The organism is Streptomyces sp. SM18 (assembly GCF_002910775.2).
GTDB lineage: Bacteria > Actinomycetota > Actinomycetes > Streptomycetales > Streptomycetaceae > Streptomyces > Streptomyces halstedii.
In genome coordinates, this window is record NZ_CP029342.1 from 6,521,599 (window position 1) to 6,578,653 (window position 57,055).

Annotated in this window: 49 protein-coding genes (2 of these 49 running past the window's edge); 28 read left to right on the top strand and 21 right to left on the bottom strand. The window is 73.3% G+C overall.

Annotated elements, in window-relative coordinates:
• The 7 genes from B9S64_RS28975 to B9S64_RS29005 form a co-directional block, all read left to right on the top strand.
• Positions 1 to 742: the 3' portion of a M55 family metallopeptidase gene (locus B9S64_RS28975; protein ID WP_103491167.1), read on the top strand. Its footprint begins 92 nt before the window's first position; the window shows 742 of its 834 coding nt (coding positions 93-834); the start codon falls outside the window, past its left edge; it ends in the stop codon at positions 740 to 742.
• Complete coding sequence (locus B9S64_RS28980) at positions 735 to 2,078, top strand: M20/M25/M40 family metallo-hydrolase (protein ID WP_103491166.1); 1,344 nt, start codon at positions 735 to 737, stop codon at positions 2,076 to 2,078. The genes B9S64_RS28975 and B9S64_RS28980 overlap by 8 nt, the downstream gene beginning before the upstream one ends.
• Positions 2,079 to 2,099: 21 nt before the next feature.
• The gene (locus B9S64_RS28985) at positions 2,100 to 4,115 is read left to right on the top strand and encodes a prolyl oligopeptidase family serine peptidase (protein ID WP_103491165.1); all 2,016 of its coding nucleotides are present in this window, start codon (positions 2,100 to 2,102) and stop codon (positions 4,113 to 4,115) included.
• Positions 4,112 to 5,071: an LD-carboxypeptidase gene (locus tag B9S64_RS28990; protein ID WP_103491164.1), complete on the top strand. Its 960-nt coding sequence runs from the start codon at positions 4,112 to 4,114 to the stop codon at positions 5,069 to 5,071. Before B9S64_RS28985 ends, B9S64_RS28990 begins: the two co-directional genes overlap by 4 nt.
• 142 nt (positions 5,072 to 5,213) lie before the next feature.
• A complete protein-coding gene (locus B9S64_RS28995) occupies positions 5,214 to 6,986 on the top strand; it encodes a CocE/NonD family hydrolase (protein WP_258317590.1) in 1,773 nt (590 codons plus the stop codon).
• A 60-nt stretch (positions 6,987 to 7,046) separates the two neighbouring features.
• Entirely contained in the window at positions 7,047 to 7,289 is a 243-nt protein-coding gene (locus B9S64_RS29000; protein WP_103491162.1) for a LapA family protein, read from the top strand.
• Positions 7,290 to 7,489: 200 nt separating this feature from the next.
• Positions 7,490 to 8,044 carry an EF-hand domain-containing protein gene (locus B9S64_RS29005; protein ID WP_109492163.1) on the top strand — a complete coding sequence of 185 codons (555 nt, stop codon included), beginning with the start codon at positions 7,490 to 7,492 and terminating at the stop codon, positions 8,042 to 8,044.
• Positions 8,045 to 8,127: 83 nt separating this feature from the next.
• Here the strand turns inward: B9S64_RS29005 and B9S64_RS29010 are convergent, their stop codons facing one another.
• The 3 genes from B9S64_RS29010 to B9S64_RS29020 form a co-directional block, all read right to left on the bottom strand.
• The gene (locus B9S64_RS29010; protein ID WP_103491161.1) at positions 8,128 to 8,919 is read right to left on the bottom strand and encodes a DeoR/GlpR family DNA-binding transcription regulator; all 792 of its coding nucleotides are present in this window, start codon (positions 8,917 to 8,919) and stop codon (positions 8,128 to 8,130) included.
• Between the two features lie 85 nt (positions 8,920 to 9,004).
• Positions 9,005 to 10,363, bottom strand: a complete 1,359-nt coding sequence (locus tag B9S64_RS29015) for a gluconate:H+ symporter (RefSeq protein ID WP_103491160.1) — start codon at positions 10,361 to 10,363, stop codon at positions 9,005 to 9,007.
• Positions 10,363 to 11,772, bottom strand: a complete 1,410-nt coding sequence (locus B9S64_RS29020) for a homoserine dehydrogenase (protein WP_103491159.1) — start codon at positions 11,770 to 11,772, stop codon at positions 10,363 to 10,365. The genes B9S64_RS29015 and B9S64_RS29020 overlap by 1 nt, the downstream gene beginning before the upstream one ends.
• A 219-nt stretch (positions 11,773 to 11,991) precedes the next feature.
• Between B9S64_RS29020 and otnK the strand changes: the two genes are divergently transcribed.
• The gene (gene otnK, locus B9S64_RS29025) at positions 11,992 to 13,275 is read left to right on the top strand and encodes a 3-oxo-tetronate kinase (protein WP_103491158.1); all 1,284 of its coding nucleotides are present in this window, start codon (positions 11,992 to 11,994) and stop codon (positions 13,273 to 13,275) included.
• On the top strand, positions 13,272 to 13,916 hold the full coding sequence (locus B9S64_RS29030) for a class II aldolase/adducin family protein (RefSeq protein WP_103491157.1): 645 nt from the start codon (positions 13,272 to 13,274) through the stop codon (positions 13,914 to 13,916). Before otnK ends, B9S64_RS29030 begins: the two co-directional genes overlap by 4 nt.
• Positions 13,917 to 13,994: 78 nt before the next feature.
• Here the strand turns inward: B9S64_RS29030 and B9S64_RS29035 are convergent, their stop codons facing one another.
• From B9S64_RS29035 to B9S64_RS29045, 3 genes are all read right to left on the bottom strand, one after another.
• Entirely contained in the window at positions 13,995 to 15,146 is a 1,152-nt protein-coding gene (locus tag B9S64_RS29035) for a homoserine O-acetyltransferase (protein ID WP_103491156.1), read from the bottom strand.
• Complete coding sequence (locus B9S64_RS29040; RefSeq protein ID WP_103491155.1) at positions 15,143 to 16,510, bottom strand: bifunctional o-acetylhomoserine/o-acetylserine sulfhydrylase; 1,368 nt, start codon at positions 16,508 to 16,510, stop codon at positions 15,143 to 15,145. The genes B9S64_RS29035 and B9S64_RS29040 overlap by 4 nt, the downstream gene beginning before the upstream one ends.
• A 137-nt stretch (positions 16,511 to 16,647) precedes the next feature.
• Entirely contained in the window at positions 16,648 to 17,010 is a 363-nt protein-coding gene (locus tag B9S64_RS29045; protein ID WP_103491154.1) for a DUF6204 family protein, read from the bottom strand.
• A gap of 120 nt (positions 17,011 to 17,130) precedes the next feature.
• Here B9S64_RS29045 and B9S64_RS29050 point away from each other — a divergent pair, with 120 nt between their 5' ends.
• Positions 17,131 to 17,661 carry an AAA family ATPase gene (locus B9S64_RS29050; protein ID WP_103491153.1) on the top strand — a complete coding sequence of 177 codons (531 nt, stop codon included), beginning with the start codon at positions 17,131 to 17,133 and terminating at the stop codon, positions 17,659 to 17,661.
• A gap of 30 nt (positions 17,662 to 17,691) precedes the next feature.
• Here the strand turns inward: B9S64_RS29050 and B9S64_RS29055 are convergent, their stop codons facing one another.
• The 4 genes from B9S64_RS29055 to B9S64_RS29070 form a co-directional block, all read right to left on the bottom strand.
• A complete protein-coding gene (locus tag B9S64_RS29055) occupies positions 17,692 to 18,045 on the bottom strand; it encodes a VOC family protein (RefSeq protein WP_103491172.1) in 354 nt (117 codons plus the stop codon).
• A 140-nt stretch (positions 18,046 to 18,185) separates the two neighbouring features.
• Positions 18,186 to 18,950, bottom strand: coding sequence for a GNAT family N-acetyltransferase (locus B9S64_RS29060; protein WP_103491171.1), 765 nt, complete (start codon positions 18,948 to 18,950; stop codon positions 18,186 to 18,188).
• A 136-nt stretch (positions 18,951 to 19,086) separates the two neighbouring features.
• A complete protein-coding gene (locus B9S64_RS29065; protein WP_103491152.1) occupies positions 19,087 to 19,893 on the bottom strand; it encodes a methyltransferase domain-containing protein in 807 nt (268 codons plus the stop codon).
• 107 nt (positions 19,894 to 20,000) lie between these two features.
• Positions 20,001 to 21,497 carry a bifunctional phosphatase PAP2/diacylglycerol kinase family protein gene (locus tag B9S64_RS29070; protein ID WP_103491151.1) on the bottom strand — a complete coding sequence of 499 codons (1,497 nt, stop codon included), beginning with the start codon at positions 21,495 to 21,497 and terminating at the stop codon, positions 20,001 to 20,003.
• A 214-nt stretch (positions 21,498 to 21,711) separates the two neighbouring features.
• Between B9S64_RS29070 and B9S64_RS29075 the strand changes: the two genes are divergently transcribed.
• The 4 genes from B9S64_RS29075 (at position 21,712) to B9S64_RS29090 (ending at position 25,745) form a co-directional block, all read left to right on the top strand.
• On the top strand, positions 21,712 to 22,485 hold the full coding sequence (locus tag B9S64_RS29075; RefSeq protein WP_103491170.1) for an IclR family transcriptional regulator: 774 nt from the start codon (positions 21,712 to 21,714) through the stop codon (positions 22,483 to 22,485).
• On the top strand, positions 22,482 to 23,330 hold the full coding sequence (locus tag B9S64_RS29080) for an SMP-30/gluconolactonase/LRE family protein (protein WP_103491150.1): 849 nt from the start codon (positions 22,482 to 22,484) through the stop codon (positions 23,328 to 23,330). The genes B9S64_RS29075 and B9S64_RS29080 overlap by 4 nt, the downstream gene beginning before the upstream one ends.
• A 143-nt stretch (positions 23,331 to 23,473) precedes the next feature.
• Complete coding sequence (locus tag B9S64_RS29085; RefSeq protein WP_109492164.1) at positions 23,474 to 24,709, top strand: aminotransferase class I/II-fold pyridoxal phosphate-dependent enzyme; 1,236 nt, start codon at positions 23,474 to 23,476, stop codon at positions 24,707 to 24,709.
• 13 nt (positions 24,710 to 24,722) lie between these two features.
• On the top strand, positions 24,723 to 25,745 hold the full coding sequence (locus B9S64_RS29090; protein ID WP_103488697.1) for an MBL fold metallo-hydrolase: 1,023 nt from the start codon (positions 24,723 to 24,725) through the stop codon (positions 25,743 to 25,745).
• Between the two features lie 81 nt (positions 25,746 to 25,826).
• On the opposite strand, the gene B9S64_RS29095 is transcribed toward B9S64_RS29090, so the two are convergent.
• A complete protein-coding gene (locus B9S64_RS29095) occupies positions 25,827 to 26,447 on the bottom strand; it encodes a DedA family protein (RefSeq protein WP_103488696.1) in 621 nt (206 codons plus the stop codon).
• Positions 26,444 to 27,220, bottom strand: coding sequence for an MBL fold metallo-hydrolase (locus B9S64_RS29100; protein ID WP_103488695.1), 777 nt, complete (start codon positions 27,218 to 27,220; stop codon positions 26,444 to 26,446). The genes B9S64_RS29095 and B9S64_RS29100 overlap by 4 nt, the downstream gene beginning before the upstream one ends.
• A 227-nt stretch (positions 27,221 to 27,447) precedes the next feature.
• Between B9S64_RS29100 and B9S64_RS29105 the strand changes: the two genes are divergently transcribed.
• Both B9S64_RS29105 and B9S64_RS29110 read left to right on the top strand, forming a co-directional pair.
• Entirely contained in the window at positions 27,448 to 27,852 is a 405-nt protein-coding gene (locus tag B9S64_RS29105) for a hypothetical protein (RefSeq protein ID WP_030630870.1), read from the top strand.
• A 145-nt stretch (positions 27,853 to 27,997) separates the two neighbouring features.
• On the top strand, positions 27,998 to 30,211 hold the full coding sequence (locus B9S64_RS29110) for a phage holin family protein (RefSeq protein WP_103488694.1): 2,214 nt from the start codon (positions 27,998 to 28,000) through the stop codon (positions 30,209 to 30,211).
• A gap of 55 nt (positions 30,212 to 30,266) precedes the next feature.
• Here B9S64_RS29110 and B9S64_RS29115 read toward each other — a convergent pair whose 3' ends face one another.
• From B9S64_RS29115 to B9S64_RS29125, 3 genes are all read right to left on the bottom strand, one after another.
• Entirely contained in the window at positions 30,267 to 31,319 is a 1,053-nt protein-coding gene (locus B9S64_RS29115; protein ID WP_103488693.1) for a LacI family DNA-binding transcriptional regulator, read from the bottom strand.
• Between the two features lie 50 nt (positions 31,320 to 31,369).
• Positions 31,370 to 31,972, bottom strand: coding sequence for a DUF305 domain-containing protein (locus B9S64_RS29120; protein ID WP_103488692.1), 603 nt, complete (start codon positions 31,970 to 31,972; stop codon positions 31,370 to 31,372).
• Positions 31,973 to 32,096: 124 nt separating this feature from the next.
• Entirely contained in the window at positions 32,097 to 33,029 is a 933-nt protein-coding gene (locus B9S64_RS29125; protein ID WP_103488691.1) for a DUF1996 domain-containing protein, read from the bottom strand.
• Positions 33,030 to 33,260: 231 nt separating this feature from the next.
• On the opposite strand from B9S64_RS29125, the gene ligA reads away from it, so the two are divergent.
• From ligA to B9S64_RS29150, 4 genes are all read left to right on the top strand, one after another.
• Positions 33,261 to 35,360: an NAD-dependent DNA ligase LigA gene (gene ligA / locus B9S64_RS29130; protein WP_103488690.1), complete on the top strand. Its 2,100-nt coding sequence runs from the start codon at positions 33,261 to 33,263 to the stop codon at positions 35,358 to 35,360.
• A gap of 219 nt (positions 35,361 to 35,579) precedes the next feature.
• Entirely contained in the window at positions 35,580 to 36,446 is an 867-nt protein-coding gene (locus B9S64_RS29135; RefSeq protein ID WP_103488689.1) for a rod shape-determining protein, read from the top strand.
• A gap of 1,067 nt (positions 36,447 to 37,513) precedes the next feature.
• Complete coding sequence (gene secD / locus B9S64_RS29145) at positions 37,514 to 39,823, top strand: protein translocase subunit SecD (RefSeq protein ID WP_103488687.1); 2,310 nt, start codon at positions 37,514 to 37,516, stop codon at positions 39,821 to 39,823.
• 149 nt (positions 39,824 to 39,972) lie between these two features.
• Positions 39,973 to 40,716, top strand: coding sequence for a YoaK family protein (locus B9S64_RS29150; protein ID WP_103488686.1), 744 nt, complete (start codon positions 39,973 to 39,975; stop codon positions 40,714 to 40,716).
• Here B9S64_RS29150 and B9S64_RS29155 read toward each other — a convergent pair.
• On the bottom strand, positions 40,706 to 41,518 hold the full coding sequence (locus B9S64_RS29155; RefSeq protein WP_103488685.1) for a helix-turn-helix domain-containing protein: 813 nt from the start codon (positions 41,516 to 41,518) through the stop codon (positions 40,706 to 40,708). The two genes, B9S64_RS29150 and B9S64_RS29155, sit on opposite strands and share 11 nt — an antisense overlap.
• Positions 41,519 to 41,580: 62 nt before the next feature.
• Between B9S64_RS29155 and B9S64_RS29160 the strand changes: the two genes are divergently transcribed.
• A complete protein-coding gene (locus B9S64_RS29160) occupies positions 41,581 to 41,886 on the top strand; it encodes a 4a-hydroxytetrahydrobiopterin dehydratase (protein WP_109492165.1) in 306 nt (101 codons plus the stop codon).
• 77 nt (positions 41,887 to 41,963) lie between these two features.
• On the opposite strand, the gene B9S64_RS29165 is transcribed toward B9S64_RS29160, so the two are convergent.
• Both B9S64_RS29165 and B9S64_RS29170 read right to left on the bottom strand, forming a co-directional pair.
• On the bottom strand, positions 41,964 to 42,926 hold the full coding sequence (locus B9S64_RS29165) for a LysR family transcriptional regulator (RefSeq protein ID WP_109492166.1): 963 nt from the start codon (positions 42,924 to 42,926) through the stop codon (positions 41,964 to 41,966).
• Between the two features lie 248 nt (positions 42,927 to 43,174).
• Positions 43,175 to 44,032 carry an NmrA family transcriptional regulator gene (locus tag B9S64_RS29170; RefSeq protein WP_103490492.1) on the bottom strand — a complete coding sequence of 286 codons (858 nt, stop codon included), beginning with the start codon at positions 44,030 to 44,032 and terminating at the stop codon, positions 43,175 to 43,177.
• 299 nt (positions 44,033 to 44,331) lie between these two features.
• On the opposite strand from B9S64_RS29170, the gene B9S64_RS29180 reads away from it, so the two are divergent.
• A complete protein-coding gene (locus B9S64_RS29180) occupies positions 44,332 to 45,276 on the top strand; it encodes an AraC family transcriptional regulator (RefSeq protein ID WP_103490490.1) in 945 nt (314 codons plus the stop codon).
• Positions 45,277 to 45,329: 53 nt separating this feature from the next.
• Here B9S64_RS29180 and B9S64_RS29185 read toward each other — a convergent pair whose 3' ends face one another.
• Together B9S64_RS29185 and B9S64_RS29190 are read right to left on the bottom strand one after the other, a co-directional pair.
• Positions 45,330 to 46,166, bottom strand: coding sequence for an aldo/keto reductase (locus B9S64_RS29185; protein WP_103490489.1), 837 nt, complete (start codon positions 46,164 to 46,166; stop codon positions 45,330 to 45,332).
• 180 nt (positions 46,167 to 46,346) lie between these two features.
• A complete protein-coding gene (locus B9S64_RS29190) occupies positions 46,347 to 48,149 on the bottom strand; it encodes a long-chain fatty acid--CoA ligase (protein ID WP_103490488.1) in 1,803 nt (600 codons plus the stop codon).
• Positions 48,150 to 48,711: 562 nt separating this feature from the next.
• Here B9S64_RS29190 and B9S64_RS29195 point away from each other — a divergent pair.
• Positions 48,712 to 49,827 (top strand): bile acid:sodium symporter family protein, encoded by a 1,116-nt coding sequence (locus tag B9S64_RS29195; protein ID WP_228871052.1) that lies wholly within the window; start codon positions 48,712 to 48,714, stop codon positions 49,825 to 49,827.
• Between the two features lie 9 nt (positions 49,828 to 49,836).
• Here B9S64_RS29195 and fdhD read toward each other — a convergent pair whose 3' ends face one another.
• Positions 49,837 to 50,685, bottom strand: a complete 849-nt coding sequence (gene fdhD / locus B9S64_RS29200) for a formate dehydrogenase accessory sulfurtransferase FdhD (RefSeq protein ID WP_103490487.1) — start codon at positions 50,683 to 50,685, stop codon at positions 49,837 to 49,839.
• Between the two features lie 244 nt (positions 50,686 to 50,929).
• Between fdhD and B9S64_RS29205 the strand changes: the two genes are divergently transcribed.
• The 5 genes from B9S64_RS29205 to B9S64_RS29225 all read left to right on the top strand — a co-directional run.
• A complete protein-coding gene (locus B9S64_RS29205; protein WP_103490486.1) occupies positions 50,930 to 51,880 on the top strand; it encodes a beta-ketoacyl-ACP synthase III in 951 nt (316 codons plus the stop codon).
• A gap of 162 nt (positions 51,881 to 52,042) precedes the next feature.
• On the top strand, positions 52,043 to 53,224 hold the full coding sequence (locus B9S64_RS29210; RefSeq protein ID WP_028442434.1) for an ROK family transcriptional regulator: 1,182 nt from the start codon (positions 52,043 to 52,045) through the stop codon (positions 53,222 to 53,224).
• A gap of 614 nt (positions 53,225 to 53,838) precedes the next feature.
• The gene (locus B9S64_RS29215) at positions 53,839 to 55,368 is read left to right on the top strand and encodes a sugar ABC transporter ATP-binding protein (protein ID WP_103490485.1); all 1,530 of its coding nucleotides are present in this window, start codon (positions 53,839 to 53,841) and stop codon (positions 55,366 to 55,368) included.
• The gene (locus tag B9S64_RS29220) at positions 55,365 to 56,414 is read left to right on the top strand and encodes an ABC transporter permease (protein ID WP_103490484.1); all 1,050 of its coding nucleotides are present in this window, start codon (positions 55,365 to 55,367) and stop codon (positions 56,412 to 56,414) included. Before B9S64_RS29215 ends, B9S64_RS29220 begins: the two co-directional genes overlap by 4 nt.
• Positions 56,415 to 56,518: 104 nt before the next feature.
• Positions 56,519 to 57,055, top strand: partial view of a substrate-binding domain-containing protein gene (locus B9S64_RS29225; RefSeq protein ID WP_028442437.1) — the 5' portion only. The gene runs 501 nt beyond the window's last position; 537 of the gene's 1,038 nt are visible here — the first part of the coding sequence; it begins with the start codon at positions 56,519 to 56,521; its stop codon lies off the right edge, out of view.

Below are 57,055 nucleotides of genomic sequence, written 5' to 3' on the forward strand. Positions count from 1 at the left end.
CCGCTCCCTGTTCACCTCCGACGTGAACGCCGCGGCCCTCGGCTTCCTCGACGGAGGCGCCGACGAGGTCCTCGTCAACGAGGCCCACTGGACGATGCGCAACCTCCTCCTGGAGAAGCTCGACAACCGCGTCCAGATGCTCACCGGCAAGCACAAGTCGCTCTCGATGGTGGAGGGCGTCCAGCACGGAGACGTGGACGGCGTGGCGTTCGTCGGCTACCACACCGGCGCCGGCACGGAGGGCGTGCTCGCCCACACCTACCTCGCCAACTCCGTCACCGGCGTCTGGCTGAACGGCGTCCGCGCGAGCGAGGGCCTGCTGAACGCCCATGTCGTCGCCGAGTACGGCGTCCCGGTCGTCCTGGTCACCGGCGACGACCTGACCTGCCGGGACGCGGAGCTGTACGCCCCCGACGCCCGCAAGGTGGCCGTGAAGGACTACGTCTCGCGGTACGCCGCCGTGTGCCGCACCCCGGCGCGTACGGCCGCCGACATCCGGGCCGCGGCCCAGCAGGCCACCGCGCTCGCGGGCCGTGTGGCCCCGGCGGAGGGCGGCCCCTTCACGGTGGAACTCGAATTCGACGCCGAGCATCTGGCGGGCGCCGCGACGGTGGTTCCCGGCGTGGTGCCGAGCGGTGAGCGGCGCGTGGCCTACACCAGCGCGACGATGTACGAAGGAATCCGCACGTTCAAGGCGGTGACGACGATCGTGTCGGCCGCCGTGGAGGAGCAGTATGGCTGAGGCGACGATCCCGTCCGGACCGGTCGACGACCGGGCGCTCGACGAGTCGGTCACGTTCACCTCGGAACTGATCCGCATCGACACCACCAACAGCGGTGACGGCAGCTGCCGCGAGCGCCCGGCCGCCGAGTACGTCGCCGAGCGGCTGGCCGGCGCCGGTCTCGAACCGCTCCTGCTGGAGCGGACGCCCGGCCGGACCAACGTGGTCGCCCGGATCCCGGGCACCGACCCGTCCGCCGACGCCCTGCTGGTCCACGGACACCTCGACGTGGTGCCCGCCGACCCCGCCGAGTGGAGCGTCCACCCCTTCTCCGGGGAGGTCCGCGACGGAGTGGTGTGGGGGCGCGGCGCCGTCGACATGAAGAACATGGACGCGATGGTCCTGGCCGTCGTCCGGGCCTGGGCCCGCGCCGGGGTGCGCCCCCGCCGGGACATCGTCGTCGCCTACACGGCCGACGAGGAGGCCAGCGCAGCCGACGGCTCCGGCTTCCTCGCCGACCGCCACCCCGGGCTGTTCGAGGGCTGCACGGAGGGCATCAGCGAGTCCGGTGCCTTCACCTTCCACGCCGGCCCCGGGATGTCGCTCTACCCCATCGCGGCGGGGGAGCGCGGCACCGCCTGGCTGAAGCTGACCGCCGAGGGGAAGGCGGGCCACGGCTCGAAGGTCAACAAGGCGAACGCGGTCAGCGCGCTGGCCGCCGCCGTCGCCCGCGTCGGGGCGTACGAGTGGCCGGTGCGGCTCACCCCGACCGTACGGGCGGCACTCGTCGAGATCGCCGCGCTCCACCACATGGAGGCCGACCTCGACGCGCCCGGTTTCGACGTGGACGAACTGCTGGGCAAGCTCGGCCCCGCCGCCGACCTGGTCGCCCCCACCGTCCGCAACAGCACCAACCCGACGATGCTGGACGCCGGTTACAAGGTCAACGTCATCCCGGGCCGGGCCACCGCCCACATCGACGGGCGGATGGTGCCCGGCGGTGAGGAGGAGTTCCACGAGACCCTGGACCGGCTCACCGGGCCGGGCGTCCACTGGGAGTTCGACCACCGTGAGATCCCGCTCCAGGCCCCGCTGGACTCGCCGACGTACGCCAGGATGTGCGCCGCGGTCGAGCTGTTCGACCCCGGTGCGCACGCCGTTCCCTACTGCATGTCGGGCGGCACGGACGCCAAGCAGTTCTCCCGGCTCGGTATCACCGGCTACGGCTTCTCCCCGCTGAAGCTGCCCGTCGGGTTCGACTACCAGGCGCTGTTCCACGGCGTCGACGAGCGGGTCCCGGTCGACGCCCTGCACTTCGGCGTCCGGGTCCTGGACCACTTCCTGCGTACCGCCTGACCCACGAGGGGGGAACCGCCCATGGCGTCCACAGCGGCGTACGGCACATGGCCGTCACCGATCGACGCGGCCCTGGCCGCCTCGCACGACGGCAGGCCGGAGTACGTCGGCACCGTCGGCGACGAGGTGTGGTGGACGGAACCGCGTCCGGCGGAGGGCGGCCGCCGCGCCCTGGTCCGCCGCCGGGCCGACGGCACCACCACGACCGTGCTGCCCGAGCCCTGGAACCCGCGCAGCCAGGTCGTCGAGTACGGCGGGGTGCCCTGGGCCGGTGCCGCCCGCCCGCCCGGGGAAGGCGGCCCGCTCGCCGTCTTCGTGAACTTCGCCGACCAGCGGCTGTACGCGTACGCCCCGGACGGCTCGGAGCCGCCCCGGCCGCTCACCCCGGTCTCCGGCACCGGTGGCGGCCTGCGCTGGGTCGATCCGCACCTCCACCTGGACCGGGGCGCGCACGGCGAGGTCTGGTGCGTGCTGGAGGAGTTCACCGGCCCGGCCCCCACCGATGTGCGCCGGGTGATCGCCGCCGTACCGCTGGACGGCTCGGCCGCCGACGACCGCGCCGCCGTACGTGAACTCAGCGACGACCGGCACCGGTTCGTCACCGGTCCCAAGCTCTCCCACGACGGCCGCCGGGTCGCCTGGATCGCCTGGGACCACCCGCGGATGCCGTGGGAGGGCACGGTCGTGATGGTGGCCGAGGTCACCGCCGAGGGCACCTTCACGGGTGTGCGGCCGCTCGTCGGCGCCACGGACGAATCGGTCGTCCAGGTGGAGTGGGACCAGGACGGCACCCTGCTGTTCGTCTCGGACATCTCCGGCTGGTGGGAGCTCCAGCGGATCCGGCCGGACGCCGCGCCGGGAGCCGTCGTCCCCAGCAGCCGGCTTTGCCCCGGCCGGGGCGAGGAGTTCGGCGGGCCGCTGTGGAAGATCGGGCTGAGCTGGTTCCGGCCGCTGGACAGCGGACTGGTCGCCGTCCTGCACGGCCTGGGCGGCAAGCGCCTCGGCGTCCTCGACCCGGAGACCGGCGAACTGGTCGACGCGGTGGGTCCCTGGACCGAGTGGACCGAGACGCTCGCCACGCAGGACACCCGGGTCATCGGGATCGCCGCCAGCCCCGTCGGCGCGGCCGAGGTGGTCGAACTGGACACCGCGACCGGGCACACCCGGATCCTGGGGGCGCACCACGAGGACCCCGTGGACCCCGCGTACTACCCCGAGCCGCAGGTCCGCGTCTTCACCGGGCGGGACGGCCGGGAGGTCCACGCGCAGGTGTACCCGCCTCGCCACCCCGACCGCACGGGCCCCGAGGACGAACCGCCGCCGTACGTCGTGTGGGCCCATGGCGGTCCCACCGGACGCGCCCCGCTCGTACTCGACCTGGAGATCGCCTACTTCACCTCGCGGGGCATCGGCGTCGCCGAGGTGAACTACGGCGGCTCCACCGGCTACGGCCGCGCCTACCGCGAACGGCTGGCCGGGCAGTGGGGCGTCGTGGACGTGGAGGACTGCGCCGCCGTGGCCCTCGCCCTGGCCGAGGAGGGCACCGCCGACCGCGCCCGGCTGGCGATCCGGGGCGGCAGCGCCGGAGGCTGGACGACGGCCGCCTCCCTGACCGGCACGGACGTGTACGCCTGCGGGACGATCAGCTACCCCATCCTCGACCTCGAAGGCTGGGCGACCGGCGAGACGCACGACTTCGAATCGCGCTACCTCGAATCGCTCGTCGGACCCTACGCCGAGGTGCCCGAGCGCTACCGCGAACGCTCGCCGATCAACCGCACCGACCGGCTCACCGCGCCCTTCCTGCTGCTCCAGGGGCTCGACGACCCGATCTGCCCGCCCGCGCAGTGCGAGCGCTTCCTCGCCCGGATCGAGGGCCGGGGCATCCCGCACGCCTACCTCGCCTTCGCCGGGGAGAGCCACGGCTTCCGCCGCACGGACACTCTGGTCCGCGCGCTGGAGGCCGAACTCTCGCTGTACGCACAGGTGTTCGGCTTCGAGCGGACCGACGTCGCGGTCCTGGACCTCGGCCGGTGACCGTCCGTCCCCGGCCGCTCGCGCCCCTCACCCGGCCCGCCCGGCTGCGGCCCGGCGCCCGCGTGGCGGTCGTCGCCCCCAGCGGCCCGGTCCCCGCCGACCGGCTGGAGGCGGGTCTCGACCTGCTGCGCGCCTGGGGACTGGATCCCGTGGTGGGCCGTCATGTCCTTGATGTCCACGCTGAGTTGGGCCACCTCGCGGGCACGGACGAGAACCGCGCCCGGGACCTCCAGGAGGCCTGGTGCGACCCTTCCGTGGACGCGGTCCTGTGTGCCCGTGGCGGGTACGGCGCGCACCGGACGGTGGACCTGCTGGACTGGTCCGCGATCCGGGCGGCCGGGCCCAAGGTGTTCGTCGGGTACAGCGACATCACCGTGCTCCACGAGGCGCTCGCGCTGCGCGCCGGGTTCTCGACCCTGCACGGCCCGATGGTCGCCACCGAGGTCTTCCTGAAGGACACGGCCACCCAGGACGCCCTGCGCGCCACCCTGTTCGCGCCCGAATCGGTGCGGACGCTCGGCCTGGACGGGGCGGCGGCGCTGGTCCCCGGCCGGGCCCGGGGTCTCACCTACGGCGGCTGCGCCGGTCTGCTCGCCGCCGACGCGGGCACCCCGGGCGCCCGCGCCTCGGCCCACGGCGGACTGCTGATGGTGGAGGACGTCACGGAGGAGCCGTACCGGCTCGACGGCATCCTCACCCGGCTGCTGCGGACCGGCGCGCTCGACGGCGTGGCCGGGATCGCGTGCGGCTCCTGGGAGGGCTGCGGCCCCTATCCGGCGGTGCGGGCGGTGCTCGCCGACCGGCTCGGCCAACTGGGCGTCCCGGTCGTCGAGGAGCTGGGATTCGGGCACGGTCCCACGGCGCTGACGATCCCCTTCGGTGTACCGGCCGTGCTGGACGCCCCGGCGGACGGCGGGCGGTGCACGCTCACCACCGAGGTCCCCGCGCTGACCTGACGGCCCGTCGATCGTCGCTCCGACCTGAGGGTTCGTCACGCAAACCACCGATTCGTGCGTTGACAGTGACGTGATGCCTGTCACACCATGGTCGGGACTGTTCCTTACCAGTTGGTAAGGTGCTCTCGGCGTGGAGGTCCATGTGTCGCGTACTGTCTCCAGGTTCCGCAGCCCCCTCGCCTTCCTCGCCGGGGCGGCGCTCCTGGTCCCGCTCGCCCTGGCCGGCGCGGAACCGGCGGCGGCCGGAGAATTCCGGGTCACCGCACTGGAGTTCACGGTGCGGGCCGGTGACCGTTCCTGCACGGTCGACGCCGACCTCTACCGCCCGGCCGGTGCCGACGCGGAGCACCCCGCACCGGCGGTGCTCGCCACCAACGGCTTCGGCGGCAGCAAGTCGGACGGGACCACCGACGCGCTCGGCAGGGCGTTCGCCTCCCGTGGCTATGTCTCCCTCGTCTACTCGGGGCTCGGCTTCGGCCGGTCCGGGTGTCTGATCACCCTCGACGCCCCGGACATCGACGGGAAGGCGGCCTCCGGGCTCATCGACTTCCTCGCCGGGACACGCGCCGCCGACGACGGCACCACGGCCGACTACGTCCTCTCCGACGGCCCCGGCGACCCCCGCGTCGGCATGATCGGCGGCTCGTACGGCGGAGCCGTCCAGCTCGCCACCGCCGCCACCGACCACCGGGTGGACGCCCTGGTGCCGCTGGTCACCTGGAACGACCTCGGGTACGCGCTCGCGCCCAACGCCACCGACGCGCGCGACGGCGTCTCCTCCGGCACCCCCGGTGTCTTCAAGTGGCAGTGGACCAACGGGTTCTACCTGATCGGCGAGGGCCAGCCGCTCCTGGTCCCGAGCCTGGACCCGTCCCGGTTCAACCGCCTCACCTGCGCGCACTTCGCCACCCGGGCCTGCGATGCCATCCGTCTGCTGAACTCCGGCCGTTTCCCGGCCGACCGCACCCGGGAGACGCTGACGTATCTGCGGGGTGTCTCGCCCGCCTCCTATCTGACGGGTGTCACGGCCCCCACGCTCCTCGTCCAGGGGCAGGCCGACAGCCTGTTCAACCTCAACGAGGCCACCGCCACCTACCAGGCGCTGCTGGCGCGGGGCACCACGGCGAAGATGATCTGGCAGGCCTGGGGCCACAGCGGCGGCCATGTCCCCGGTGAACTGGACCTCGCCGCCGGCAATCTGGAGACCAGCTACGTCGGGCAGCGCGTCCTCGCCTGGTTCGACCGGTACCTGCGCCAGGACGAAGGCACCGACACCGGGCCCGCGTTCGCCTACTACCGTGACTGGGAGAGCGGCTACGGCACGGCCGCCACGGTCCCCGCGCCCTCCCGGACGCTCTACCTCTCCGGCGACGGCACTCTGGTGGACCGCCGCTCGGAGGTCGCCGCGGGCAGCCGCGCCTACACCAACCGGCCCCTGCCCACCAGCCACTCCGAGAGCTCCCTGGCCGGTCTCATCGGACTGAGGGACCCCGCGCCGTACGACACGAAGGGCACCTACCTCGGCTGGACCAGCACCCCGCTCACCGCCCCGCTGGACGTCGTGGGAGCCCCGAGGGCGACCCTGAGGGTCCACTCACCGGCGACCGAACGGGTCCAGGACAGCGGGGACGCGGCGGACCGGCTCGTCCTCTTCGCCAAGGTGTACGACGTGGCCCCCGACGGCACGCAGACGCTGGTGAACCGCCTGGTCGCGCCGGTGCGGGTGCCCGACGTCACCCGCCCCTTCACCGTCGAGCTGCCGGGCATCGTGCACCGGTACGGGACGGGGCACCGGCTGCGGTTCGTGATCGCGGGCAGCGACACGGCGTACTTCGGCAACCGGGGGCTCCGGACCGTCACCGTCATCAGCGCCCCGGGGGACACGGGCGTCCTGGAACTGCCGGTGACCGGCTGACCGTCACCCGTTCGGCGGCCCCGCACTGCCCGGGACGCGTGCGGGCGGGACCCTTGCGCCATGAGCCCCAAGGATGCCCCTCACCCGGACGCCCGGACCGCCGGCGCGTTCAGCCCCGCCCGGATCGCGGTGACGGTCCTGGCCGTGCTCGCGATCGTCTTCATCTGCGTGAACACGGAGGACGTCACCATCCGTGTGATCGTCCCGAAGGTCACGATGCCGCTCTGGGCGGCGCTGCTCGGGATGTTCGTGGTGGGCCTGCTCTGCGGCGGGTACGCGCTGCACCGCCGTCGCCGCCGGTAGCCGCCGGCTTCCCGCGCCGCCCCGGACCCGCCCCCGGGCCCAGCCGGTTTCCGGCCGATTCCGCCGCACGGGTTTGTCCGCCAGCCTTCACCCGGAGTGATGGACGCGCCCGGCGGCCATGGCGTGGCGCCGCCGTCCTTGCCTAGCGTGCGGGGAGAGCGCCATGCGCCGTGCGTGGCCCCCGGGGTGAGGACGACCGCATGACGCATGCCGTGAAGGGCCAGAAGTTCGGCACCCTGTTCACCTGGTTCGACCAGGACGGCGACGGGCAGCTGACACACGACGACATGCGGGGGACCGCCGCCGCGTTCGCGGAGGTGGCGGCGTGGGGCGACGAGGCCGACCTCGCGGCCATGCGCGACGCGTTCGGGCGGTGGTGGCGGCTCCTGCTCACGCACGGTGACGCGGACGGGGACGGGCGGGTCTCGCGGCAGGAGTTCATCACCGTCATGGAGCGTGAGGTCACCTCCCCCGAGCACTTCGAGGGTGCCGTCATGGCGATCATCGACGCGCTGATGAACGCCCTCGACACCGACCGTGACGGCGTCCTCAGCCGCGACGAGTACGTGCGCATGTACGACGCGCTGGGCATCCCGCCGCAGCGTTCCGGCGAGGCGTTCACCCGGCTGGATCTTGACGGGAACGGCGTGATCAGCCGCGAGGAGTTCCGCTCGGCCGTCTCCGACTTCTATCTCAGCACCGACCCGGACGCACCGGGCAGCCACCTGCTCGGTCCGGTCGGCCCGCCGGCCTGACCGGCCCGGCCCGCCGCCGGACCCCGGGTGCCCCGTTCCGCCGACGGAGGGAACGGGGCACCCGGGGCCGGCCGGGGTGGACCTCAGGCACCGGCCAGGCGCAGGTCGGCGCCGCCGGCGCGGAGTCCCTCGGCCGCCGCCTCGGCCAGCGAGCGGTCGGTGACGACGGTGTCGAAGGCGCTGAGCGGAGCCACCCGGAACTTCCCGAACGTCCCGTACTTCGACGACCCGGCGACCAGCACGCTGGACCCCGTGCACTCCATCGCCGCCTGCTTGACCTCCACCTTCGCCGCCGACGGGGTGGTCACCCCGCGCAGCAGGTCCCAGGAGCTGGTGCTGATGAAGGCGACGTCGAGGGCGAGCTGACGCAGTGTCGTGGCGGCGAGCCGCCCGACGCTCGACCGGTTGGACGGGTCCACCTGGCCGCCGATGTGTATGACGTCGAGGTGCGTGTACTCCATCAGGCGGTCCACGGTCGTGAAGTCGTTGGTGACGACCGTCAGCGACTCGTGGCGCGCGAGCAGCGGCACCATGGCCAACAGGGTCGTGCCCGCGTCCAGATAGACGGTCATGCCCTCCCGTACCAGCTCCGCGGCGGCCGCGGCCATGGCCTGTTTCTCCGGCTGCTCGATCAGGGCCTTCGCCTGGAAGCTGGGCTCGCTGTGCAGATGGCTCGCGATCCGCGCCCCGCCGGGCACGGAGAACACGAGCCCCCGGCGCTCCAGTTCGGCGATGTCGCGGCGGACGGTCATGTGGGACACGCCGAAGAGCTGGGTGATCTGCTGCACGCTCAGCACACCGTCGCGCCGCAGGTGCTTCAGCAGCAGCTCGCGTCGCTGATCGGGGATCAGGGGCAACTGCTCTTCTTCGGCCACCGCTTGTTCACCTTTCCTCACGCGGCCACCGCGGCCGCTGCTCGATTGTGCCGTTCCCACCGGCACCCTCCCAACCGGGCGCGGCTCAGGAGCCGACGAACGTGCTCAGCAGGAGCACTCCGCCCAGGCTGAGCAGCGACTGGAGGGAGAGCATCAGCGTCCAGGTACGGAAGGTCTGGGCCACCGAGAGCTGGTAGTACTCCTTGAACAGCCAGAACCCGGAGTCGTTGACGTGCGAGAGCATCACCGCGCCCGACGCCGTCGCCAGCACCAGCAGTTCGGGCGAGAGGCCCGGGTAGGCGCCGATCAGCGGGGCGACGATACCGGTGGCCGCCGCGGTGGCCACCGTCGCCGAGCCGAGGCAGATGCGCAGCAGCGCGGCGACCAGCCAGGCGAGCAGCAGCGGGGGTATGGACCAGTCCACCGCGTAGTCGGAGATCAGCTTGTCGATCCCGGTCGCGGTCAGCATCGCCTTGAGGCCGCCGCCGGCGCCGAGGATCAGGACGATCCCGCCGACCGGGCCGAGCCCCTTGCCCGCCATCTTCTGGAGCTGGTTCAGACCGAAGCCGGAGCGCAGACCCAGCGCGAAGAAGGCGAAGACCACCGCTGCCAGCAGCGATATGACGGAGGAGTCGCACGCCTCGAAGATCGCGTACGGGAGCGAGCCCTCGGCGGTGTTCGAGGTGCCCACGGTCCCGATCAGCATCAGGACGGGCGGCAGCAGCACGGTGATCAGCGCGAGGACGAACGAGGCCGGACGCTTGCGGTTCTCCGGCTCGGGGCTGCTCTCCGGGATGGGGCCCTTGTCCAGGTCCGGGGCCGGGCCGAACCAGCGTGAGGCGAACTTCGTCAGCAGCGGTCCGCTGACCACCGCGATCGGGATACCGATGATCAGGCCGTACATGATGGTCAGGCCGGTGTTCGCCCCGTACGCCGAGACGGCCAGGGTGGGGGAGGGATGCGGGGGGAGCAGGCCGTGCGAGATGTACAGACCGGCGGCGAGCGGCAGACCCACGTACAGCAGATGGGTGCCGGTGCGCTTGGCCACCGCGTACACCAGCGGCACCAGCATCACGAAGCTGACGTCGAAGAGGTGCGGCATCCCGATGAGCAGGGCGGCGGCCGTGATGGCCGTCGGGATCCACTTCACCGGGCGGGCGCCGATGAAGACCGTGGCGATCCGGTCGGCACCGCCGGAGCCGAGCAGGATGCCGCCGAGGATGGTGCCGAGCCCGATCGTGGGCCCGGTGCTCTTCAGCGCGTCGCCGAAGCCGTCCTGGAAGTGGCCGACGGTGTCGCCGGGCCCGAGGCCCGCGGCGAGTCCGAGGCCCAGGGCGGACAGGGCCAGCGCCAGGAAGGGGTGGAGCTTGGCCTTGGTGATCAGCAGGATCAGGACGACGACCGCGGCCGCGCCCAGCAGGAGGTTCTGGAGGTCGGCGCTCATCATCGGCTCGCGTGGGGATCGGAGGACTGGGTGGTGCGTGAGGCGCGCCCGGAGGTCCAGGCGCGCAGCAGCTCGGGGTGCGCGTCGGCGAGGTCGCCGAGCGTGATCAGGTCGCCGGCCCGGACGTCGCGCCCGAGGGCGGTGTGGGCGGCGAGGTACAGCGGGGCCGTGTCGGCGGGGGCGTCCTCGTCGCGGAGCAGGACGGCCTGGACACCGGTGACGTCGTGGTGGTGCCCGCCCATGTCCAGCACGGTGCCGGCGGGCAGGTCGCGCCGGGCACGGCCGGCGAGCACGGCGTGGGCCCGCGGGTCGGTCCCGCCGGACGGCCGTCCGTGGAGCACCGCGGACAGCAGCGAGACGGGGGTCTCGACGCCCATCAGGTGGTACGGGAGGTAGACCGCCGCGTACCGGCCGTCCCGGCTGACCACGTGGCCCTTGCCGCGCAGCGTCTCCCAGGTGACCGGGTCGCCGGTCCGTACGACGACGAAGACACCGCCCGCGAAGGAGGCCTCGTCGGGCAGCCGGAGCGCGCTGAACACATCGACGGCACCGGCGCGGTGCAGCACGCCGCCGTCCTCCCGCAGGGCGTAGACGTCGGCCAGCTCCGCGATCCGGGCGACCGGGTAGTGCAGTCGCTCGGTGTCCGGCCGGAAGCCGGTGTTCGTCGCCACGACCGCCATCTCGCAGTAGTCGGCGGTGGCGCCCGTGGGCAGGGCGGTCACGGCCGCGGCCCGCGCGGCGAGGGTGGCGCGCGGGTCGGAGCCGAGAGTGAGCAGCCCGGCCAGCTCCGGGGCGGGGACCGTGGTGTCCAGCTGGGTCACCGAGCCGGTTCCGGGGTCGAAGACGAGGTCGTACTCGCTGGACTTGCCGATCGCCACGATGTCCAGGCCGAGCAGCTCGGCCCAGGTCACCAGGGCGATGAGGTTGGCCGGCTGGTCGCCGTCGGCCGTGCTGTAGACGACGCCGTGGTCACGGGCCAGGTCGGCGAGGTGCAGCCCGGCGACGGAGTCGACCTCCTTGCTGACCATGGCGACGTGGCGGCCGGCGGTCAGCGCGGCACGGGCCATCGCGTATCCGTCGGCGGGGCTTCCGGTGGCCTCGACCAGGATGTCCCAGGGGGCGGCGGACAGCAGGGAGCCGTCCGCGACCAGGGCCACGGAGCCCTCCTCGACGGTGCGGGCGACCTCGTCGGGGCCGTCGCACACGCGCAGCCGCCCGGCGTCGTAGCCCAGCTCGACGAGCATCCCGCGCAGCCGCTCCACGTCACGGTCGCAGAGGACGGCGGGGGCCAGACGACCGATGCGCGGGGTCTGGGCGAGCAGGGTCCGGGCGAAGCCGCCGCCGGCCCCGGACAGCGCGTAGCGCACGGTCCGGTCGCCGGTACCGGCGAACAGGTGTTGCAAGTTCATGGACTCTCCTAGACGGGCGCACGGCTCGGTTCAACGGCTCCGGAGACGCGGTCTCGGCAACGGCACGAGCACCACACAGGGGAGCGTGTTAACAAGATGTACCAGCAGATTTCGTCTGCGTAAAGTCTGTTAACATTTTTTCACAGGCGGATCGCTGGGACACTCAGCCCGCCGGGACACTCCGCCCGGCACCGCACCCCCCCAACGCAAGGAGGTCCGATGCCGACCCTCGGGGCCATCGCCGACGACTTCACCGGAGCCACCGACCTCGCCACCATGCTCGTCGCCCGAGGGCACCGGACCGTGGTGACCGTCGGCACGGACGCCTTCTCCGACAGCGCGGGAAGCCGGACGGTGCGCGACGCGGACGCGGTGGTCGTCGCCCTCAAGTCGCGCACCGCACCCGTGGACGAAGCGGTCGGTACTTCGCTCACCGCCCTGCGCGCCCTGCGCGAGGCCGGCTGCGAGCGCTACTACTTCAAGTACTGCTCCACCTTCGACTCCACCCCCCGCGGCAACATCGGGCCGGTGACCGACGCGCTCCTCGCGGAGCTGGGCGAACGCCGTACGGTCGTCGTCCCCTCGTTCCCCGCCACCGGGCGCACCGTCGACCAGGGGCTCCTCCGCGTCCACGGGGAACTCCTGGAGGAGAGCCCCATGCGGCACCACCCGCTCACCCCCATGCGCGACTCCCACCTGGGCCGGCTCCTCACCCCGCAGACCGGCCACCCGGTCCGGCTCGTCGGCCTCGACACGGTACGGAAGGGGGCCGACGCCCTGCGGAGCGCCCTCGACGGCCCCGGCCTCGCGGACGCGCTCGTCGTCGTGGACGCGGTGAGCGACGAGGACCTGGTCACCGTCTGCGCGGCCACCGCGCACCTCACCCTGGTCACCGGCGCGGCGGGACTCGCCCTCGGCCTCACCGGCCCGCACACCGAGGCCGCCCGCGCCACCCCCGCCTCCGCCCCCGGCGACCCGGGTGTGGTCCTCTCCGGCAGCGCGTCCTTTGCCACCCGCGCCCAGGTCGCCCACGCCAGGACCCGGCTGCCGCACCGCAAGCTCGACCTGGCCGCCCTGCGCGCCGACTTCGCCGGCACGGTCGCGGAGCTCGTCGGCTTCGCGCGTCGCGCCTGGGACGACGACCCGGCGAAGCCACCGCTGATCTACGCCGTCGGCGACCTCGCCGACCTCGACGACTCCACGCCGCACGACGGCCCCGCCGCCTCCGAACTCGTCGAGCGGGCCCTCGCCGCCTGCGCCACCGGCCTCGTCGCCGCGGGCGCGCGCCGGCTCCTCGTGGCCGGCGGCGAGACCTCCGGAGCCGTCGTCACCGCCCTCGGCGTCCGCACCCTAGCCATCGGCGCGCCCATCGCGCCGGGTGTGACCTGGGCCCGCGCGGACGGACGCGCGCACGACCGGGAACACACCGTGGACCTCGCCCTCAAGTCCGGCAACTTCGGCGACACCGCCATCTTCACGGAAGCCTGGAGCGCGCTGGTATGAGTGACCCCCGCACCGACCTCGCCGCCGCCGGCGCCCGGCTCGCGGCACTCGGACTCAGCCCCGGCTCCTCCGGCAACCTCAGCGTCCGGACCGGGGACCGCGTCCTCATCACCCCCACCGGCGCCGACCTCGCCGCGATCGACCCCGACGGACTCAGCGAACTCGGCCTCGACGGCGTCCACCTCGCCGGACCGCGCCCGTCCAAGGAATTCCCCCTGCACAGCGCCTTCTACCGGCGGGACGCCACCACCCGTGCCGTCGTCCACCTGCACGCCCGGCACGCCACCGCCGTCTCCTGCCTTCCTCCCTGGTCACCGCGGAGCGCCGTACCCCCGCTCACGCCGTACTACGTGATGCGGGTCGGCCAGACCCCGCTGCTCCCGTACGCGCCGCCCGGCGACGCGGGCCAGGCCGAGGACATGGCCCGGCTGCCCTTCCCGTTCCGCGCCGCGCTCCTCCAGAACCACGGCCCGGTCCTCGCCGGCACCACCATGGCGCGCGCCGTCGAGGCGGCGGTGGAACTGGAGGAGGTGGCGGCCCTGCTCCTCACCCTGGGCGAGCGGCCCGCACGGCTGCTCACCCCCGAGGAGGCCGGGCAGCTCGCCCGGACGTACGACTCCCCCTGGGACGACCACCGCTGACGACCGGCGGCGCGGCGGCAGGGCGTGCGGGAGTGTCCCGTCCGCTCTGCCGCCGCGCCGCCCGGCCCCGCACCGCCGTCAGCCGGGCTCCCCGAGCAGTTCGCGGATCAGCGCGCCCACCTGGTCCGTCTCCAGCAGGAAGCCGTCGTGCCCGCTCGGCGACCCGATCACCCGTGCCCGGTCCGCGCCCGGCAGGGCCGCGGCCAGTTCCCGCTGCTGGGCGAGCGGGTAGAGGCGGTCCGAGTCCACCCCGGCCACCAGCGCGGGCATGCGCGCCGCGCGCAGGGCGGCCCGCACCCCGCCGCGCCCACGCCCCACGTCGTGCCCGTTCATCGCCTCGGTGAGGGCGATGTAGCTGCCCGCGTCGAAGCGCCGGGCCAGCTTGGCCGCGTGATGGTCCAGATAGGACTCGACCTGGAACCGGCCGCCCCGTTCCGGGCTCTCCCCGTCCTGGGCCTCGCGGCCGAAACGGGCCGTCAGTTCGGCCTCGCTCCGGTAGGTGACATGGGCGATCCGGCGGGCGATCCCGAGCCCCCGGTGGGGTCCCGCGCCGGCCGGGGCGTCGTGGTAGCGGCCCGCCCGCCACCCCGGATCGGTGCGGATGGCGGCGATCTGCGTGGTCCCCCAGGCGATCTGCTCGGCCGACGCGGCCGCCGGGCAGGCGAGCAGCAGCAGGGACCCGGTCCGCCCCGGATGGCAGGCCGCCCACTCCAGGGCCCGCATACCGCCCATGGACCCGCCGATGACGGCGGCCCATCGGCCGATCCCCAGCGCGTCGGCGAGCCGGACCTCGGCCGCGACCTGGTCGCGCTGGGTCAGCCGGGGGAAGGCGGGCCCCCAGGGCAGGCCACCGGGCCCCGGCGAGGACGGCCCCGTACTGCCCTGGCAGCCGCCCAGCACGTTCGGCGCGACGACGAACCACCGCCGGGTGTCCAGCGCCCGGCCCGGACCCACCACCGCGTCCCACCAGCCGGCCGTGGGATGGCCCGGACCGGCGGGGCCGGCCACATGGCTGTCCCCGGTGAGGGCATGCAGGACCAGCACCGCGTTCGAGCCGTCCGGCGCGAGCCGGCCCCACGTCTCGTACGCGATCCGTACCCCGGGCAGCGACTCGCCCGACTCCAGGACCAGGGGCGCGCCCGGCCCCAGCCACACGCGTCCGCCCGGTTCCCCGCCCTCCCGCCAGGCTCCGGTGGCCGGCGGGAGGGCGGAGACGTCCGTCACCGTCATGCCCCGGCCGCGCCCTTCGCCGCCCGGAACCCGGACTCCAGATCGGCCTTGAGGTCGTCGATGTGCTCCAGCCCGACCGACAGGCGCACGAGACCCGGGTCGGTCCCGGTCGCGGTGAGCTGCTCGGGGCCGAGCTGGCTGTGGGTGGTCGACGCGGGGTGGATGATCAGGCTGCGTACGTCACCGATGTTGGCGAGATGGCTGAACAGGCTCACCCCGTCGACGAACCGCCGCCCCGCCTCGACGCCGTCGCGCAGCTCGAAGGAGAGCACCGCGCCGGCCCCGCGCGGGAGGTAACGCCGGGCCGCCCCGCTCCAGCGGTTCGACTCCAGGCCCGCGTAGTGGACGGCGGAGACCTCGTCGCGGGCCTCCAGCCACTGGGCGAGGGCCAGCGCGTTGGACGTGTGGCGTTCGATCCGCAGGCTGAGCGTCTCCACGCCCTGGAGCAGCAGGAAGGCGGAGTGCGGGGAGAGCGCCGGGCCGAGGTCGCGCAGCAGTTGGACGCGGAGCTTCACCGCGAAGGCGCCGGGCCCCAGGTCCGGCCAGTAGCGCAGACCGTGGTAGCTGGGGTCGGGCTCACTGAAGTCCGGGAAGCGGTCGGCGTGCGCCCCGAAGTCGAAGGTGCCCGCGTCGACGACGACCCCGCCGATCGTTGTGCCGTGCCCGCCGAGGAACTTCGTCGCCGAGTGCACCACGATGTCGGCGCCGTGCTCCGCGGGCCGCAGCAGATAGGGCGTCGGCACGGTGTTGTCGGCGATCAGCGGCACCCCGGCCTCGTGGGCGACGTCGGCCACCGCCCGCACGTCGAGCACATTGCCGCGCGGGTTGCCCAGGGTCTCCGCGAACAACGCCTTGGTGTTCGGGCGCACGGCGGCGCGCCAGGCGTCCAGGTCGTCCGGGTCGTCGACGAACGACACCTCGATGCCCAGCCGCGGCAGGGTGTGCCGGAAGAGGTTGTAGGTGCCGCCGTAGAGCGAGGTGCTGGACACCACATGGTCGCCGGCCCGCGCCAGGGTCAGGATCGCGAGGGTCTCGGCGGCCTGTCCGGAGGCGACCGCGACGGCGGCCACACCGCCCTCCAGCGCCGCGATCCGCTGTTCCAGCACGTCCTGCGTCGGGTTGTGGATCCGGGTGTAGATGTTGCCGGGCCTGGCCAGCGAGAACAGGTCGGCCGCGTGCTGGGTGTCGTCGAAGACGAACGAGGTGGTCTGGTAGATCGGTGTGGCACGGGCCCCGGTCGTGGGATCGGGCGCGGCCCCGGCGTGGATCTGCCGCGTCTCGAACGACCACGCGGCCGCCTCGTCCCCGGGGGCGGCGTCGGCGGGCGTGTGGCCCGCGGTCACGGAGTCGATGGGCTGGCTCATGTGTTGACCTCGCACGGTTCGCTGGAGAAGCACCGCCACCGAACGGTTCCGGCGGCTCCCGAGGACGCTAGAGGCCGGCGGCCGGCCGTGTCAGTGTCCGGCCGTACGGGTTCACGAACCTGTAATACCCCCGCAATCTACGCGGGTCGCGCGGCCCCGGAACCCCGGCGCCCCTTGTAGTTGATCTTCATCGTGTCCATGTCGGTCACGGTGGAGCGCAGGGCGCTGTGGGGCAGGCCCCGGTCCCGCAGTGTCCGCTCGGCACGGTCCTCGGCGACGGCGGCGGCCATCTCGTCGCCGTCCTCCGGGTCGGAGACCACCACGTAACGGAAGCTGAAGTGCTTCAGCACCGCGTCATACGCGAGGGAGCCCTCCTCGGTGAACCGCATGGCGGTGAGCCCGTGTTCGTCCACCTCCGCCAGCAGGCGCTCCCGGTCCGGGCCGGTCAGGCCCTCCCAGGTGCCCCGCACGATCACCCGGTACGTGTGCCGCGTGCTCATCGTCCTGCCCGTCCTCTGCTTCCGGCCGTCGGGAAGTGAAGGGTACGGCGGCGAGGACCGGGCCGCTCCCGAATTTCGCGGGGCCCGGCGGGAAGGCCGTGCCTCCGCTACCTTGGGCCGGTGATCATCTGGGTGAACGGCGCCTTCGGCAGCGGCAAGACGACGCTTGTGGACGAACTGCACCGGCGGAGGCCCGACGCGCTGGTCTACGACCCCGAGCACACCGGGTTCGTCCTGCGGAACATCGTGAGGGAGCACACCGGAGACTTCCAGGACCTGCCGCTGTGGCGCAGCCAGGTCGTGGGCATGGCTCTCGACCTGGTGCGGGCATACGGACGACCGGTGCTGGCACCGATGACGCTGGTCGATCCCGGATACGCCGAGGAGATCTTCGGCGCCCTGGAGTCCGCCGGGACAACCGTCCACCACTTCTTCCTGGACGTGCCCGCGCACACGCTGGAGGCGCGGCTCGACGCGCGCACCGTCGTACCCGGGGACCCCGAGCGTGACGAGCGCGTCCGGCGGTGGGGCAAGGCGCAGATCCCCCGTTGCGTGGCCGCCGCGTCGGCCCTGCGGCCCGGCACCGTGCGCCTCGACGGCGAGCGCACCACCGGATCGCTGGCCGACGAGGTCATGGCCTACCTGAGTTGACGGGCCGTCAGGAAAAAGGGCCGTGTTCCGTCAGGCGGGGACGTTGCGGTCCACGTACTCGAAGACGGAGCCGTCCGGGTGCAGGGCGATCAGATTGCGGCCCGCCGGGGTGGGCACCGGCCCGGCGATCACCCTCGCCCCCACCCGGTTCAGCGCCGCGTGGGCCTCGTCCACGTCCTTCACGGCGATGGTCGCCGACACCTTGCGCAGCACGTCGATCTCCGCCGCCGGGCCGCTCATCAGCAGGAAGCAGCCGATCGCGGCCACCGAGACCCCGCCGCGCTCGAAGCGCAGGGCGGGGGTGCCGGTCAGGCCCTCGTAGAAGGCCACCGCGGCCTCCAGGTCGTCGACGCAGATACGCAGCGTGGTTCCCAGGATCTCCATGCCCACGAGGTTAGTTGGCCCCTCGCCGATGTGTGATCGATTCCGCCGTACGGCATCCTCGGGACCGTCGGCGCGGGGCCCTGGGGCGTGTGTCGACATACGAGGCCACTGTCCTCGTAGCGGCCGTCAGTCGCGGAGGTTCAGGTGGTGACGGCATGTTCGACGAACTGACCGCAGGCGCGGAACCCCAGGCGGCGGTACACGGGCTCACCGTCGGCCGACGCCTGCAGGACCGCGATGCCGTGATCCCGCTCGCGGGCGGCGTGAAGGGCCGCGAGCGTGATGGCTCCGCCGTAGCCGCGCCGCCGGTGGGCGGCCACGGTGGAGATGTTGTAGATGCCGGCGACTCCGGCGTGGTGAAACACCTCGGCGGAGCAGACCGGACGGTTCTCCACGTAGCCCACCAGGTACCGGGCCGGACAGGTGGCAGCCAGCGCCTGGGAAGCGGTCCGGGCGAAGAAGTCGCGGACGGTTTCCGCGGGTGGATTCCAGTTCGCGGCGAGGACCATGGCGTAGTCGGCGAGCTGTTCGGGCGTGGTCACCGTTCGGATGTCCAGACCCGGGACGGAGGGAATCGGCAGGGTGTCGTCCAGTTCGGCCCACATCGCCGTCTCGTGCTCGGAGACCGGCAGGCCGGCTGCCGTCAGCCGGACGGTGAGGTCTGTCGGTGTCGAGGCAGGCCCCACCCACCAGGAGAAACCGCGGCCGGTGTCCGCCAGTGTCCCGACGGTCTCGGAGATGCGGGCCGCGGCCTCGTCGGCGGTGAAGCGGGCCGCAGCGACGATGTTGAACGTGTCGTCGTCCAGGCCGCTGTCCGCGACCAGGAGGTCACCGGTCTCCGCGACGGTCGCACCGGACAAGCTCCGGTGCAGATGGCAGGCGTGTTCCGCCAGGTTCCGTTCCATCTTGTCCGTCAAGTCGGCTTCATCGAGAAAGTAATCATTCATAGGGATCGATACCAGCACGCCCGAGCGAAGACCGCACGTCATTTTAGGCGGTGCCGCGCCGACGGCCGGCACGTTCGATACCCGCCCTTGCCGGTCAGGGCCGGCACAGCACCTCGCCGTGCGGGACCATGAACCACGCGTCGGGCTCCTCGCCCCAGGCCCGCCAGGCGTCCGCGACCGCCGCGAGCTGTCCGGCCGTCGCGTGCCCGCCCTCCACCGCGCGCTCCGCGTACGCCGAAGCCGTCGTACGGTCCGCCCACAGCCCGCTCCACCAGGTCCGGTCCTCCCCGGCGTAGCACCAGGCCCCCGCGCTCGGGGTGATGTCGGAGAATCCCGCCCGCCTGGCCCAGGACAGCAGCCGGCGTCCGGCGTCCGGCTCGCCGCCGTTGGCGCGGGCGACCCGGCGGTAGAGATCCAGCCAGTCGGTCATCCCCGGCGCCGACGGGTACCAGGCCATCGCGGCGTAGTCGCTGTCACGCGCCGCGACGACTCCGCCCGGCCGGCACACCCGCCGCATCTCCCGGAGTGCCTGGACCGGATCCCCCACGTGCTGGAGCACCTGATGGGCGTGGACCACGTCGAAGGAGTCGTCGGGGAAGTCCAGGGCGTGGACATCGGCGACGGCGAACTCCACGTTGTCCAGCCCGCGTTCAGCCGCCACCTCGGCCGCCTGGCCGAGGATGCCGCTCCCCGTGTCCACCGCGGTCACCCGCCCCGGCGCCACCAGCGCGGCGAGGTCGGCGGTGATGGTGCCGGGGCCGCAACCGACGTCCAGCACCCGCAGCCCGGGGCGGAGTTCGTCCAGGAGGAAGGCCGCGGAGTTCGCGGCGGTGCGCCAGCGGTGCGAGCGCAGCACCGACTCGTGGTGGCCGTGCGTGTAGACGGCGGTTTCCCTGGACATGGCCGTACGTCCTCTCTCTCGCACCGTGCGCCGGAGCGGCTGCCGGTACGGTCACCGTACGCCCGCGTGCCGCATCCTGAGATAGGCGTCTCATGATGCGGTCGGGCTCATACCGGCCTCGGACAGTAGACGGTCAGCGCCTCCGGCACCTTGTCGATCACCAACTCGGTCCCGGAGTGGGCGACTTCACCGTCGTACGCATACGGCGTCCCCTCCGCGAGACCGGAGATCCGGACCTGGCGCCGCCGCACCGCCGCGTGGACGGGAGACCGCGTCAGCGGCCCGGCGACCGCCGCCGCGAGCAGCCGGAGCGCCGGGGTACGGCCGCCGTGCACCACCCGCACGTCCAGCAGCCCGTCCGCCAGGTTGTGGCGCCGCCCGGGGGCCGGGCCCACTCGCTGGAACATCCCGTTGCCCACGAAGAGAAGCCACAACGGCCTCCGCCTGCCTTGGAGTTCGGCCGTCAACGGGCGTTCGCCGCGCAGCGCCTCGAAGGCCGCCAGCACCCCGGCCGGCCAGCCGCCGATCCTCGGCGCCCAGCGTTCCCGGGTCCGCACCAGCTCCGGATACACCCCCAGGCTGAACGCGTTGAGGAAGTACCCGTCCGCCTCCGAGGCGCCCCGCGGGCCGGGCCGGAAGCGGCCCAGATCGACCCGCACCGCGTCGCCCGAGGCGAGCGCCGTCGCCGTGTCGTGCACCGCCTCGATGCCCAGGTCGTACGCGAAGTGGTTGAGGGTGCCGCCCGGGAACACCGCGAGCGGCACCCCGTGCGTCGCCGCCACCGAGGCCGCCAGGTTGACGGTGCCGTCGCCCCCGCAGACCCCCAGTGCTGTGCCCCGCCCCGCCGCCTCCTCCAGGCAGCCGGAGAGGTCCGAGGGCGCGCACTCCATCACCGTGGCGAGCGGCAGCGCGTCACGTACCAGCCCCGCCGTGGCGGTCGCGGACCCGGACTCACGGTTGACGATCACCACGAGCCCGTCCCCGGCGGGCAGCGACGGCGCCTGGGCCGGCGGTCTGCCCGGCGCGGGCAACTGCCCACGGGTCGGCACCACGCCCCGCAGGGCGAACGCCGCCCCTACGCCGAGTGCCGCCCCGGCCAGGACGTCGCTCGGGTAGTGCACCCCGGTGTAGACGCGCGAGGCGGCCACCGCCACCGCCACCGGGGCGACGACCGCACCCCAGCCCTTCGACTCCAGCGCGACACCGGTCGCGAACGCCGCCGCCGACGCCGCGTGCCCGGACGGGAAGGACGTGGTGAACGGCTGCCGCTTCAACCGCCGTATCACCGGCACCAGATCCAGTATCGGCCGCTCCCTGCGCACCGCCCGCTTGGCCACGGTGTTGATCGCCGCCGACGCCACACCCAGCGACGCGATCCCGCGCAGCGCCGCACGGCGGGACCGGGCACCGCTGCCCAGCGCCGCCATGCCCGCCGCGGCGCCGAACCACAGCAGGCCGTGGTTGGCGCCGCGGCTCAGCCGGGGCAGGACGTGCTCGGCGCCCGGCCAGTGCCGGTCCGCCACGGCCTGGAAGGCGGCGAGGTCGTAGCGGGTGAGACGGGCCCGCCAGGGGCCGGGCGAGGGCATCGGGTTCGAAGTCGGCATGGCACAGCGAATACCCTGCCGTCGGGCGGTGAACCAGGAGGCGCGCACACCAGGCCCGCCCGGAAGCCGGAGGACGATGTCGTGGGGGACGGATCGCCCTGTCTCCGGCCGGTCGCCGCGCCGGGACCGTTGCCCGGACAAGTCGCTTGCGATTAGCCTGCGTTCGTGATTCCGGTCAATGGCCGGAGTGTCGAACAGAATGGGGTGGGTGATCATGGGGCGACTCGTCCCCGCGGTGACCAGGGCACTGGACGTACTCGAACTCTTCCTCGAAAGCGACGGCACCCTCTCCGCCCCCGAGGTCACCCGCCGGCTCCAGCTGCCACGGACCACGGTCCACGAACTGCTCACCACCCTGGCCGCCCGCTCCTACCTGGTCACCGTCCCCGAGCAGCCCGGCCGCTACCGGCTCGGGGTGCGCACCTACCAGCTGGGCAGCCGGTACGCGGAACAGCTCGACCTGGCCGCCGAGGGGCAGCAGGTGGCGCGGGAGGTCGCCGAGACCTGCGGCGAGACGGTCCATGTGGCGATCCTGGAGGACACCGAGGTCATCTACATCGCCAAGGTGGACTCCACCCACGCGGTACGGATGGTGTCGGCGGCCGGCCGCAAGCTGCCCGCCCACTGCACCGCCGTCGGCAAGCTCCTGCTCGCCGCCCTGCCCGAGGCCGAGCTGGACGCCCGGATCGAGGGCCGCGCACTGGCCGCGATGACCGGCCACAGCATCACCGACGCGGCGGAGCTGCGGGCCGCGCTCACCACCGCGCGCAAGCGGGGCGTCGCCGTCGAGCACCGGGAGTCCAACCCCGACGTGAGCTGTGTCGCGGCACCGGTACGCGACCGCTCGGGGCGGGTCGTCGCCGCGCTCTCCATCTCCGTACCGGTGATCCGCTGGAGCGAGGAGCGCGAGGACGAGCTGGCCCGGCTCGCCGTGGGCGGCGCCGACGCGCTGTCCGGCAGGCTCGGCCACCACGGGGGGCGGGGATGAGCCGTACCTGGGAGACGGCCGTCCGGGAGCGGGCGCGCCTCGGCGAGGGCCCCACCTGGGACGCGGCGGCCCGCCGCCTGATCTGGGTGGACATACTCTCGGCGCGCGTCCACACCTACGACCCCTCGACCGGCCGCCGCACGGTCATGGCGACCGGACAGCACGTCGGCGCGGCGAAGCCACGCGCCGGCGGCGGGCTGGTGGTCAACCTGCGGGACGGGATCGGCCTCTACGACACCGCCGGGGCGTTCTCCTGGCTGGTGAGCGACCCGGTCGCCGGACGCCGGGGCAACGACGCCGCCGTGGCCCCGGACGGGGCCCTCTGGGCGGGCACCATGCGCTACGACGAGGCGGCGGACGGGGGCACCCTGTCCCGAGTGGCACCCGACGGCACGGTGGCACGGCTCCCGGACGCGGTGACGATCAGCAACGGCACCGGCTGGAGCCCGGACGGCCGCCTCATGTACTACGTGGACACCCCCACCCTGCGGATCGACGTCTTCGACGTGGACGGCGAGCGGATCAACGGCCGGCGCCCCTTCGTCACCGTGCCGTCCGGCCAGGGATGGCCCGACGGACTGACGGTGGACGCCGACGGCTGTGTCTGGGTCGCCTTCTGGGACGGCTCGGCGCTGCGCCGCTACACCCCGGACGGCCGCCTGGACCGGACCGTGGAACTGCCCGTCCGCAGGCCCACCGCCTGCGCCTTCGGCGGCCCCGGCCTGCGCGATCTGTACGTCACCAGCGCGCGGACCGGCCTGGAGGCGCCGCACCCGCTGTCCGGTTCGCTGCTGGTGCTCCCGGACGCGGGGCAGGGGCTGCCCGGGACACCGTTCGCGGGGTGACCTCTCCCGGCCCGTACGGGCCGCCGGCCCGCCCCGGACCCGGGGCGACGGAGACCTCGGCGGTCCGGCGGGTCCGGTGCGCGGGCGCACCGCGCGGAACCTCCGTATAAAGGCCATCAGGGCGACGCGGAGGAGGGCGCGGGATGCACGGGAGCGAGCGCGGGCGGCCCCCTGTCCGGCAGGACCGCGGACCGGTCCGGTACGGGCCCGCCGCCCCGGACCCCGGCCTCCCCGTCCTGCCCGAGCTGGTGGACGTCCTGGCCGCCTCGGCGGACCGTCCCCTGCCCGAGCCCCCCGGCGGGGGACCGGACCTCCGGGAGGCCGCCCTCGCCTACTGGCGGCGCAGGGGGCTGCGCGGCGCCCCCGAGGACATCGTGGCCGCCCCGGGCGCCCCGCCCCTGCTGTTCGCGCTGATGGCCGCGTACGGCGGCGACGTGCTCATGCCGCGCCCCTGTCCGGCGACCTGGATGCCGCAGGCCCGGCTGCTGGGCCGGCCCGCCTACCTGGTGCCGACCCCGGCCGAGTGCGGGGGCATCCCCGACCCGTACGCACTGCTGGAGACCGTGCGCAGGGTACGCGCCGAGGGCGGCAGGCCCCGGCTGCTGCTGATCTCCGTGGCCGACGACCCCACGGCCACCGTCGCCCCGCCGGAGCTGGTCCGGGAGGTCTGCGAGGCCGCGGTGGGGGAGGGGCTGCACCTCGTCAGCGACGAGACCTGGCGCGACACCCTGCACCACCCCGGGGACACGGTGCTGCTGAGCCCCGCCGAGATGTGGCCCGAGGACGTCACCGTCCTCACCGACCTGGCCGGTGCGCCGGCCCCGCCCGCCTGGCCCGCCGCGGTCGCCCGGTTCCCGGCCGCCGGGCGCGGCGCCGCCCGCCGCAGACGGGTCCTCGACGTCCTCACCGCGCTCGGCGCCGTGGTGGCCGAGCCGGTGGCGCGGGCCGCGGCGTACGCGCTGCGGGAACCCGCGTCCGTCACCGACCGCGTCCGGCGGGCCGCCTCGCTCCACGGGCAGGTCGCCGCCGCCGCGCACCACGCCGTCCTCACCTCCGGCGCGCTGGCCAGGCCCCCGCGGGCGGGCCGGCACCTATACGCCGACCTCGGCCCGCTCCGGTCCCGGCTGGCCGCCCGGGGCGTCACGGACTCCATGGAGCTGGAGGAGTACCTCACGGACCGGCTCGGCGCGCCCGTTCCCGGCGGCCACCGGTTTGGCGACGAACTGGGCGCCCTGCGGGCCCGTATCGGCACCGGTCCGCTGCTCGGCTCAACCCCGGAGCAGCGGACGGAGTCCCTCACTGCGGTGGATCCCCTGCAATTGCCCCATGTGGCACAAGCGCTGAGCATGTTCGCAGCAGCCCTCGACGAACTCGGATGACGGGAGCCTCTCGATGACGGAACAGACGGAGCGCTCCCCGTCCGGTCCGGGCCGTCCCGCCGGGGGACGGACCGCCGAGGCACGGCCGCTGGGCGAGGTGCGGACCTGGCCCCGAAGCTTCGCCGACCGCCTCACCGCGCCCCTTCCGGGTGTCAGGGGCATGACTCGTCTGGCGAGGGAGCGCGGGATGCGGCCCGACGCCGAGGGCATGCGGGGCGTCCACCGGCTGCCCTACGCCCCCGAGCCGCTGCCCGACGTGCCGGGCGGCGCCCTCGCCGTCACCTGGGCCGGGCACGCCAGCTGGATCGTGCGCATCGGCGGTCTGACCGTCCTCACCGACCCGGTCTGGTCGCGCCGCATCCTCGGCACCCCCGCCCGGATCACCCCCGTCGGCGTCCGCTGGGAGGAACTGCCGAAGGTGGACGCGGTCCTCATCAGCCACAACCACTACGACCACCTGGACGCCCCGACCCTGCGCCGACTGCCCCGGGACACCCCGCTGTTCGTCCCGGCCGGGCTCGGACGCTGGTGCAGACGGCGCCGGTTCACCTGTGTCACCGAGCTGGACTGGTGGGAACGCGCCGAGCTGGACGGGGTCCGCCTCGACTTCGTGCCCTCCCACCACTGGTCCAAGCGCACCCTCACCGACACCTGCCGGTCCCTGTGGGGCGGCTGGATGCTGGACGACGGACGGGGCCGCCGCCTCTACTTCGCCGGGGACACGGGCTACGGCCACTGGTTCGGGGAGATCGGCCGCCGCTACCCGGGGATCGACCTGGCCCTGCTGCCCATCGGGGCGTACGCGCCGCGCTGGTGGCTCTCGGACGTGCACACCGACCCCGAAGAGGCCGTACGGGCGTACGAGGACCTGGGGGCCCGTGCGATGGCGCCCATGCACTGGGCGACCTTCCTGCTGTCCTCCGAACCGGTGCTCGAACCGCTCCACCGGCTCCGCACCGCCTGGCAGCGGTACGGGCATCCGCGCGCCGACCTCTGGGACCTGCCGGTCGGCGGCTCACGGGTCCTGGAGCACTGAGCGGCCGGTGCCTTCACTCCCCAGGTGCTCGGCGCGCGCCCACGCACGGGGGCCGGACCGTGGGCCCGCGTGCGCCGGCGGTCAGTGTGCCCAGCGCGCCCGGAGCCGGCGCCACACCGCGGGCGCCCCGCTGATCACCAGCGTCAGCACCACCGCCGCGAGCACCCCCTGCCACGGCTCGGCGAAGAGCGAGCCGCCGAGTATCCCGATCAGCTGATACGTCGCCGCCCACGCCAGACACGCGGGCACGTCGCCCCGGGCGAACTGCCGGAGCGGCATCCGGCCGAGCAGACAGGCCAGCATCACCGGGATCCGCCCCGCCGGCAGCAGCCGGGACAGCACCAGCACCACCGCGCCGTGCTCGTCCAGCTTGCGCTGGGCCTGCTCCAGGCGCTCCGGCGCGGCCCGCCGGGTGATCGCCTCCAGCCACTTCGAACCGTTCTTCGACCGCACCCCCCGCTGCCCCAGCCAGTACAGGCATATGTCCCCGAGGAACGCCGCACCCGAGGCCACGGCGAACACGTAGAGCAGGGTGAACGGGGACGTCTGGTGGAACGCCACCACGGCGGCCGAGCTCACCAGCGCCCCCGTGGGCACCACCGGGACCAGCGACCCCAGCGCCACCAGCGTGAACAGCGTCGGATAGCCGACCGCCTGCTGGGTCGACTCGGCCGGCAACTGGCGCAGCACCTCCTGGATCACCGGCGCGCCTCCGGTCTCACGTGCTCACCGTGGCCCAGCCGGTGCACCGACACCGCCGGGGCCAGCCGCGCCGCCTGCCGGACGAACTCGTCACCCGGGGCGTGGAACTCGTGCGGACGGATTCCGTCCATCCCGATCGGCCAGTACGTCCCGTAGTGCACGGGGATCGCGGAGCGCGGCGCCAGCAGGGCCAGGGCGTGCGCGGCCCGGACCGCGTCCAGATGGTCGTGCCCCAGGTACGGGCCCCAGCCGCCGACCGGCAGGAGCGCCACGTCCACCGGCCCCACCGCCTCCGCCATGGCGTCGAACAGAGCGGTGTCCCCCGCGAAGTACGTGCGCGCCTCGCCCTCGACGACGTATCCCAGGGCGGGAGTCCGGCGCGGGCCGACCGGCAGCCGGCGCCCGTCGTGCAGGGCCGGTACGGCGCGTACCCGCAACGCGCCGACGGCCACCTCGTCGCCCGGCGCGACCTCGGTGATGCGCAGCCCGCGCACCCGGCGCAGCACGCGAAGACCCGGGACGGCCGCGACCGCGCCCCGGGGCACGATCAGCGGGCTGCCCGGGGCGAGCCGGGTCAGCGAGGGCAGATGCAGGTGGTCGGAGTGCAGATGGGAGATCAGGACCGCGTCGGCGACCGCGGCCCGCGGCGGAGGGACCTCGCCCCGGCGGCGGCGCAGATGCGCGAAGCGCCGTGCGAAGAGCGGATCGGTGAGCAGGCGGACACCGGAATCCTCGATCGTGCACGTGGCGTGACCCCACCAGGTGACCTCCACCGTGCCGCCTCCTCGCTCCGCCGTCCCGCGCCCCCTGCCGGTGCGCCCGGTACGAGCGTAGGCGCTCGGGCGATGTCCTCCGGCGGGTGCGCCCCTGTGCGCCGGTACGCTCCTTCGCGCCCACTGCCGCACGCGTTCGAGCGGCTACGCAGCGCAATGCCGGGGGTAGGGTCGAACACAGCATCTTCGCGCAGGGAGACGCGCGGATCCGGTCCAGGGGGGACGTCATCGGCGAGGTACGGGTGGCGGCCATCGCCAGTCTCACACCGCTGGAAGAGCTCGACGGGGATCCGTTCCTGGTGGACACCCGGAGCCAGCACGCCATGTGCGCCCGCTGGGCCGAGGACCAGGGATACGTCGTCACCCGGCAGCTCCGCGTCTACGGACTGCGTCCGGACCACCACGCACTGTGGGCGGACGTCGAAGGCGGCCAGGTCGAGTTGTTCGTGGCCCCCAACGACCGGGTGCTCGCACGGGCCGTCGTCTCGGCCGGGGACTTCGCCGCGGAGTGCGAGCGGCGCGGGGTGCGCCTGGAGTTCGCGGGCCTGGAGGAACCCGCGTACACCGCGGGCACCAAGGCGAGCGTGCACCGCAGACTCTCCATGCCGACCGCCGGGTACGACGGCCGCTGACCCCCGGCAGTCCCGGCCGCCGACCCCCGGCCGTGCCGCGGGCCGGCTGTGAAAAGGTGGACGCGGGCTCTTGACAGCACAGGGCCCGGACGTGAGGTGGAACGACGTGGGTGACGGGCGATGGCGTACGGCGGGGCGCGCCCTCATGCGCGTGATCGCGGTCTGGGCGGTCTCCACCCTGACCATGCTGGTGCTCGCCGGAATCCTCCCCGACTTCCAGCTCCAGTCCGACGACGGTGACAGCATCACCAGGACCGCCTTCACCGCGGCCTGGGGTGCCGGGGCCTTCGGCCTGCTCTCCGCACTGGTGTGGCCCGTGCTCGTCCGGGCCCTGCTCATCGTGCCCGCCCTGGTGCTGGGCGCCCTGGTCTTCTTCCTCAACGGCTCACTGCTGTGGGTCGCCCTGCGGCTCATCCCGGACGGCCGGGGCGACGCCAACCCGGAGACCGCCGTCGTCGTCGCGGCCGTGATGTCCGCCGTCGCCTCCGCCGCCTCCACCGCGCTGGCCGTGCGCGACGACGACGCCCACTGGCGCAGACTCTCCCGGCTGGCCGACCGCCGCCGACGGCGCGGCAGCGCGTCCGACGGCCGCGACGGCCCGCCGGGCATCGTGTTCGTCCAGCTCGACGGGGTGGGCCACGACGTGCTCCGCCGGGCCGCGGCCGACGGACTGATGCCGACCGTCGCCGCCCGGATCGCGGACGAGGCCGGCCACCGGCTCACCCCGTGGACCACCGACTGGTCCAGCCAGACCGGCGCCAGCCAGCTCGCCATCCTGCACGGCAGCAACTTCGACGTACCGGCCTTCCGCTGGTACGAGAAGGAGACCGGCACGGTCATGGTCTCCAGCCGGCCCGCCAGCGCCCTGGAGATGCAGCGCAGGGCCATCGTCCGCTCCCGCGACGGCGGCCTGCTCACCGTCGACGGCGCGAGCCGGGGCAACCTCTTCAGCGGCGGCGCCACCCAGCTCGCCCTGGTGCTGTCCATGGCCGCCAGACTCGGCAAGGGACGGCGCTCCCGCGCCGGCTACTTCGCGTACTTCTCCGACCCGGCCAACGCGGTCCGTACCGCCCTGTCCTTCACCGCCGAGGTGATACGCGAGATCGCGGAGTCCACCCGGGCACGCATACGCAAGGACGCGCCACGGGTCAAGCGCGGCGGGCTGTACCCCTTCATCCGGGCGTTCGCGACCGTCGTCGAGCGTGATGTCGTCGTCGCCGCGGTCGTCGGCGACATGTTCGCCGGGCGCACCACCGTCTACGCCGACCTGGTCGCCTACGACGAGGTCGCCCACCACTCCGGGCCGCGCAGCAGGGACGCCGAGAAGGTCCTCAAGCGCCTGGACCGCTCCCTCGGCATCATCGAAAGGGCTGCCGAGCACGCCCCGCGCACCTACCGGATCGTGCTGCTCTCCGACCACGGTCAGAGTTCCGGGGAGACCTTCGCCGGGCAGTACGGCCTCACGCTCAAAGACCTCGTACGGGCGGGCTGCGGGCTGCCCGTACCCCGCCGCGCCCAGCACACCCGCAGTGCCTCGGAGGCGCGGGACGCCGTGCGTATCGCCCTGCACCGGCCGGTCGGTGAGCAGGAGGCGGAGCACCCGGCCGCCGCCCCCTCCGATCCGGTGGTGCTCGCCTCGGGCAACCTCGGGCTGCTGTCGTTCCCGGACATCGAGGGGCGGGCCTCGCGTGAGGAGATCGACCGCCGTCACCCCGCCCTGCTCGGCACGCTCGCCAACCACCCGGGGATCGGCTTCCTGCTCGTGCGGAGCGAGGAGCACGGCTCGGTGGTCCTCGGACGCGGCGGGACCGAGGTGCCGGTTCCGGAGCTGAGGGACGGGGAGGGGCCGCTCGCCGTGTTCGGCGCGGGCGCGGCGGAGGCGGTGCGGCGTACCGACTCCTTCCCGCACGTCGCCGATGTCATGGTCAACTCGATGTATGACCCCGCTACCGGCGCCGTGCACGCCTTCGAGGAGCAGATCGGCTCGCACGGCGGGCTCGGCGGGGAGCAGTCCAGGCCGTTCCTGCTGTGGCCGCGTACGCTCACCGACCCGCTCGACGCCCTCGCGGCCCAGGACGGCGCTCCGGTGCCCGCCGTGGTGGGGGCGGAGCAGGTGCACCGGGTGCTGGCCCGCTGGATCAAGGAGCTCTGCGGTCCCCAGGTGCCGTTGCGGGTGGAGGGCTTCGCAGGGGGCGTACGGGAGGACGCGCCGTTTCCCCCGGACCCGGGCGCGGGGACCAGGAGCACCGGACCTTCCGGTTCCGGGCCTGGTCCGGACTCCGGCTCCGGGCCTGGTTCCGGTTCGGACCCCGGTTCCGTGACGGGTGTCCGTGGTGCCGTGCCGGGGGCGTGCGGCTGATCGGGGCGGAGTCCCGGGCCGACGACGCCTCAGGGGAACACCTCGGGAGCACACCTCAGGTGGACGCGCGCTTCATCAGCGTCGGGTGGAAGACCGCCGACGGCACGGGGCCGCCGGGCCCGCCGATCTGCTGGAGGAGGAGCCGGGCCATCTCCGCGGCCATCTCCTCCACCGGCTCACGCACGGTGGTCAGCGGCGGATCGCAGGCCGTCGCGGCACTGCTGTCGTCGAAACCCACCACCGCCACGTCGGTCGGCACCTCCTTCCCGGCGCGCAGCAGCACGGGCAGCGCACCCAGCGCCATCAGGTCCGAGGCGATGAACACCGCGTCCAGACCGGGGCGTTCGCCCAGCAGCCGGCGCATCGCGGACGCGCCTCCCGCATGGGTGAAGTCGCCCTCGGCGACCGCCACGTCCTCGATGCCGTGCAGCCGCAGCGCGTCCAGGAAGCCGGTCAGCCGCGCCTGCCCCGCGGACATGTCCTGCGGGCCGGCCACCGTGCCGATGCTCCGCCGGCCCAGGGACGCCAGATGGTCGGCGGCGAGCTGGGCACCGGCACGCTGGTCGGCCTCCACATAGGTGAGCGGGGACGGCCGCAACGGCCGTCCGGCCAGGACGGCGGGCAGCCGGGTGCCGTGGACGAGACCGGGCAGCGGGTCCTCGACATGGGAGGAGATCAGGACCAGGCCGTCGACATGCCCCTGGCGCAGGTACGACAGCAGTTGGTCGCGCGAGCCCTCGTCGTCGGCCAGCATCAGCACCATCTGGATCCCGGCGGGGCGCAGTACCTCCAGCAGACCGCTGATCACGCGGCCGAAGTACGGGTCGGAGAACATCCGGCCGACGAACGGTTCGGAGACCGGGCGCCGTTCACGTTCGGAGACGACCACGGCGATCGAGTCGGTCCGCCGGGTCACCAGGGATCGCGCCGCCCGGTTGGGTACGTACCCCGTGGTGACCACCGCCTCCTCCACGACGCGCCGCAGGGCCGGGTCCACCGTGGTCGCACCGTTGATCACCCGTGACACCGTGGCCCGGGAGACGCCCGCGACGGCGGCCACGTCCTCCAGGGTCGTGGGGCGCACGGGCGGCGAAACGTCGGCAGTCATGCAGTCTTTATACCGGCTGGTCGGACGGGCGTGCGAAGGGCTGCGGCACGTCAGCCGTGTACCCCCGGGAGCCCCTCCAGCTCGGACAGCCGGTCCTCGTGCGCGGCGGCGAGGGCCGTCGCCCGCTCCTTGGCCTCGGCCGCGCGGCCCGCCGTGGCCTCGGAGCGTGAGACCTGTGCGGACTGCCGCAGATGATCCCGGATCTCCGTCACCAACAGCCGGTCGAACGCCTCGCCTTCGGCCGCGCGGGCCCGTTCGAGATCCGTCGCCGTCACCATGCCCGGCATCTCGTGCCCCTGGTGCACGTCGGTGTCCGGGAGCCCCATCCGCTGCCGCAGCCCGCGCAGAGCGGTCAGTTCGTCCTCGTGGGCGGTACGCAGACGGGCCGCGAAGGACCGGAGCGCCGGGTCCGTCGTCTTCCGGGCCGCGAGGTCGAGCAGAGCCGCGGCCCCTTCGTCCATCGGGATCATCAACTGGAGCCAGCCGGTGTCGGTCGGGTCGGCGGCCGGCCCTCGGGAGGGGGCGGGTGCGGACGCCGGGCGGCGCGGCGCGGGCCCCGGATCAGGTGCCGGGCCGGTGGAGCAGGCGACCGGACCGGTGAGCACGACCAGGCCGAGCAGGAGCGGTGCCGCGGTACGACGCAGGGCGTTCATCGGGTGACCTCGGGTGTCTGTCGGGTGACTGCCGGGTGCTCGCGCGCCCGGCCGGAGGGGGCGCCCGCCCGGGTGGTACCGGTCCGGGCGGACGCCGTTCGGTCACGGGCGAGCGGACGGGACGTCAGGGGTGCCCGTCGGCACCGCACTTGATGATGGCGTTGATGCAGTCGCGCACCCGCTGAGCCATCTCCGCCTCCGGCCACACGTTGAAGAAGTCACCGTGCATCGTGTAGCCGCGACCGGACGCCAGTCGCAGGCGGCCCGGGTCGCCGTTCACCGGGTAGCGCAGTACCTGGCGCAGCTTGGGGACCGGGACGGGATGGGTCGACGGGCATTCCCCGCCCACCGGGTAGGCCATGTGGCTCTTGTGGTCGGCCGAGTCCAGGTCCCTGCCGTTCCAGCACTGGGGGAAGTCCAGGTAGGACTCCAGCATCGAGCCCGCGGGGCAGTTGACGAAGTCGTGGGACGGATTGACCTCGCCGTGGTGCAGGCACGACCAGCGCGAGATGGTGTTGTCGTCGGGCCCGGTCGCCACCGCGTTGCCCGCCACGATCCGCAGACCGCGCGGGAGCGGCCGGATCGTGCGGATGACGTCGTCCCGGACGCCCTCTCCCAGGTAGTAGAAGGTGGTGCCGGTGGGCTCCACCTCCTTGTCACCGTCGTACAGGGTCGGAACCCAGTACGAGGACAGGTCGGTCGCGGGGGCGCAGGTCGTCCGGCCCTTCTCCAGGGACCCGAGATCGGAGCGGGCGTTCGTGGTGTCGTTGCCGAAGAAGCTGTGCATGTGCGAGGCGCCGGGCAGGCCGGGGAAGACGATCGGGTCGTCGGGCGCCCGGTGGGTGTAGGGGCATTCCGCGAGGAACTCGGCGACCCGCACCACGTCCGCCGCGGCCTGGGGCCGGTCGGCCGTCGGGTCAACGGCGGCGCTGCCGACGTTCGCCTGGACGAAGGAGAGGGCGAGGGCCGCTGCGGCGAGCCCCGCGATTCTGTAGCGCCACGCGGGCAGGATTCCGCGACCGCGGCGTTCGGTCGTGCGTCGGTTTCGGAAGAGCACGGCACTCCTGTCTGAGGAAGTGGGGTTCCTGGGGGTGCGCCCGCGATTCCACGGGCGAGAGAGCGCTCTCTGGGGTGAACGTAGAAGCGTGGCGGAGGCATGTCAATAACTTGCGCAGTCGTTTCAATTGCCTGCCTGTTCCGTGCAGTTGGACATACGGCGGTTGAGAGAGCGCTCTCTGCGAGCTGTGGGCAGGGGGCACTGTCAGTGGTGGGCGACAGGATGGTGGCCATGACGACGAACTCAGTTGTTCCGCTCGCCGACGCCGCCTCGTACGCCGCCGCGGTGGAAGAGGCGACGCGGGCCGCCGCCGCGTACTACGCCACGGGCGGGAGCACGCTCGACGACGACGCCTACGACCGTCTGGCCCGGGGCATCACCGCGTACGAGGAGCGGCACCCGGAGGAGGTGCTGCCCGGCTCACCGACGGGAAAGGTCGCGGGCGGCGCGGCGACCGGGGACGTCCCGCACACGGTGCCCATGCTCTCCCTGGACAACGTGTTCTCCGAGGAGCAGTTCGTCACCTGGACCGCCTCGGTGGAGCGGCGGATCGGCAGACCCGTCGCCGCCTGGAGCGTGGAGCCCAAGCTCGACGGCCTGGCCGTCGCTGCGCGTTACCACGAGGGGCGGCTGGACCGGCTGATCACCCGGGGCGACGGCACGGCGGGTGAGGACGTCTCGCACGCCATCGGCGCGGTGCTCGGTCTGCCGGAGCGGCTCGGCACGCCCGTCACCCTGGAGGTGCGCGGCGAGATCCTCATGACGGACGAGCAGTTCGACGCCGCCAACGCAGCGCGCACCGCCCATGGCGCCGCCCCCTTCGCCAATCCGCGCAACGGCGCGGCGGGCACCCTGCGGGCCAAGGACCGGCCCTACCGCGTCGAGATGACCTTCTTCGCCTACGGCGCCCTCGCCCTGCCCGGCTCCGGCGCTCTGACGGACACCCTGGGCGAACTCCCGCACAGCGAGGTCCTCCGGTACGTCGCGGGGCTCGGCGTGCGCACCGCGGCGGACACGGAGGTCGCCCCGCGTACCGCCGGGACGGTGGAGGAGGTGCTCGCCGGGGTCGAGGACATCGCCGGACGGCGTGCCGCGTTGCCGTTCGGTATCGACGGCATCGTGATCAAGGCCGATCCGGCCGCCGACCGGCGTGACGCCGGCTCCGGGACCCGGGCACCGCGCTGGGCCATCGCCTACAAGCTCCCGGCCGTCGAGAAGGTCACCCGGCTGATCGGCGTCGAGTGGAACGTCGGCAGGACCGGCATCATCGCGCCGCGCGCCGTGCTGGAGCCCGTGGAGATCGACGGATCCACCGTCGGATACGCCACCCTGCACAACCCGGCCGACATCACCCGCCGTGACCTGCGCCTGGGCGACCAGGTGATGGTCTACAAGGCGGGCGACATCATCCCCCGTGTTCAGGCCCCCGTCGCCCATCTGCGGACGGGGGAGGAGCGGCCGATCGAGTTCCCCCGGTCCTGTCCGCGGTGCGGCTCGGAGATCGACACCAGCGAGCAGCGCTGGCGGTGCACCCAGGGCCGGGACTGCCGCCTGGTGGCGTCCGTCTCGTACGCGGCGGGCCGCGACCAACTGGACATCGAGGGTCTGGGCGCCACCCGGGTCGTCCAACTCGTCGACGCGGGCCTCGTCACCGATTTCGCCGACCTGTTCACGCTGGAGAGGGAGCGGCTGCTCGGTCTGGAGCGGATGGGTGAGACGTCCACCGACAATCTGCTGGCGGCCATCGAGACGGCCCGCACCCGGCCGTTGTCCCGGGTCTTCTGCGCGCTCGGTGTCCGTGGTACCGGGCGGTCCATGTCCCGGCGGATCGCCCGTCACTTCGCGACCATGGACCGGATCGTGGCGGCCGACGCCGAGGAGCTCCAGCAGGTCGACGGCATAGGCAAGGAGAAGGCCGCCGCGGTCGTCGCGGAGCTGGCGGAGCTGGCCCCGCTGATCGCGAAGCTGGTGGCCGCCGGGGTCGGCATGACGGAGCCCGGCGTCACACCGCCCCCGGCACCCGGGACCGTGGCGGAGGAGGCCGCGGACGCGGACGGAGGGACGGACGGCGGGTCCGGGCTGCCGCTCCACGCCATGAAGGTCGTGGTGACGGGAGCCATGACGGGGCCGCTGGAGAAGCTCTCACGCAACGAGACCAACGAGCTGATCGAGCGCGCGGGAGGGACGTCCTCATCGAGCGTCTCCACGCGCACGAGCCTGCTCGTCGCCGGGGAGAAGGCCGGGTCCAAGCGTGCCAAGGCGGAGGGGCTGGGGATCAGGATCGTGTCGCCGGACGAGTTCGCGGAGATGGTCGCCCCCTTCCTGGACTGAGCCCCGCGCGTCTGCCGAGGTCCCGGGCCGAGCGGGTTCGGAGCGCGAATCCCCACGGAGGGTTTCGAGCGAAGCTCCACGTCCCGTGATGCCTTGGAATTGTGGAGGGAGTGGCGTTCCTATGACCGATATTGCATAGTGAGGGCTCGGTCATGCCTCGCTATCAGCGGGTCACAGAGTGGTGAGCGGCTACGGGTGACGGGCCAGAGGTGAGGGGCGATGCGATCTGTGCGCGACGGGCGGCCGCACGGCCGGTCCGCACACCGGGCAGGCGGCGCGCTCGACGACGTCCGCCGCCTCGGTGGCCCCCGGCGTCCCGGCGCCACCCGGGGGCTCGCCATCGATCTGGGCAGCTCCGGTGCGCGCGTCTGGGTCCCCGGGCACGGTCTCGTCGCCCGCTCGGCGTGGGAGGACGGTCCCGGCCGCCCGGTCCGGAGGGGCCGCATCGTCGACGCCGAGTCCTGCGGCCGGCTGCTCGCCCGCCTCGCGGACACGGCACTGGGCCCGGACCGGTACGGAAGCGTGATCGTCCTCAGCCACCCCGTGCTGGCCGGGGCCGAGCACCGCAGCCGGGCGAGGGAACTCCTGAGCGCCCTCGGCCCGTCCGAGGTCGTGGTCCTCAGCAGCGCCAAGGCCGTCGCCGCCTGTGTGGGAACCCCGGACAGCGGGCCGCTGCTGGTGGTGGACATGGGCGCCGAGCTGACCGAGGTCACGTTGCTCGTCGACGGGCGGATCGCGGACGCCCGCCAGGCCGAGTCCGGCCTCAGCGATCTGGAGGGCGCGGAAGCCGGTACGCTCCCCGGCCACCTGACCGGGGACGTACTGGATATGATCCAGTCCATGTGGCGGCAGGACAGGCATGGGGCGGTGCGCGGCGCGCTGCGCAGGGGTCCCGTGCTCACCGGGGGCGGGGCGCTGCGCCCCGACGTCACCCACCGGATCGCCGCCTGCCTCGGTGCGCCGGTACGCCTTGCCGGTGACCCCTCGACCGCGGTCGTACGAGGCGCCGGTCTCGTCCTCGACTCCGTCCTGCGGCACCGCACCGGCACGGGCGCGGTGGCCGTCCTCCCGGGCCGGCAGAGGTGAGCCCCCTCCCGGGGGCGCCCCGGGGGAACGCGCCCCCACGGGGCCGGCCGGCCACACCGGCGCGACAGCTGCGGCACGCCCTCGCCGCACTCCTTCTCGCCGCCCTCACCCTCGTCGGCGGCGCGCCCGCCGCCGCGGGCGCCGTACCTTCCCTCCAGGCCCTCACCGCCCCGTCGCCCGGCAATGCCCCGAGCGCCCCTTCGCCGGTCACCGCTCCCTCACCTTTCGGCGTTCCACCGTCCAGCGGGTACGTGCCCGCCGCGCAGGTCAGGGCCCATCCCGCCGATCGCACTCCGCGCGGGCACGCCCGTGAGGTCCGTCCACCGCGCGTGGGCGCAACCGCCACCCCCGGCGTGTCCGGCGCGGGAGCGGTGGCCCCCTCCACCGCGGGACATCTCCCGGCCGCGCGATCGGCGAGCCCCCGGGACACCCGGGGATCTCCGCCGGCGTCCTTCGAACCGTGCGAGCCCTTCGGCCCGGCGTCCGTCCCGCCCGTTTCTGCCATCTCGCCCGTCTCGCCCGTCCCGGCCGTCTCGCCGGACCTGGTGCCCCCGGCTGTTGCCGTCCCCGCCTCGTCGGCACGCGCCCCGGCCTCCGCCTCAACCGTCCCCGCCTCCCTCGCTCCCGCCTCCGCCTCGCTCGTTTCCGCCGGGGCACGGGCCGGGGCCGAGCCCGGCCGACCGGTGGCCGGTTCCGGTACCGGTGCCGTTCCCGTCGGTGCCTGGACCGAAGCGGCGTCCGCGCCCACCGGGTGGTGGTCCGGCGCCTCCGCACCCGTGCCGCGCGCCGGGGCCGACCGCCCCCACGTCCCGCAGCCCGTGCCCCCTCCGGCACCGGGCATCCTCGCGCCGCGCCCGCTCGACCTGCCCGTGCCGCACGCCCTCACGGGCGGGGCGAACAGCGCCACCCTCCTCGTGCACGGCCGCGTCCGCGCGGCCCTGCCCGGAGTACGGGGTCCTCCCGAGGTGACGGCCGGTCAGCCGGCTCTTCACCGGTCCTGTTCCACAGACCCGTCGTAACCGCCTCCGCCGAGCGAGGGCGGCCGACGCCCTCCCGGAGGATTACCCATGACTCGCGCCACCATGGTGCGAGCGGTTCTGGCCGTGGCCGTTCTGCTCGTCTCCGTGTACATCACGCTGACCATGTCACCCAGACTCGGCCTCGACCTGCAGGGCGGCACCCGCATGGTGCTCCAGGCCAAGGACTCGGACACCGCGAAGGCGGACCGCGACAGCACCGACCGCACCCTGGAGGTACTCCGCCAGCGCATCGACTCGCTCGGCGTCTCCGAACCGACCCTGACCCGTTCCGGCGAGGACCGGATCATCGTCGAACTCCCGGACGTACAGGATCCCCGCCAGGCCGCCGAGGTGCTCGGCAAGACCGCCCAGCTGAGCTTCCACCCCGTCCTGGGCCCCGGCACCGCGCCCGCCGAGGGCGAGAAGGAGAAGAAGGACGAACTGGCGCTCCCCGACGAACAGGGCGATCTGCTCGCGCTGGGCCCGGTGCGGCTCTCCGGGGCGGGCGTCAAGGACGCCACCGCGGACTTCGACGGCCAGCAGGGCACCGGGTGGAGCGTGTCGCTCGACTTCCACAAGGACGCCGGCAAGAAGTGGACCGAGCTGACCGGTGAGGCCGCCTGCAACCCGGCCCAGGATCCGCGCCGCAGGGTCGCCATCGTCCTCGACGACAAGGTCATCTCCTCGCCCCAGGTCTCCCCGTCGGTCGGCTGCAACGTCGGCCTGCCCTCCACCTCCACCCAGATCACCGGCTCCTTCAGCGCCGCCGAGGCCCGCGATCTCGCCCTCCTCATCAAGGGCGGATCGCTGCCCGTGCCGGTGGAGGTCGTCGAACAGCGGATCGTCGGGCCGACGCTCGGCGCCGACGCCATCGACGCCAGCGCCCGCGCCGCGCTCATCGGTGCCGCCGCGACCGCGCTGTTCATCATCGTCATGTACCGGCTCTTCGGAGGCCTCGCCGCGCTCGCCCTCGCCGCCTACGGAGTCATCTCCTACGCCGCGCTCATCGCCCTCGGGGTCACCCTGACCCTGCCGGGGCTCGCCGGGTTCGTCCTCGCCATCGGGATGGCGGTGGACGCCAACGTCCTTGTCTTCGAGCGGGCCCGGGAGGAACACGAGGACCGGCCGAACCGCTCGCTGTTCTCCTCGCTCACCGCCGGGTTCAAGGGTGCCTGGAGCGCCGTCGCCGACTCCAACGTGACGACGCTGATCGCGGCCGGTCTCCTCTTCTTCCTCGGTTCGGGACCGGTGAAGGGCTTCGGCGTCACGCTCGCCATCGGTGTCGTCGCCTCGATGTTCTCCGCGCTGGTCATCGCCCGCGCGCTCACCGAGATCGCCGCAAGCTCCCGCTTCGTCAACACCCGCCGGGGCGTCAACGGCATCCAGCGGCCGGGCGCCGTCCGCACCCGGCTCAACGAGCGCAACCCGCAGCTCTTCCGGTCGCCGCGCCGCTGGCTGACGATCTCCGCCGTGCTGGTCGTCGTGGCCCTGGCCGGCATCTTCGTCCGCGGGATCAACCTCGGCGTCGAGTTCACCGGTGGCCGGCTCGTCGAGTACTCCACCAGCCGTCCCGTCGACGTGGAGACCGCCCGCGACGCCATCACCGCCGCCGGGTTCGGCGACGCGGAGGTCACCACGGCGGGCGACGGAGACCTGTCCGTACGCACCGGGAAGCTCGACAACGACGGGGAGAACACCCTGCGGGCCGCCCTGGCCGAGGAGGGCGGTGAGACCACCAAGGTGCGCGACGAGCTGATCGGGCCCAGCCTCGGCGACGAGCTGCGGCGCAACGCCCTGATCGCCCTCGGCGTCGCCGTGTTCGTCCAGCTCGCCTATCTGGCGGCCCGGTTCCGCTGGACGTTCGCCGTCGCCTCGGTCGGTGCGCTGGTGCACGACGTCATCATCCTGGTCGGGGTCTTCGCCTGGCTCGGCCGTCCCGTGGACGGCATCTTCCTGGCCTCCCTGCTGACCGTCATCGGCTACTCCGTCAACGACTCGGTGGTGGTCTTCGACCGGGTGCGCGAGCTGTGGGCGAACAGCAGGCGCAGCCCGATCGGTGAGATCGCCAACCGTGCCGTGCTCCAGACGGTCCCGCGTACGGTCAACACCGGTATGGGCGCCCTGTTCATCCTGGCCGCGCTGGTGGTGCTCGGCGGGGACTCGCTGGAGGACTTCGCGCTCGCCCTGCTGATCGGTATCTGCGTCGGTACGTACTCCTCGGTGATGACCGCCGTGCCGGGGGCCCTGCTCCTGGAGAAGAGCAGCAAGGCGCCGCCGCCGGCCCGCAAGCGGTCCTCGGGAGGCAAGGTGTCCCGGCAGAAGGCGCGCGACCCGCTCGACAACGGGGCACGCGTCTAGCCGGACGCACGGACACGGACCCAGGCGCACGGACGTGCCGGACACACCGGGCGGGGCGGCAATCGCGCCCCGCCCGGCGAGTACGGCCGTCGGCGGCGCAGGGCTGCGGCACAATCCGCATCACGTCCAGTGATCGGAGTGTGCCGCCCATGCCCGTCGTCCTGCGTGAGGCCTGGGCCACCCTCGTACCGGACATGACCGGCCGGCACGGGCCGCTGCCGCCGATGATGCTCGCCCTGACCGTGGTCACCGGGCTCGTCGACGCGTTCAGCTACCTCCTGCTGGGCCATGTGTTCGTCGCCAACATGACCGGCAACGTGGTGTTCGGCGGGTTCGCGCTCGCCGGTGCCCCCGGCTTCTCGCTGCTCGCCTCGGCGGTGGCGCTCGTCGCGTTCGTCGCCGGGGCGGTGTCCGGGGGGTACGCCGTGCATGTGGCCCGCACCCACCGGGGCCGGCAACTGCTCTACAGCCTCCTCGCCGAGACGGCGTTCCTCGCGGCCGCCGTGGTCGTCACCGTGGTCTCGGGCGGGCCGTACACCGGAGCCGTACGCTTCACGCTCATCGCCCTGCTCGGCGTCGGACTCGGGGTGCAGAACGCCGCCGCCCGTGCGCTCGCGGTGCCCGACCTGAAGACCACCGTGCTCACCCTCACCCTCACCGGGATGGCCGCCGACAGCCGGATCGCCAAGGGGCCGGGCAGCCGGGCCGGGCGCAGGCTCCTCTCGGCCGGGTCGATGCTGGCCGGTGCCGGCTGCGGCGCGCTGGCCGTCCTGAACGGCCACCCGACCCTGCCGCTGCTGAGCGCGGTGATCCTTCTGGCCCTGGCATCGGCGTGCGCGGCCTCGCTGGCCCGCAGCGACGCCTCGTGGACGCGGCCCCTCGTCACGGCATGAGCGCGTGCAGGTGGGCGGCGGTCTCCCGGTCCGCGGGCAGGAACGTCTCGATGGCCAGCTCCGCGACCGTCACGTCCATCGGCGTGTTGAAGGTGGCGATGGAGGAGAGGAACGACAGCACCCGCCCGCCGACCTCGATCCGCAGGGGCAGCGCGGGTGACAGGTAGTCAGTTTCCTTACGCCCGCGCCCGGAAGTGCCCGGCCGGCCCTCGGGCGCCGGGTAGGCCTCCACCTCCTCGTAGAGGGCCCGCAGCTCGGGGGAGCGCACCAGGGCGATCTGACGCCTCATCTGCGCCAGCAGATCGGCACGCCACTCCGGCAGGTTCAGGATGCGCGGGGCGAGTCCCTCGGGGTGCAGGGTGAGGCGCATGGCGTTCAGCGGCGGGGCGAGCAGCCGTTCCGGAACACCGTCCAGGAGCAGGTGGACGCCCCGGTTCGCGGCCACCACCGTGTACATGGCGTCCACCACGAGGGCGGGATACGGCTCGTACCCCCGGAGCAGCCGTTCCACGGCGTCCCGCAGCGCCCCCATCGCCGGGTCGTCCAGCCGGGTCTCCGGGTAGCGGGGCGCGTAACCGGCCACCACCAGCAGCGCGTTGCGCTCCCGTACGGGTACGTCGAGGTGCTCGGCGAGCCGGAGCACCATCTCCTCGCTGGGGCGCGCGCGGCCGGTCTCCACGAACGAGATGTGCCGGGCCGAGGAGTCCGCGCGCAACGCCAGCTCCAGCTGGCTCATCCGCCGTTGCTCCCGCCAGCCGCGCAGCAGCGGCCCTACCCCCGTGTCGAGCGCGACAGTCGTCATACCCAGACCGTAACGTCGCCGTCGACGGTGATCGAACCCCGACCCCCGGCAGGAGCCGCCGTATGACCGCTGAACCGCTGTCCGCAGAGGCCGTCGAGACGGGACTGCGCGAGCTGCCCGGCTGGCGCGCGGAAGGGGGCCGGGTCATCCGCACCTACCGGCTGCCCTCCCACTTCGCGGCCGCCGCGCTCGCCGTCCACATCGCGCGGATCCAGGACGAACTCGGCCACCACTCCGAGCTGACGCTCGGGTACGACACGGTGCGGGTCGCGGTGAACACCCATGACGCGGGTGGCGCGATCACCGGCAAGGACCTCACGCTGGCCGGACGGATCGAGGCGGTCGCCCCGGGGCACGGCGCGACGTGACCCCGCCGGGCGCCGCGCGCATGAGGCGTCCCTCTCGGCGCCGCGCGCCGGGCGTCACGCCGCGCACGGGGCCCCGCTCAGGGGGCCGGGCCGAAGCGCGGGTGGGCGGCCAGCCAGCCCGCGTAGCTGTCGCTGCGCCGCACGGCCTCCGCGTACGCCGAGCGGGTGTGTCCGGCCACGGCTCCGGCGGCGGCGTCGGCCGCGGGGGAGCGCGGATGCCGGCCCAGCAGGTGACGCCATGTCAGGGGTGAGCCCGTGAGCGGGCGGGTCACCAGGCCGGGCGTCGGCGGGAAGGTGGCGCGGCACAACCCGACGGCCCGTCCCACCTGCACCAGGTGTACGACGGACACCGTGTCCGTCTCGTACACCGACGCCGGGGTGAAGCCGGCCCGCGCGCAGGCGGTCGTGAAGCAGTCCGCGAAGCAGCCGTCGCCGGGCACGTCAGCCCAGCACTCGTCCGCCAGCGCGGCGAGTTCGAGTTCGGCGAGCCCGGCGAGCGGATGGCCCTCGGGGAGCATCACGAACACCGGGTCGACCCCGATGACCTGCCAGTCCAGCCGGTCGGCCAGGGGCGGCGGGCTCTCGCCGCACGCGCCGATCAGCGCGAAGTCCAGCCGTCCGTCGACCAGCATCGACGCGATCTCGGCCACCGACCACGAGGTGTAGGTGGTCACCGGGGCCGTCGGATGCGCGGCGGCCAGCCGGTCGACGAGGCCGCCGAGCAGCGGGCCGTGCGTGCCCCCCAGCCGGAACCGCTCCACGGACGCCGAGGCGTTGGCGAACCGCACCGCGTCCTCCTGGAGTTCGCTCACGGCCGGCAGGACCACCCGGGCCCGCTCCAGCACCAGTTCGCCCAGCGGGGTGGGGCGTGCCCCCGTGTGGTCCCGGTCGAAGAGCGACCCGCCGAGCGCCTTCTCGATCCTGCGCAACTGGGCGCTGAGCGCGGGCTGCGCGAGCCCGAGGGCTGCGGCGGCCTTGGTGAGACTGCCGGTGTCGGCAATGGCCCTTACCGTGCGCAGATGTCGCAACTCCAGCTCCATGACCGCACGTTATGGCCGCGGACACCTGGCGGCAATACGAAAAGCGCCCGTCGGGTGGCAGGATCCGGACGTCCGCCGTACCACCGCCGGGGCGCCGGAGCACGACGCGGAAGCTGCCGATGGCGCACCTCACCGGACGCCGGGCCGGGGCACGCGCGGCCCCGGCCCGGTGCCGTCGTCGGCCCGGCCCGGCCCGGCCCTGCCCCGCTCGGCATTGGCCGCCGGGCCGAGCGCGTTCCCCGTCCGGCTCAGCCGTCCCAGACGCCCCTCCCTGCGGCCTCCCGCGCGAAGGCGCCGAAGCCCCCCGGCTCCCGTCCCAGGGCCCGCCGCACCCCGTCCGCCGTCGCCGAGTTGTGTCCGTCGAGCAGCGTCGCGAACAGGTCGGCCAGGAACGCCGCTTCCCCGGCCGGGACCCCGTGGCCCTCCAGGGCCGCCGCGTACTGCGGGCCGGTCACCGGCACGTACCGGACCGCGCGCCCCGTCGCCCCGGTCAGCTCCGCCGCGACCTCCTCGAAGGTCAGCGAGACGGGGCCCGTCAGTTCGTGGACCACCCCCGTGGCGATCGTCCCGGCGAGAGCGGCCACGGCCACGTCCGCCAGGTCGTCCGCGTCCACGAACGGCTCGGCGGCCGTACCGGCGGGGAAGACCAGCTCGCCCGCCCGTACCGCGTCGAACAGCGCGCCCTCGCTGAAGTTCTGCGCGAAGAAAGCCGACCGCAGGACGGTCAGCTCCGCACCCGCCGCCTCCTTCCGCAGCGCCTCCTCCGCGACCACGGCCTGTGGCTCACCGCGACCGGAGAGCAGCACGAGCCGCCGGACCCCGCTCTCGGCCGCGATCCTCCCGAAGGACGCCATCGCCTCCGGCGCACCGGGCGCCGCCAGATCCGGGTGGTACGCGATGTACGCCGCGTCCGCGCCCCGCAGGGCCGGGGCCCAGCCCGACTCGTCCTGCCAGTCGAAGGGGACGTCCCCACCACGTGAGCCGGACCGCACCGTGGTCCCCAGCGCGGTGAGCCGCTCCACCACACGGCGGCCCGTCTTGCCGGTGCCGCTCGTCACCAGCACCGTGTCCCGCTCGCCTTGTCGTCGTCCTCGGTATGTCGTCATGGTCCAAGGCTCGCCGGTACACCCGGCCGAGGACATCCTTCAGGGACTCACTTCCCTACGCGTGCGTCCAACCGGCCTTCCGGGGGCGCCCGGTGGGCCGGGCCGCTTCTAGGGCGTGTTTCGAAAGTCCCGCCTGCCCGGCGACGCCTGGCACGCACGCTCGCCGCGTTGTCGGGATCACCCCGATACATCCAGTATCGGGGCGACCCTCCGCCTTGCGATCGCACGCACCAGACGCCGCCGGCCCCGCCCTCCGGGCGGACGGCGCTACGTTCGAAACACCCCCTAGGGTGGGCGGCATGGACGTACTCGCCGGGTTGCTGGACGGCCCACGGGCCAGGGGCGCCTTCCTGCTGCGGATGGTGATGGAGCCGCCCTGGTCGGTGCGGGTCGAGGACCGTGCGCCGCTCTGCCTGATGTCCGTCACCCGGGGCGAGGCCTGGATCGTCCCGGAGGGCGGAACGGAACCCGTCCGGTTGCGCCCGGGGAACATCGCCGTCGCGCGCGGCCCCGCTCCCTACACCGTTGCCCACACCCCGGACGCGGCCCCGCGCGCCCGCATCGGGCCGGGCGGCACCTGCACCACCCTGCACGGTCAACCGCTCGCCGAGTCACTGCGGTTGGGTGTACGGACCTGGGGCAACGCCCCGGACGGCGCGACCGCCGTCCTCGTCGGGACGTACCTCCTCGACGGCGAGATCAGCCGCCGTCTGCTGGACGCCCTGCCCTCACTGCTCACCCTGCGCGCCGACGACCGCGGCGGCCCGTTGCTGAGTCTGCTCGACGCCGAGATCGCCCGGGACGAACCGGCCCAGAGCGTCGTCCTGGACCGCCTTCTGGACCTGCTGCTGATCGCGGTGCTCCGGGCCTGGTTCGCCCGGCCCGGAGCGCGGGCGCCCGCCTGGTACCGGGCGATGGGTGACCCCGTCGTCGGACGGGCGCTGAGGCTGCTGCAGAACGCCCCGGCCCACTCCTGGACGGTCGCCTCGCTGGCCGCTCGGGCCGGGGTCTCCAGGGCAGGGCTGGCCCGGCGGTTCACCGAACTCGTCGGGGAGCCGCCGATGGCGTACCTCACCGGCTGGCGGCTCGCCCTGGCCGCCGATCTGCTCCGGGAGGGCGACGACACCGTCGAGTCCGTCGCACGCGCGGTGGGCTACGGCGGCTCGTTCGCCTTCAGCGCCGCGTTCAAACGGGTCCGTGGGCAGAGCCCGCAGGAGTACCGCAACGGGAACCGGGCCCGCTGAACCCGCCGCACGGCGCCCCCGCGAGGAGCGAGGGCGCCGTCACCGTACGGGTGTCAGGCGCCGGCGTTGAATCCGGCCGGGTCGGGGCCGGTACGCCTGCCCTCGTCGAGCGCGGCGAAGGCGGCCAGGTCGTCGTCGTCCAGCTCGAAGCCGAACACGTCGATGTTCTCGGCGATGCGCGACGGGGTCACGGACTTCGGGATCACCACGTTCCCCGTCTGGAGGTGCCAGCGGATCACGACCTGCGCCGGGGTCCGGCCGTGCTTGCGCGCGACGGCGACCACGGTGGGCACCTCCAGCAGGCCCTTGCCCGAACCGAGCGGTGACCAGGCCTCGGTGGCGATGCCGTGTCCGGCGTGGAAGGCGCGGGACTCCGCCTGCTGGAGCTGCGGGTGCAGCTCGATCTGGTTGATCACCGGCACGACGGACGTCTCGCCCATCAGGCGCTCCAGGTGGGCCGGGTAGAAGTTGGAGACGCCGATGGCCTTCGCGCGTCCGTCGGCGAGGATCCGCTCGAAGGCCTTGTACGTCTCGACATAGGCGTCCTTGGCCGGGACCGGCCAATGGATCAGGTAGAGATCGACGTAGTCCATGCCCAGCTTGTCCAGCGAGGCGTCGAACGCGCGCAGGGTGGAGTCGTATCCCTGGTCGCTGTTCCACAGCTTGGTGGTGACGAACAGCTCCGCGCGCGGCACACCGGAGGCGGCGACGGCCTTGCCGGTGCCTGTCTCGTTCCCGTAGATCGCGGCGGTGTCGATGCTCCGGTACCCGGACTCGATGGCGTGGGCCACGGCCACGGCGGCCTCGTCGTCCGGCACCTGCCAGACACCGAATCCGAGCTGCGGCATCACGAGGCCGTTGTTCAGGGTGATGGAGGGGACCTGGCTCACGAGCGGTCGATCCTTACGTCGTCGGTCGGGGTTCTCCCAGACCAACGAACGGCGAGGCCGGAGCATTCCCCGTACGCGGACCGGGAGCGTTCCCGTCCGCCGGCTTCCGGTGGACGCGAATGAGCGCCATACCTGACTGTGTGTCAATTACCGTGCGTACGGGCCCGGTCGGCGCGTACTTCAGCGGTACAGGGCCTCCACCTCGGTCGCGTACGCCGCCTCGATCGCCTTCCGCTTCGGCTTGAGGGAGGGCGTGAGCAGGCCGTGCTCCTCACTGAACGGATGCGCCAGGATCCGGAACGTACGGATGGACTCCGCCTGCGAGACCGCCGTGTTCGCGGCCACCACGGCCCGGCGTACCTCCCGCTCCAGGTCCGGGTCGCGCACCAGCTCGGCCGGCCGCATCGGGGCCCGGCCCCGCATGGCGAGCCAGTGCTCCACCGCTTCCCGGTCGATGGTCACCAGCGCCGCGATGTAGGGGCGGTCGTTCCCGACGGCGACGCACTGCGCCACCAGCGGGTGGGCCCGCACCCGTTCCTCCAGGCCGCCGGGCGACACGCTCTTGCCGCCGGACGTCACCAGGATCTCCTTCTTGCGCCCGGTGAGGGTGAGGTACCCGTCCTCGTCGAGCGCGCCCAGGTCACCGGTGGCCAGCCAGCCGTCGCGGAGCACGGCGTCGGTCGCCTCCGGATCACCCAGATACCGGGAGAACACATGGGCGCCGCGCACCCACACCTCGCCGTCCCGCGCGATGCGCACGGTCGAGCCGGGGATGGGCCGGCCCACCGTGCCGTAGCGGACGCGTCCGGGCGGGTTGGCGGTCGCCGCGGCGGTGGTCTCGGTCAGGCCGTACCCCTCGTAGACCGTGACCCCGGCCCCGGCGAAGAACAGCCCGAGGCGCCGAGCCATGCCGGAGCCGCCCGACATGGCGTGCCGCACCCGGCCGCCCATCGCCTCACGGATCTTGCGGTAGACCACCTGGTCGAAGAACTGGTGCCGCATCCGCAGCCCGGCGGAGGGACCGGGGCCCGTACCGAAGGCCCGTGCCTCCAGTGCCTCCGCGTACGTCACCGCGACGTCGACCGCCCTGTCGAACGGCCCGACGCGGCCCTCCGCCTCCGCCTTGCGCCGCGCCGCGTCGAAGACCTTCTCGAAGATGTGCGGCACCGCCAGGACGAAGGTGGGCCGGAACGACACCAGGTCCGGCATCAGGGCCTTCGCCGACAGCTCCGGCTGGTGGCCGAGCTTCACCCGGCCGCGCAGCGCCGCGATCTCCACCATGCGGCCGAAGACGTGGGAGAGCGGCAGGAAGAGCAGGGTGGCGGCCTCGTCCCCCGGCCGGGAGCGGAACACCGGGTGCCAGCGGGCCACCATGGTGTCGGCCTCGAACATGAAGTTGGCGTGGGTGATCACGCAGCCCTTGGGGCGGCCCGTGGTGCCCGAGGTGTAGATCACGGTCGCCACCGAGTCGGGTGTCACCGCGCGCCGGTGCCGGTGCACCACCTCGTCGTCGATCCGGGCACCCGCCTCGACCAGTTCCCCCATCGCCCCGGCGTCCAGCTGCCACAGCCGCTTCAGGTCCGGCAGCCGGTCGATCACCGAACCGACCGTCATCGCGTGGTCCTCGTGCTCCACCATCACGGCCACCACCTCGGCGTCGTACAGCATCCACAGCACCTGCTCGGCCGAGGACGTGGGGTAGACGGGGACGGACTGGGCGCCCACGGCCCACAGCGCCAGGTCGAAGAGCGTCCACTCGTAGCGCGTACGGGACATCAGGGCGACCCGGTCGCCGAAGCGGACCCCGTGGGCGATCAGCCCCTTGGCGAGGGCGAGCACCTCGTCGCGGAAGGCGGCGGCGGTGACGTCGTGCCACCGGCCGTCCGCCCCCTTGCGGCCGAGGGCGATCCGCCCGGGGTCCTCCTGGGCGAAGTCGAAGACGGTGTCGGCGAGACCGCCGGCATGAGGGGCGGCGGCGGCCATGGGTGGGACGGTGAACTCGCGCAATGACCTGCTCCTTGTGGCGCTCCGCACGGCGCCGCGACGCTACCCCACCCATCCCGGCCACAGGAGGGCCCGAACTCTGCGGAAAAGGTGGGATCTGCACGGGCCGGTTGGCTAAAACAGGCCAGATGGGCAAGGCTCGGGCGCACTTCCGACCGCCGGGTAAGCAGGCCGCGCCGGAATCTGCACCGAATCTGTACGCGGCGCATACGCGGGATGTCGCCCGTGCGGTGTTCCCGGCCCCGGGCCGTGCGGTCTTCCCGGCCCGCGACCGTGCGGTGTCGGTGTTCCCAGCTCCCGGACCGCGTGGCCCGGCCGCCGCCGGTGCCGCCCCCTTTCCCGCCGGCGGACCGTGACGAGGATCGCAGTGGGGGCCGGGTTCCGCGCGGGCGATCACGGGAAGCAGGATGGACGGGCACGACCGCGCACCGGACGCGGGCCGCGCCCCGGGCGGGGGACCCCCGTGTCCTCGGACCGGGACCGCGTCCCGGAGCACGGCCGCGCGCCCGTACCGCCGCCGTCCCCCGAGAGCACGGAGCACATGAGCCGCCCCACCCTGAAGGTGCCGTCCTGGCTGCCGATCGACGCGTACATCCTGGCGATCATCGGTACGGTGGTGCTCGCGGTCCTGCTGCCCGTCTCGGGCACCGGCGCCGAGGTGGCCGGCGGGGCCTCGACCGGGGCGGTCGCCCTGCTCTTCTTCCTGTACGGGGCGCGCCTCTCCACCCGCGAGACGCTCGACGGACTGAAGCACTGGCGCCTCCACCTCACCGTCCTGGCCTGCACCTTCGCGGTGTTCCCGCTGCTCGGGCTGGCGAGCCGGGGCCTCGTCCCCTATCTGCTGACCCCACAGCTCCAGGAGGGCTTCCTCTTCCTGTGCCTGGTGCCCTCCACCATCCAGTCCTCGATCGCCTTCACCTCGATCGCCCGGGGCAACGTCCCCGCCGCGATCTGCGCGGGATCCTTCTCCAGCCTCGCCGGGATCCTGCTGACCCCGCTGCTCGCGGCCCTGCTGCTCGGCGGCGGCGCGGGAGGGTTCTCGGCCCACTCCCTGGTGCAGATCGTCCTCCAGCTGCTGGTGCCGTTCCTCGCCGGGCAACTGCTGCGCCGCCGGCTCGGCGGCTTCCTCGGCCGCCACCGCACCCTGCTGGGCTATGTCGACCGGGGCTCGATCCTGCTCGTCGTGTACACGGCGTTCAGTGAGGGCATGGTCGCCGGTGTCTGGCACCAGGTCACTCCGCTCCGGCTCGGCGGGCTCCTCGTCGCCGAGGCGGTGCTGCTGGCCCTGATGCTCCTGGTGAGCTGGTACGGGCCCAAGCGGATGGGCTTCGGACGGGCGGACCGGACGGCCATCCAGTTCGCCGGGTCCAAGAAGAGCCTGGCCGCCGGGCTGCCCATGGCGAGTGTCCTCTTCGGCGCGCACGCGAGCCTCGCCGTACTCCCGTTGATGCTCTTCCACCAGATGCAGCTGATGGTCTGCGCGGTCATCGCCAAGCAGCGCTCCCGGGAGCCCCTGCCGGAGGAACAGGGGAGCGGGGCGGCGGAGGAGGTGTCCCGCGGGCGGGACCGTGCGGCGGAGCCCGCCGGGCGTACGGCCGACGCGCCCGCCGGTCCCTCCGCCGACGCGCCCGCCGATCTGCCCGCCGAGGGCCGCTGAGAGGCCGCCTCAGCCCGTGCCGGCGGGTGCGTCCAGGGCGATGCGGTGATCGCCCGCGTAGACGTTCATCGACGCGCCCCGCAGGAAGCCCACCAGCGTCAGCCCGCTCTCCGCCGCGAGGTCCACGGCCAGTGACGACGGGGCCGACACCGCGGCGAGCATCGGGATCCCGGCCATCACCGCCTTCTGGACCAGTTCGAACGAGGCGCGCCCCGAGACCAGCAGGACCGTCCGGCTCAACGGCAGCCGCCCGTCCGTCAGCGCGCGGCCCACGAGCTTGTCCACCGCGTTGTGGCGGCCCACGTCCTCCCGGACGTCCAGGAGTTCGCCCTCCGGCGAGAACAGGGCCGCCGCGTGCAGCCCCCCGGTCCGGTCGAACACCCGCTGCGCCTCGCGGAGCCGGTCGGGCAGGACGGACAGCAGCTCGGGCGTCACCCGGACCGGGGGAGTGTCCGCGACGGGATGCCGGGTCGTGGTGCGTACGGCGTCGAGACTGGCCTTGCCGCACAGGCCGCAGGACGACGTGGTGTAGACGTTGCGCTCCAGCGTGATGTCCGGGACCACGACACCCGGCGCGAGCTTCACGTCCACCACGTTGTAGGTGTTCACCCCGTCGGCCGTGGCCCCGGCGCAGTACACGATCGACCGCACCTCGGAGCCCTCGCCGATCACACCCTCGCTGACCAGGAAGCCCGCCGCGAGGGCGAAGTCGTCCCCCGGGGTGCGCATCGTGATGGCGAGCGGCTTGCCGTTCAGCCGGATCTCCAGGGGCTCCTCGGCGACGAGGGTGTCCGGGCGCGCGCTGACCGCCCCGTCCCGGATGCGTATGGTGCGGCGGCGCTCCGTGGCCCGTCCCATGGCCTATCAACCCGATTCTGTACGTGACCTGGGCCCGAACGGCCCTTCGTACAGAGAGTGCCACGGGTCGGACCGGGGCGGTGTCCGGAGCCGGGGCGGTGCGGTGTTCGGGGGAATGTCCGTCTCGCTGTTCGGGACGCTCCAACCCGTGGACGATATTCCTGTCGGGTTACGTGCCTCTGTACCGATCGGTAGCAACCAAGACTGGTGAGTTCCTGCCATACGTAGCGAGGGGAACCCGTACATGACCGGCTCACGTGTCGTGGCGCTCGGCCACTACCAGCCCGCCAAGGTGCTCACCAACCAGGACCTGGCGGGCATGGTGGACACCAGTGACGAGTGGATCACCAGCCGCGTCGGCATCAGGACGCGGCACGTGGGCGGACCGGACGAACCCGTGGACGAGATGGCCGCGCACGCGGCGGCCAAGGCGCTGGCCGCGGCCGGTATGCAGGCGTCCGACATCGATCTGGTCCTCGTCGCCACCTCCACCGCCGAGCACCGCTCGCCCAGCATGTCGGCCAGGGTCGCCGCCCGGCTCGGCATGCGGTCGCCCGCCGTCATGGACATCAACGTCGTCTGCTCCGGGTTCACCCACGCCCTCGCCACGGCCGACCACACGATCCGCGCCGGTGCCGCCACCCGCGCCCTGGTCATCGGCGCCGACAAGATGGGCGACATCGTCGACTGGACCGACCGCTCCACCTGCGTCCTGATGGGCGACGGCGCGGGCGCCGCCGTCGTCACCGCCGACACGGGTGCGGGCGACCGCCCCGGGATCGGCCCGGTCCTGTGGGGTTCGGTGCCGGAGATGAGCAACGCCGTACGCATCGAGGGCACGCCCCCGCGGTTCGCCCAGGAGGGGCAGGCCGTCTACCGCTGGGCCACCACCCAGCTGCCGCCGATCGCCCGTACGGTCTGCGAGCGGGCCGGGATCGTCCCCGAGGACCTCGCCGCCGTGGTGCTGCACCAGGCCAACCTGCGGATCATCGAACCGGTCGCCAGGAAGATCGGCGCCGTCAACGCGGTGATCGCCAAGGACGTGATCGACTCCGGCAACACCTCGGCCGCGTCGATCCCGATGGCGCTGTCCAAGCTGGTGGAACGGGGCGAGGTCGTCAGCGGCGCCCCCGTCCTCCTCTTCGGCTTCGGCGGGAACCTCTCGTACGCCGGCCAGGTGATCAGCTGTCCCTGAGCGGCGTCCCCGACGAGGGCGGCGGCCAGGCTTTGTCCTGAGTGTGGAGAAAGTTGGGGTCGATTCCTGCTCAACTTCTTCCCACTCAGGTGAACCGCTGCTACGTTCCCCATCGAAAGCCCGACGGACTGGCCGTGTGGCGGGGAGGGACGCGTGAGACGTATGACGGCACGACCCGCGAACACGCACCAGGCGCGACTGCTCCGACTGCTGCGCGACGGCGGCCCCAACTCCCGTGCGCAGCTGGGCGACCGGATCGATCTCTCCCGCTCCAAACTCGCCGTCGAGGTGGACCGGCTGCTGGAGACCGGGCTCGTGGTGGCCGACGGGCTCGCCGCGTCCCGTGGGGGCCGCCGCTCCCACAACATCCGGCTCGCCCCGCAACTGCGTTTCCTCGGCGTCGACATCGGGGCCACCTCTGTCGATGTCGCCGTCACCAACGCCGAACTGGAGGTGCTGGGCCACCTCAACCACCCCATGGACGTACGCGAGGGGCCGGTCGCGGTCTTCGAGCAGGTACTCGTGATGGCGGCCAAACTGCGCGCCTCGGGACTCGCCGAGGGGTTCGACGGCGCGGGCATCGGCGTACCGGGACCGGTGCGCTTTCCCGAGGGCGTACCGGTCGCGCCGCCGATCATGCCCGGCTGGGACGGCTTCCCGGTCCGCGAGGCGCTCAGCCAGGAGCTGGGCTGCCCCGTCATGGTCGACAACGACGTGAACCTCATGGCCATGGGGGAGCAGCACGCGGGCGTCGCCCGGACCGCGGGCGACTTCCTCTGCGTCAAGATCGGCACGGGCATCGGCTGCGGCATCGTCGTCGGCGGTGAGGTCTACCGCGGTACGACGGGCAGCGCCGGCGACATCGGGCACATCCAGGTGGAACCGGACGGGCGGGCCTGCGCCTGCGGCAACCGGGGCTGTCTGGAGGCCCACTTCAGCGGCGCGGCCCTGGCCCGCGACGCCGAGGACGCGGCCCGTGCCGGGCAGTCGGCGGAGCTCGCCGCCCGGCTGGAGGCGGCCGGAAAGCTCACGGCCGTCGACGTGGCCGCCGCCGCGGCGGCCGGGGACCCGACCGCGCTCGACCTGATCCGCGAGGGCGGCAACCGGGTCGGCCAGGTCATCGCGGGACTCGTCAGCTTCTTCAACCCGGGCCTCGTCGTGATCGGCGGCGGGGTCACCGGACTCGGCCACAACCTGCTGGCCAGCGTCCGCACCCAGGTCTACCGGCAGTCGTTGCCGCTGGCCACGGGCAACCTCCCCATCGTCCTGGGGGAGCTGGGACCGGCCGCCGGGGTGACCGGCGCGGCCCGGCTCATCAGTGACCACCTGTTCTCGCCGGCCTGATCTCCGGGCCGGTGCTCGCCCCGGCGAGCGCGCTCCTCCGCCGTCTCACCAACGGCTGCTCCGCACAGGGTCGTTCTGTACGCGGTGTTCCGTACGCGGTCGTTCCACGTACGGCCGCTCCGCGTACGGCACGACCCACGCACGGCACCACCGCACCACCCGTTCAGCACCACCAGTACGGCTCAGCACCACCAGCACCACTAGTACGGCTCAGCACCACCGGCACCACTGGCACCGCACGACACCATCAGCACCGCACGGCACCACGGCACCACGGCACCACCGGAACCGCCCGGAGCACCGCTCCGATCCCGTAGCACCGCTCAGTTCCCGTACCACCGCACCGTGTCCGTAGCAGCGCTCTGAATCCAGAGCACTGCTCCGCAAGCGATCACCGCACCGTGTCCGTAGCACCGCCCCGAACCCGGAGCACTGCTCCGCAACGGCATCACCGCACCGCGCCCCACCCGCACCGCGCCCCACCCGCACCCCGTCCACCAGCCGTCCCGCAGCAGTGCGGCACCGCCGGCACTGCGCCCTGCCCGCTCACCGGTCTTCCCCGAACCCTCGGCCTCGCCCGAGTGGGGGAGCCCCGTCCGCCGAGGGGAACCGTCATGGCGTCAGAACCACCACCCCTGCTCACGATGTCCGGCATCACCAAGTCCTTCCCCGGTGTACGGGCCCTCGACGGCGTGGATCTCCAGGTCCAGGCAGGCGAGGTGCACTGCCTCCTCGGTCAGAACGGCGCCGGCAAGTCCACCCTCATCAAGGTGCTCGCCGGTGCCCACCAGCCCGACGGCGGGTCCATCACCTGGCAGGGCCAGACCGTCCAGCTCTCCTCCCCGATCACCGCGATGCGCCTGGGCATCGCGACCATCTACCAGGAACTCGACCTGGTGGAGGGCCTGTCGGTCGCCGAGAACGTCTTCCTCGGCCACGAACCCACCAGCGGCGGCTTCGTCGTCCGCACCCGTGAGGGCAGGGCCGCGGCCGCCGCGCTCCTGGAACGGCTGGGCCATCCCGAGATCGACCCGGCCCGCGAGGTCGGTGACCTCTCGGCCGCCCACCAGCAGATCGTCTCCATGGCACGCGCGCTCTCCCACGACGTACGCCTCATCGTGATGGACGAACCGTCGGCCGCGCTCGACCCCGACGAGGTGGACAACCTCTTCCGTATCGTCGACGGCCTCACCTCGGACGGCGTGGCCGTCGTCTACATCTCGCACCGGCTGGAGGAGATCCGCCGCATCGGGGACCGGGTGACCGTGCTCAAGGACGGCCGGGCCGTCGCGGTCGGGCTGCCCGCCGCGGCGACCCCCACCCGCGACATCGTTGCCATGATGACCGGCCGCGACGTCGAGTACGTCTTCCCTCCCCGGCCCGCCGCCGACGCCCCGCCGAACACCGCCGAACCCGTACTCACCGTCGAAGGGCTGTGCCGCGAGGGCGAGTTCGACGCCGTGGACCTGGAGCTGCGGCCCGGCGAGATCGTCGGGCTCGCCGGGCTCGTCGGTTCCGGGCGCTCGGAGATCCTGGAGACGGTCTACGGCGCCCGCAGACCCACCGCCGGGCGGGTCAGGGTGGCAGGCACCCCGCTGCGCCCCGGCAGCGTCCGGGCCGCCGTCGCCGCCGGAATCGGGCTGGCACCCGAGGAACGCAAGGCCCAGGCACTCCTGTTGACCGAATCGGTCACCCGTAACGTCTCGCTCTCCACACTCTCCCGGTTCGCCCGGGGCGGCTGGCTGGACCGGGGCGCCGAGCGCGCCGCCGCCCAGAGGGCCACCCGTGAGCTGTCCCTGCGCCCCGACAACCCGGACGCCGCCGTCCGCACCCTGTCCGGCGGTAACCAGCAGAAGGCGGTCCTGGCCCGCTGGCTGCTGCGCGGTTGCCGGGTCCTGCTGCTCGACGAACCGACCCGCGGGGTGGACGTCGGCGCCCGCGCCGAGCTCTACGCCGTGATCCGCCGGCTGGCCGACGAAGGCCTCGCCGTCCTGCTCGTCTCCAGCGAAGTGCCCGAAGTGCTGGGCCTCGCCGACCGGGTGCTGGTGCTCCGCGAAGGCCGCGTCGTCCACGAGGCCGCCGCCCAGGAGCTCGACGAGCACCGCGTACTCGACCTCGTCATGGAAGGGAGCCCGACGTCATGACACAGCCCGCGCCGTCGGCGCAGCACCAGGGGCCAGGCAAGGGGCGCACCGCCGCCCCCGCCTCCCCGCCCTCGAAACAGGGACCGGGAGCGCGTGCCCTCGGCTTCCGCGCCGACGTACGCAACCTGTCTCTGCTCGGCGTCCTCGTCGTGCTGGTGGCGGTCGGCGGCATCACCGAACCGGACGCCTTCCTGGACACCGGCAACCTCCAGCTGATCCTGACGCAGGCCTCCGTCATCGGGGTCGTCACCGTCGGCGTCACGTTCGTCATCATCGGCGGCGGCATCGACCTGTCCGTCGGGGCGATGGTCGCGCTCGCCTCCGTCTGGGCGACGACCCTGGCCACCCAGGAGTACGGCTTCGCTGGGATCCTCTTCACGGCGATGATCGTCGGACTGGCCGCCGGGCTGGTCAACGGGGTCCTCATCGCGTACGGGGGCCTGGTCCCCTTCATCGCCACCCTGGCCATGCTCGCCTCGGCCCGCGGGCTGGCGTTGCAGATCACCGACGGCAAGACGCAGATCGTCACCGTCCGCTCGGTCCTGGACCTGGGGCTGCCCGACAGCTACGTCCTGGGCATCCCGCCGCTGGTCCTGGTCTTCGCCGCGGTGACCGTGGCCGGCTGGTTCCTCCTGAACCGGACGACCTTCGGGCGCCGTACGGTCGCGGTCGGCGGGAACGCGGAGGCGGCCCGGCTCGCCGGTATCGACGTACGCCGCCAACGCCTCTACCTCTACCTGCTCTCCGGCCTGTGCTGCGGCATCGCCGCCTTCATGCTCATCGTCCTGTCCGGGTCCGGCCAGAACACCAACGGCAACCTGTACGAACTCGACGCCATCGCCGCCGCGATCATCGGCGGAACGCTGCTGAGCGGCGGGCGGGGCACGATCGTCGGGTCCGTCCTCGGTGTCCTCGTCTTCACCACGATCACCAACATCTTCGCGCTCAACAACCTCCAGAGCGACGTCCAGCAGATCGCCAAGGGCGCGATCATCGTCGCCGCCGTCCTGGTCCAGCGCCGCACGCTCCGCGGCGGCGACACCTGAGCCCCGCTCCCGTCGCGGAGCACCGCTCACCGCAGCGTTCACCGCACTGATCACACCCCCCCGCAGTTCCGTATGCCACGCACCGGATGAAGGGTTCGACAGCCATGCCAGAAACCAGCCGCAGAGGACTGCTCTTCGGCACCGCGGCCGTCTCCGCGGGAGCCTTCCTCACCGCATGCACCAGCAACGAGCCCAAGGAGAAGGCGCCCGCCCAGAGCAACCAGCCGGCCGCCGACGACACCGAGGGCAAGCCCGTCACCATCGGCTTCGCCGGACCCCAGGCCGACCACGGCTGGCTCAACGCGATCAACGTCCAGGCGAGGTCACGGGCGGAGAAGTACTCCGAGGTGACCCTGGAGACCACCGAGGGCTCCAACGACACCGCCGCCCAGATCGGCCAGGTCAAGACCCTCATCAACAAGAAGGTCGACGTCCTGGTCGTCCTGCCCGCCGACGGCAAGGCCCTCACCCAGGTCGGCCTGGAAGCCATGCGGGCCGGTATCCCGGTCGTCAACCTGGACCGGGTCTTCGCCTCCCCGCAGGCCTACCGCTGCTGGGTCGGCGGTGACAACTACGGTATGGGGCTCAACGCCGGGCACTACATCGGCGAACAGCTCAAGGACAAGGCGAACGCCAAGGTC

Coding starts and splice junctions, on each gene's coding strand:
- B9S64_RS28980 (WP_103491166.1), top strand. CDS start 735: ATGGCTGAGGCGACGATCCCGTCCGGACCGGTCGACGACCGGGCGCTC.
- B9S64_RS28985 (WP_103491165.1), top strand. CDS start 2,100: ATGGCGTCCACAGCGGCGTACGGCACATGGCCGTCACCGATCGACGCG.
- B9S64_RS29000 (WP_103491162.1), top strand. CDS start 7,047: ATGAGCCCCAAGGATGCCCCTCACCCGGACGCCCGGACCGCCGGCGCG.
- B9S64_RS29005 (WP_109492163.1), top strand. CDS start 7,490: ATGACGCATGCCGTGAAGGGCCAGAAGTTCGGCACCCTGTTCACCTGG.
- B9S64_RS29015 (WP_103491160.1), bottom strand. CDS start 10,363: ATGAGCGCCGACCTCCAGAACCTCCTGCTGGGCGCGGCCGCGGTCGTC.
- B9S64_RS29020 (WP_103491159.1), bottom strand. CDS start 11,772: ATGAACTTGCAACACCTGTTCGCCGGTACCGGCGACCGGACCGTGCGC.
- otnK (WP_103491158.1), top strand. CDS start 11,992: ATGCCGACCCTCGGGGCCATCGCCGACGACTTCACCGGAGCCACCGAC.
- B9S64_RS29030 (WP_103491157.1), top strand. CDS start 13,272: ATGAGTGACCCCCGCACCGACCTCGCCGCCGCCGGCGCCCGGCTCGCG.
- B9S64_RS29035 (WP_103491156.1), bottom strand. CDS start 15,146: ATGACGGTGACGGACGTCTCCGCCCTCCCGCCGGCCACCGGAGCCTGG.
- B9S64_RS29040 (WP_103491155.1), bottom strand. CDS start 16,510: ATGAGCCAGCCCATCGACTCCGTGACCGCGGGCCACACGCCCGCCGAC.
- B9S64_RS29045 (WP_103491154.1), bottom strand. CDS start 17,010: ATGAGCACGCGGCACACGTACCGGGTGATCGTGCGGGGCACCTGGGAG.
- B9S64_RS29055 (WP_103491172.1), bottom strand. CDS start 18,045: ATGGAGATCCTGGGAACCACGCTGCGTATCTGCGTCGACGACCTGGAG.
- B9S64_RS29060 (WP_103491171.1), bottom strand. CDS start 18,950: ATGGAACGGAACCTGGCGGAACACGCCTGCCATCTGCACCGGAGCTTG.
- B9S64_RS29065 (WP_103491152.1), bottom strand. CDS start 19,893: ATGTCCAGGGAAACCGCCGTCTACACGCACGGCCACCACGAGTCGGTG.
- B9S64_RS29070 (WP_103491151.1), bottom strand. CDS start 21,497: ATGCCGACTTCGAACCCGATGCCCTCGCCCGGCCCCTGGCGGGCCCGT.
- B9S64_RS29075 (WP_103491170.1), top strand. CDS start 21,712: ATGGGGCGACTCGTCCCCGCGGTGACCAGGGCACTGGACGTACTCGAA.
- B9S64_RS29080 (WP_103491150.1), top strand. CDS start 22,482: ATGAGCCGTACCTGGGAGACGGCCGTCCGGGAGCGGGCGCGCCTCGGC.
- B9S64_RS29085 (WP_109492164.1), top strand. CDS start 23,474: ATGCACGGGAGCGAGCGCGGGCGGCCCCCTGTCCGGCAGGACCGCGGA.
- B9S64_RS29090 (WP_103488697.1), top strand. CDS start 24,723: ATGACGGAACAGACGGAGCGCTCCCCGTCCGGTCCGGGCCGTCCCGCC.
- B9S64_RS29110 (WP_103488694.1), top strand. CDS start 27,998: ATGCGCGTGATCGCGGTCTGGGCGGTCTCCACCCTGACCATGCTGGTG.
- B9S64_RS29115 (WP_103488693.1), bottom strand. CDS start 31,319: ATGACTGCCGACGTTTCGCCGCCCGTGCGCCCCACGACCCTGGAGGAC.
- B9S64_RS29120 (WP_103488692.1), bottom strand. CDS start 31,972: ATGAACGCCCTGCGTCGTACCGCGGCACCGCTCCTGCTCGGCCTGGTC.
- ligA (WP_103488690.1), top strand. CDS start 33,261: ATGACGACGAACTCAGTTGTTCCGCTCGCCGACGCCGCCTCGTACGCC.
- B9S64_RS29135 (WP_103488689.1), top strand. CDS start 35,580: ATGCGATCTGTGCGCGACGGGCGGCCGCACGGCCGGTCCGCACACCGG.
- secD (WP_103488687.1), top strand. CDS start 37,514: ATGACTCGCGCCACCATGGTGCGAGCGGTTCTGGCCGTGGCCGTTCTG.
- B9S64_RS29150 (WP_103488686.1), top strand. CDS start 39,973: ATGCCCGTCGTCCTGCGTGAGGCCTGGGCCACCCTCGTACCGGACATG.
- B9S64_RS29155 (WP_103488685.1), bottom strand. CDS start 41,518: ATGACGACTGTCGCGCTCGACACGGGGGTAGGGCCGCTGCTGCGCGGC.
- B9S64_RS29160 (WP_109492165.1), top strand. CDS start 41,581: ATGACCGCTGAACCGCTGTCCGCAGAGGCCGTCGAGACGGGACTGCGC.
- B9S64_RS29165 (WP_109492166.1), bottom strand. CDS start 42,926: ATGGAGCTGGAGTTGCGACATCTGCGCACGGTAAGGGCCATTGCCGAC.
- B9S64_RS29170 (WP_103490492.1), bottom strand. CDS start 44,032: ATGACGACATACCGAGGACGACGACAAGGCGAGCGGGACACGGTGCTG.
- B9S64_RS29180 (WP_103490490.1), top strand. CDS start 44,332: ATGGACGTACTCGCCGGGTTGCTGGACGGCCCACGGGCCAGGGGCGCC.
- B9S64_RS29190 (WP_103490488.1), bottom strand. CDS start 48,149: ATGGCCGCCGCCGCCCCTCATGCCGGCGGTCTCGCCGACACCGTCTTC.
- B9S64_RS29195 (WP_228871052.1), top strand. CDS start 48,712: ATGAGCCGCCCCACCCTGAAGGTGCCGTCCTGGCTGCCGATCGACGCG.
- fdhD (WP_103490487.1), bottom strand. CDS start 50,685: ATGGGACGGGCCACGGAGCGCCGCCGCACCATACGCATCCGGGACGGG.
- B9S64_RS29205 (WP_103490486.1), top strand. CDS start 50,930: ATGACCGGCTCACGTGTCGTGGCGCTCGGCCACTACCAGCCCGCCAAG.
- B9S64_RS29210 (WP_028442434.1), top strand. CDS start 52,043: ATGACGGCACGACCCGCGAACACGCACCAGGCGCGACTGCTCCGACTG.
- B9S64_RS29215 (WP_103490485.1), top strand. CDS start 53,839: ATGGCGTCAGAACCACCACCCCTGCTCACGATGTCCGGCATCACCAAG.
- B9S64_RS29220 (WP_103490484.1), top strand. CDS start 55,365: ATGACACAGCCCGCGCCGTCGGCGCAGCACCAGGGGCCAGGCAAGGGG.